The sequence below is a fragment of the Deinococcus misasensis DSM 22328 genome (genome assembly GCF_000745915.1).
GTDB classification, from domain to species: domain Bacteria; phylum Deinococcota; class Deinococci; order Deinococcales; family Deinococcaceae; genus Deinococcus_C; species Deinococcus_C misasensis.
Window position 1 is genome coordinate 1 of the sequence record NZ_JQKG01000004.1, and the last position, 57,671, is coordinate 57,671.

At 55.7% G+C, this 57,671-nt stretch carries 50 protein-coding genes and 1 pseudogene (1 of these 51 running past the window's edge); 27 read left to right on the top strand and 24 right to left on the bottom strand.

Annotation, left to right across the window (positions count from 1 at the left end; genetic code table 11):
- Positions 1-277 (bottom strand): annotated as a pseudogene (locus Q371_RS04215) (hypothetical protein); the annotation flags it as partial.
- Positions 278-748: 471 nt separating this feature from the next.
- Here Q371_RS04215 and Q371_RS04220 point away from each other — a divergent pair.
- From Q371_RS04220 to Q371_RS25300, 5 genes are all read left to right on the top strand, one after another.
- Complete coding sequence (locus Q371_RS04220) at positions 749-1,243, top strand: YciE/YciF ferroxidase family protein (RefSeq protein ID WP_034336619.1); 495 nt, start codon at positions 749-751, stop codon at positions 1,241-1,243.
- Positions 1,244-1,292: 49 nt separating this feature from the next.
- On the top strand, positions 1,293-1,502 hold the full coding sequence (locus tag Q371_RS04225) for a hypothetical protein (RefSeq protein WP_034336622.1): 210 nt from the start codon (positions 1,293-1,295) through the stop codon (positions 1,500-1,502).
- Between the two features lie 304 nt (positions 1,503-1,806).
- Positions 1,807-3,567 carry a maltodextrin glucosidase gene (gene malZ, locus Q371_RS04230; protein ID WP_051963219.1) on the top strand — a complete coding sequence of 587 codons (1,761 nt, stop codon included), beginning with the start codon at positions 1,807-1,809 and terminating at the stop codon, positions 3,565-3,567.
- Positions 3,568-3,633: 66 nt separating this feature from the next.
- On the top strand, positions 3,634-5,094 hold the full coding sequence (locus Q371_RS04235) for an FAD-dependent oxidoreductase (RefSeq protein ID WP_034336626.1): 1,461 nt from the start codon (positions 3,634-3,636) through the stop codon (positions 5,092-5,094).
- A gap of 171 nt (positions 5,095-5,265) precedes the next feature.
- Positions 5,266-5,886 carry a hypothetical protein gene (locus tag Q371_RS25300; RefSeq protein WP_051963222.1) on the top strand — a complete coding sequence of 207 codons (621 nt, stop codon included), beginning with the start codon at positions 5,266-5,268 and terminating at the stop codon, positions 5,884-5,886.
- A gap of 57 nt (positions 5,887-5,943) precedes the next feature.
- Here the strand turns inward: Q371_RS25300 and Q371_RS04245 are convergent, their stop codons facing one another.
- Both Q371_RS04245 and trhA read right to left on the bottom strand, forming a co-directional pair.
- The gene (locus Q371_RS04245; RefSeq protein ID WP_034336629.1) at positions 5,944-6,399 is read right to left on the bottom strand and encodes a hypothetical protein; all 456 of its coding nucleotides are present in this window, start codon (positions 6,397-6,399) and stop codon (positions 5,944-5,946) included.
- A 125-nt stretch (positions 6,400-6,524) separates the two neighbouring features.
- Positions 6,525-7,175, bottom strand: a complete 651-nt coding sequence (gene trhA / locus Q371_RS04250) for a PAQR family membrane homeostasis protein TrhA (protein ID WP_034336632.1) — start codon at positions 7,173-7,175, stop codon at positions 6,525-6,527.
- An 81-nt stretch (positions 7,176-7,256) separates the two neighbouring features.
- On the opposite strand from trhA, the gene Q371_RS04255 reads away from it, so the two are divergent.
- Positions 7,257-7,595 (top strand): hypothetical protein, encoded by a 339-nt coding sequence (locus Q371_RS04255; protein ID WP_034336635.1) that lies wholly within the window; start codon positions 7,257-7,259, stop codon positions 7,593-7,595.
- A 43-nt stretch (positions 7,596-7,638) separates the two neighbouring features.
- Here Q371_RS04255 and Q371_RS04260 read toward each other — a convergent pair whose 3' ends face one another.
- The 12 genes from Q371_RS04260 to Q371_RS25305 all read right to left on the bottom strand — a co-directional run bounded on the left by Q371_RS04260 (position 7,639) and on the right by Q371_RS25305 (position 22,746).
- Positions 7,639-9,144 carry a CoA-acylating methylmalonate-semialdehyde dehydrogenase gene (locus tag Q371_RS04260; RefSeq protein ID WP_034336638.1) on the bottom strand — a complete coding sequence of 502 codons (1,506 nt, stop codon included), beginning with the start codon at positions 9,142-9,144 and terminating at the stop codon, positions 7,639-7,641.
- 101 nt (positions 9,145-9,245) lie between these two features.
- Entirely contained in the window at positions 9,246-10,574 is a 1,329-nt protein-coding gene (locus Q371_RS04265) for an aminotransferase class III-fold pyridoxal phosphate-dependent enzyme (RefSeq protein WP_034336640.1), read from the bottom strand.
- A 257-nt stretch (positions 10,575-10,831) separates the two neighbouring features.
- Entirely contained in the window at positions 10,832-11,590 is a 759-nt protein-coding gene (locus Q371_RS04270) for a PucR family transcriptional regulator (RefSeq protein WP_211253798.1), read from the bottom strand.
- A 184-nt stretch (positions 11,591-11,774) separates the two neighbouring features.
- The gene (locus tag Q371_RS04275; protein ID WP_034336643.1) at positions 11,775-13,010 is read right to left on the bottom strand and encodes a hydantoinase/carbamoylase family amidase; all 1,236 of its coding nucleotides are present in this window, start codon (positions 13,008-13,010) and stop codon (positions 11,775-11,777) included.
- Positions 13,011-13,135: 125 nt separating this feature from the next.
- A complete protein-coding gene (locus tag Q371_RS04280) occupies positions 13,136-14,191 on the bottom strand; it encodes an ABC transporter substrate-binding protein (protein WP_034336646.1) in 1,056 nt (351 codons plus the stop codon).
- 49 nt (positions 14,192-14,240) lie between these two features.
- Positions 14,241-15,209, bottom strand: coding sequence for an ABC transporter permease (locus tag Q371_RS04285; RefSeq protein WP_034336649.1), 969 nt, complete (start codon positions 15,207-15,209; stop codon positions 14,241-14,243).
- Positions 15,191-16,054: an ABC transporter permease gene (locus tag Q371_RS04290; RefSeq protein WP_034336652.1), complete on the bottom strand. Its 864-nt coding sequence runs from the start codon at positions 16,052-16,054 to the stop codon at positions 15,191-15,193. The genes Q371_RS04285 and Q371_RS04290 overlap by 19 nt, the downstream gene beginning before the upstream one ends.
- Positions 16,051-16,842, bottom strand: coding sequence for an ABC transporter ATP-binding protein (locus Q371_RS04295; RefSeq protein WP_034336655.1), 792 nt, complete (start codon positions 16,840-16,842; stop codon positions 16,051-16,053). The genes Q371_RS04290 and Q371_RS04295 overlap by 4 nt, the downstream gene beginning before the upstream one ends.
- Positions 16,843-16,946: 104 nt before the next feature.
- On the bottom strand, positions 16,947-18,329 hold the full coding sequence (gene hydA / locus Q371_RS04300; RefSeq protein WP_034336659.1) for a dihydropyrimidinase: 1,383 nt from the start codon (positions 18,327-18,329) through the stop codon (positions 16,947-16,949).
- 211 nt (positions 18,330-18,540) lie between these two features.
- Positions 18,541-19,920: an NAD-dependent dihydropyrimidine dehydrogenase subunit PreA gene (preA, locus tag Q371_RS04305; protein WP_034336662.1), complete on the bottom strand. Its 1,380-nt coding sequence runs from the start codon at positions 19,918-19,920 to the stop codon at positions 18,541-18,543.
- Positions 19,913-21,235, bottom strand: coding sequence for an NAD(P)-dependent oxidoreductase (locus Q371_RS04310; protein ID WP_034336665.1), 1,323 nt, complete (start codon positions 21,233-21,235; stop codon positions 19,913-19,915). The genes preA and Q371_RS04310 overlap by 8 nt, the downstream gene beginning before the upstream one ends.
- A 392-nt stretch (positions 21,236-21,627) precedes the next feature.
- The gene (locus Q371_RS25305; RefSeq protein WP_051963224.1) at positions 21,628-22,746 is read right to left on the bottom strand and encodes a GGDEF domain-containing protein; all 1,119 of its coding nucleotides are present in this window, start codon (positions 22,744-22,746) and stop codon (positions 21,628-21,630) included.
- Between the two features lie 199 nt (positions 22,747-22,945).
- Here Q371_RS25305 and Q371_RS04320 point away from each other — a divergent pair, with 199 nt between their 5' ends.
- From Q371_RS04320 to Q371_RS04330, 3 genes are all read left to right on the top strand, one after another.
- On the top strand, positions 22,946-23,647 hold the full coding sequence (locus Q371_RS04320; protein ID WP_034336669.1) for an NHL repeat-containing protein: 702 nt from the start codon (positions 22,946-22,948) through the stop codon (positions 23,645-23,647).
- Between the two features lie 111 nt (positions 23,648-23,758).
- Complete coding sequence (locus Q371_RS04325; RefSeq protein WP_034336671.1) at positions 23,759-25,141, top strand: hypothetical protein; 1,383 nt, start codon at positions 23,759-23,761, stop codon at positions 25,139-25,141.
- A 114-nt stretch (positions 25,142-25,255) separates the two neighbouring features.
- The gene (locus Q371_RS04330) at positions 25,256-26,062 is read left to right on the top strand and encodes a hypothetical protein (RefSeq protein WP_034336673.1); all 807 of its coding nucleotides are present in this window, start codon (positions 25,256-25,258) and stop codon (positions 26,060-26,062) included.
- Between the two features lie 157 nt (positions 26,063-26,219).
- Here Q371_RS04330 and Q371_RS04335 read toward each other — a convergent pair whose 3' ends face one another.
- The 6 genes from Q371_RS04335 to Q371_RS04365 all read right to left on the bottom strand — a co-directional run bounded on the left by Q371_RS04335 (position 26,220) and on the right by Q371_RS04365 (position 31,743).
- Positions 26,220-28,310, bottom strand: a complete 2,091-nt coding sequence (locus tag Q371_RS04335; RefSeq protein ID WP_034337032.1) for an alpha-galactosidase — start codon at positions 28,308-28,310, stop codon at positions 26,220-26,222.
- Positions 28,311-28,846: 536 nt separating this feature from the next.
- Positions 28,847-29,389, bottom strand: a complete 543-nt coding sequence (locus Q371_RS26830; protein ID WP_157442510.1) for a hypothetical protein — start codon at positions 29,387-29,389, stop codon at positions 28,847-28,849.
- A gap of 596 nt (positions 29,390-29,985) precedes the next feature.
- Positions 29,986-30,426, bottom strand: a complete 441-nt coding sequence (locus Q371_RS04350; protein ID WP_034336679.1) for a type III secretion system chaperone family protein — start codon at positions 30,424-30,426, stop codon at positions 29,986-29,988.
- A gap of 90 nt (positions 30,427-30,516) precedes the next feature.
- On the bottom strand, positions 30,517-30,921 hold the full coding sequence (locus tag Q371_RS04355; protein WP_034336681.1) for a helix-turn-helix domain-containing protein: 405 nt from the start codon (positions 30,919-30,921) through the stop codon (positions 30,517-30,519).
- Positions 30,918-31,310 carry a hypothetical protein gene (locus Q371_RS04360; RefSeq protein ID WP_034336683.1) on the bottom strand — a complete coding sequence of 131 codons (393 nt, stop codon included), beginning with the start codon at positions 31,308-31,310 and terminating at the stop codon, positions 30,918-30,920. Before Q371_RS04360 ends, Q371_RS04355 begins: the two co-directional genes overlap by 4 nt.
- A 73-nt stretch (positions 31,311-31,383) precedes the next feature.
- On the bottom strand, positions 31,384-31,743 hold the full coding sequence (locus Q371_RS04365; RefSeq protein ID WP_034337035.1) for a DUF4180 domain-containing protein: 360 nt from the start codon (positions 31,741-31,743) through the stop codon (positions 31,384-31,386).
- 190 nt (positions 31,744-31,933) lie between these two features.
- On the opposite strand from Q371_RS04365, the gene Q371_RS04370 reads away from it, so the two are divergent.
- From Q371_RS04370 to Q371_RS25315, 18 genes are all read left to right on the top strand, one after another.
- Positions 31,934-33,250: a TolC family protein gene (locus Q371_RS04370; protein WP_169743787.1), complete on the top strand. Its 1,317-nt coding sequence runs from the start codon at positions 31,934-31,936 to the stop codon at positions 33,248-33,250.
- 4 nt (positions 33,251-33,254) lie between these two features.
- The gene (locus Q371_RS04375; RefSeq protein WP_034336688.1) at positions 33,255-34,298 is read left to right on the top strand and encodes a TolC family protein; all 1,044 of its coding nucleotides are present in this window, start codon (positions 33,255-33,257) and stop codon (positions 34,296-34,298) included.
- Positions 34,295-35,647, top strand: coding sequence for an efflux RND transporter periplasmic adaptor subunit (locus tag Q371_RS04380; RefSeq protein ID WP_034336691.1), 1,353 nt, complete (start codon positions 34,295-34,297; stop codon positions 35,645-35,647). Before Q371_RS04375 ends, Q371_RS04380 begins: the two co-directional genes overlap by 4 nt.
- Complete coding sequence (locus tag Q371_RS04385) at positions 35,644-36,324, top strand: ABC transporter ATP-binding protein (protein ID WP_034336694.1); 681 nt, start codon at positions 35,644-35,646, stop codon at positions 36,322-36,324. Before Q371_RS04380 ends, Q371_RS04385 begins: the two co-directional genes overlap by 4 nt.
- Positions 36,321-37,619: an ABC transporter permease gene (locus tag Q371_RS04390; RefSeq protein WP_084571230.1), complete on the top strand. Its 1,299-nt coding sequence runs from the start codon at positions 36,321-36,323 to the stop codon at positions 37,617-37,619. The genes Q371_RS04385 and Q371_RS04390 overlap by 4 nt, the downstream gene beginning before the upstream one ends.
- Positions 37,620-37,642: 23 nt before the next feature.
- Positions 37,643-38,230, top strand: coding sequence for a hypothetical protein (locus Q371_RS04395; RefSeq protein WP_051963230.1), 588 nt, complete (start codon positions 37,643-37,645; stop codon positions 38,228-38,230).
- Between the two features lie 84 nt (positions 38,231-38,314).
- Complete coding sequence (locus Q371_RS04400; protein WP_034336696.1) at positions 38,315-39,085, top strand: DUF6683 family protein; 771 nt, start codon at positions 38,315-38,317, stop codon at positions 39,083-39,085.
- Between the two features lie 36 nt (positions 39,086-39,121).
- On the top strand, positions 39,122-40,015 hold the full coding sequence (gene pdxY, locus Q371_RS04405) for a pyridoxal kinase PdxY (protein ID WP_034336697.1): 894 nt from the start codon (positions 39,122-39,124) through the stop codon (positions 40,013-40,015).
- Positions 40,016-40,212: 197 nt separating this feature from the next.
- Entirely contained in the window at positions 40,213-41,394 is a 1,182-nt protein-coding gene (locus Q371_RS04410; protein WP_034336699.1) for a hypothetical protein, read from the top strand.
- Positions 41,395-41,472: 78 nt separating this feature from the next.
- Positions 41,473-43,194 carry an HD domain-containing phosphohydrolase gene (locus Q371_RS25310; RefSeq protein ID WP_051963231.1) on the top strand — a complete coding sequence of 574 codons (1,722 nt, stop codon included), beginning with the start codon at positions 41,473-41,475 and terminating at the stop codon, positions 43,192-43,194.
- 163 nt (positions 43,195-43,357) lie between these two features.
- A complete protein-coding gene (locus tag Q371_RS04420) occupies positions 43,358-45,667 on the top strand; it encodes a glutamine--tRNA ligase/YqeY domain fusion protein (RefSeq protein ID WP_034336701.1) in 2,310 nt (769 codons plus the stop codon).
- Between the two features lie 295 nt (positions 45,668-45,962).
- Positions 45,963-47,453 (top strand): glycerol kinase GlpK, encoded by a 1,491-nt coding sequence (gene glpK, locus Q371_RS04425; RefSeq protein ID WP_034336705.1) that lies wholly within the window; start codon positions 45,963-45,965, stop codon positions 47,451-47,453.
- Positions 47,454-47,509: 56 nt separating this feature from the next.
- Positions 47,510-48,271, top strand: coding sequence for a hypothetical protein (locus Q371_RS04430; RefSeq protein ID WP_157442511.1), 762 nt, complete (start codon positions 47,510-47,512; stop codon positions 48,269-48,271).
- A gap of 150 nt (positions 48,272-48,421) precedes the next feature.
- Entirely contained in the window at positions 48,422-48,979 is a 558-nt protein-coding gene (locus Q371_RS04435; RefSeq protein WP_034336712.1) for a hypothetical protein, read from the top strand.
- A gap of 121 nt (positions 48,980-49,100) precedes the next feature.
- Entirely contained in the window at positions 49,101-49,802 is a 702-nt protein-coding gene (locus tag Q371_RS04440; RefSeq protein ID WP_034336715.1) for a hypothetical protein, read from the top strand.
- Positions 49,803-49,898: 96 nt separating this feature from the next.
- The gene (locus Q371_RS04445; protein WP_034336718.1) at positions 49,899-50,582 is read left to right on the top strand and encodes a response regulator transcription factor; all 684 of its coding nucleotides are present in this window, start codon (positions 49,899-49,901) and stop codon (positions 50,580-50,582) included.
- Positions 50,583-51,893, top strand: coding sequence for a sensor histidine kinase (locus Q371_RS04450; protein WP_034336722.1), 1,311 nt, complete (start codon positions 50,583-50,585; stop codon positions 51,891-51,893).
- Positions 51,894-52,035: 142 nt separating this feature from the next.
- The gene (locus Q371_RS25315; RefSeq protein ID WP_157442512.1) at positions 52,036-53,334 is read left to right on the top strand and encodes a GGDEF domain-containing protein; all 1,299 of its coding nucleotides are present in this window, start codon (positions 52,036-52,038) and stop codon (positions 53,332-53,334) included.
- Between the two features lies 1 nt (position 53,335).
- On the opposite strand, the gene Q371_RS25320 is transcribed toward Q371_RS25315, so the two are convergent.
- The 3 genes in view from Q371_RS25320 to Q371_RS04470 are tightly spaced (at most 9 nt apart) and all read right to left on the bottom strand, a layout consistent with a single transcriptional unit that may run on beyond the window.
- On the bottom strand, positions 53,336-55,171 hold the full coding sequence (locus Q371_RS25320; protein WP_051963234.1) for an ATP-binding response regulator: 1,836 nt from the start codon (positions 55,169-55,171) through the stop codon (positions 53,336-53,338).
- A complete protein-coding gene (locus Q371_RS04465; RefSeq protein WP_169743788.1) occupies positions 55,159-55,590 on the bottom strand; it encodes a response regulator in 432 nt (143 codons plus the stop codon). The genes Q371_RS25320 and Q371_RS04465 overlap by 13 nt, the downstream gene beginning before the upstream one ends.
- Positions 55,591-55,599: 9 nt before the next feature.
- Positions 55,600-57,671, bottom strand: partial view of an ATP-binding protein gene (locus tag Q371_RS04470; protein WP_051963238.1) — the 3' portion only. Its footprint extends 160 nt past the window's final position; the window shows 2,072 of its 2,232 coding nt (coding positions 161-2,232); its start codon lies off the right edge, out of view — the gene reads right to left on this strand; its stop codon occupies positions 55,600-55,602.

Genomic DNA, 57,671 nt, shown 5'->3' on the forward strand with positions numbered 1-57,671 from the left:
GTTCATCGTGTGGGAGGTTGTCGAGCAGGTAAGGTGCGGTGTGGTGCTGACTGAGGGGATGGGTGGAAAAGAAGCGTTCGACGCGTCTGAGCTTGGACGTGTTTTGAGCTTCTCCGGGGAGACGGTCAGCAATGCTCTGCTGGATGACATGTTTGCCCTCCAGGAGGGCTTGCAGAATGTGACTGAGGGTATCGAGGTGATTCTTGCGGTAGGGAAAGTGTTCCCTCAGCAAGTCAGTTAGGGTATGCTGGTTTTTGCCAGACAGGGCGTAACTCATAGCAGATTTACTGTACCAGTCTGGCTTTTTTACGCCTCAATCAAACTGTCGGGTACTGAGCTTTCATGGTTTGAACCTCCAATTGATGTTGAGGATGCCAGAAAAGGCATCAGAAAGATTGAAAACGACGGTGATCAATGAATGGATGTGAAGCATCCCATCTGAGTGTTGAGATGCGACTTCTTCAGGATAATCCCCATTTATGAAATCACATGAACTCAAAATACCAATAAATCCCACATTTGATTTCAGCTTGAATTCAGGAAATCACTCAGCTTCATTTAAGGAAAACCAAATTGCTCGAAAATCAAGAAAAATGAACAGCTTGTGAACAGCATCAACAGAGACTGAGGCAAATCTTTCACAGATCCATCACAGGTTTCGATTAGCATGGTCGTGTTGATCAAATCACTGGTCAAGTCCACAACCAAACATCAGACCGACATCCATCAGGTCTGAAGGAGGAACATCATGCACAATCTGGAACACCTTTTTGTTGAAGAATTGCAAGACATCTACGATGCCGAAAACCAGCTGCTTGAAGCCCTGCCCAAAATGGCAGAAGCTGCCAAATCAGCCAAACTGAAAACCCTGCTGGAAGACCACATCAAAAAAACCGAAAAACAAAAACAACGTTTGGAAGCCGTCTTTAAAGAACTGGACGAGAAACCCAAAACCAAAACCTGTCAGGCCATGAAAGGGCTGATCAAGGAAGCCGAAGAAATCCTCAAACAAAAAGACGATGCCGAAGCTTCCGTGCTGGACGCAGCTCTGATCGCTGCTGCCCAGAAAACCGAACACTATGAAATTGCCACCTACGGCACCCTGCGCACCTGGGCCCAGCAACTCGGGTACACCAACGCAGCCATCAAACTGGAAGACAACCTGAACGAAGAATACGAAGCCGACAAGGGCCTGACCCTGTGTGCTGAACGGGTCATCAATCCCAGAGCTGCAGAAGAGTAAGCTTTCCGTTTCAAGTTCAGTTTTTCAAGTTCAATAAGAAGGAGCATTCATGTCTGATTCCAAAAATCCCAACCCAAACGATAAATCCGAAGCCATGCAAAAACAGGAACAGGAACAGCAGGCCATCATTCGCACTTTTCATGAAGACGACAGCGGCAAGTCCGCCGAAGGGGACCGTGCAGGAGAGCAAGGTGCGCCCGGCAACAACCCCGGCGATGAAGGCGGCAACGGTCACACCAGCAATGTAACCCCTGATTAAACGCAGAAGGACAAAGGCAGAAAGCAGAAGGCGAAAAAGGCCAGAGCTTCTGCCTTTTTCGCTGTTTGGAAAAGGGTTTGCAGTGAACAGCTCAGAGTGGATGGCGAAAGTCCGACCACCTGATGCGAAAAACACCGAAGATTTTGCTGGACATCCGATTTTCTCGCTGTCTTGCCCTGAAAACGTGCTTGCGGGGCGGCCCGCGTCGCACTGGGCGCTGTGAACTGTAAACTGTGAACTGTCAAACCCTCTGGTTCAGCATCTTCCTGACCGTCTTTTCTGAAATGCACCCCAAGGAGAACACATGCAGCTTTACCACGATGGAACCCCTTTTTTTCTGCAACGTGAAGGCAACACCGCCAGAGTGATTCTGGAGTCCTCGATCCCTCTGGAACGTGGATGGGCCGTGGGGTATTTGCATGGTGCATCCCATCATGCGGAACTCAGGCCCCATGGGGAAGGTCTGTACATGGCAGAGTTGCCCTTCACACGGCACCAGAAGTTCCATTACCGCTTCAAGGTGATTGTGAAAGGACGGGTGTGGTGGCTGAATCAGGCTGGAGTCTCCCCTTCCGCCCCGAGCAGTTTGCAGGATTTTGCTTTCACGGATCAGGAACCCCCTGCATGGGTCAGAAGCCGGATCTTCTACCAGATTTTTCTGGACCGTTTCAAAATCGGGAATCCGGCCTTGAAAGTCAAAAAAGGCGAGTACCAGTACAATGGCCGGGATGTGGAAACCCGTGAATGGCACGAAAGTCCTGTCAAGGAAACGGGTTACATGGAGTTTTACGGCGGAGACCTGGAGGGGATTCGCCAGAGCATCCCGTACTTTCAGAAGCTCGGGGTGAATGCTTTGTACCTGAATCCCATTTTTGAGAGTCCCTCGGTACACAAGTACGACACGCAGGACTACTACAGGGTGGATCCGCACTTTGGAACAAATGAAGGGTTTGCCGCTCTGGTGAAGGAGCTTCATGGGCAGGACATCCGCATCATTCTGGATGGGGTGTTCAACCACACCGGAGACTGGCACCGCTGGATGAACAAAGCTGCCCGCTATCCCGAGCCCGGTGCTTACCAGAGCACAGATTTTCGCGGTTACTACAACTACTCTGGGGAAAATCCAGACGATTACATGTCATGGTTGGGGTACAACACCCTGCCCAAACTGAATTACGCCAGTCCAGAGGTGCGCGGGCACATCTACCAGAATCCCGACAGCGTGATCCGTTTCTGGCTGAAAGAACCCTTCCAGATCGATGGTTGGCGGCTGGATGTGGCCTCCATGATCGGCTCAGAAGGGTCAGACCGGGACAACCGCCAGATTCTGGGCGAACTGTGGCAGGCCGCCAGAGAAACCCGCCCGGATGCCTACATTCTGGGAGAGCACTTTGCAGATGCCACCCTCTGGTTGCAAGGAGGGGTGGAAGACGCCACCATGAACTACTACCACTTCATGATCCCCACGTGGTCTTTCCTGACCGGACAGGACCACAAAGGCCACCCAGCACAACTGGACGCCCGGGAATACGCAGATGCCCTGTTGAGGGGCCTCAGTTACCTGCCCTTCAGCCACCAGTTGGTGCAGTTCAATTTGCTGGATTCCCACGATGTGAAACGCTTTGCCACCGTGTGCCCTGATGAAGCCCTGCGAAAACTCGGGGTGGTGTTGCTCTTGACCTGCATGGGTGTGCCCTGCATCTACTACGGCGATGAAATCGGCATGGAAGGGGAGGACGACCCTGACAACCGCCGACCCATGCCGTGGGATGAAAAACACCTCTGGGAAAGCGACATCCACCAGTGGCACCAGCGTTTGATTGGGCTCAGGCATCAAGAAATGGCCCTGCGTGAAGGTGGTTTCCGTGTGGTTCATGCAGAAGACAACCACCTGATTTACGAGCGGAGGTACGGTCCAGAGCGCATCCATGTTCTGCTCACCAAGGCCGAACCCCTGACCCACACCCTTGAAGGCCAGTGGAAAGACCTGATCTCTGGCGAGATCTGCTCTGGGGGGGTGGAGGTGTCCGCCAAGGGTGCCCGGATTTTGAAGCACATGGGATGAGGGGTCGGGCGTGGGACTGTAAATCTTCTGACCGCATGACCTTGGCAAGCATGTCAGGGTAAACCCATGCCTACCTACTCACACTGGATGATGGATTTGCCCGAACACCCAGAGCTGACCCAGGACCTGATTGCAGACGCCGTGGTGGTTGGAGGAGGGATTGCTGGCCTCAGCACCGCTTACCAACTGGCCTCAAGCGGCCTGAAAGTGGTGGTGCTGGAACGGGACAAGATTGGCGCTGGAGAAACCACCCGCAGCAGTGCACAGGTGACCTCCTCTCTGGACTTTTTTTACAAGGAACTGGTGTCCATTCATGGCCGGGAAACCACCAAGTTGATTTACCAGAGCCATGAAGCCGCCATTGATGAAATCGAGCGGATTTGCAAAACCGAAAACCTCGATTGTGGCTTCATCCGACTGCCCGGTTATCTGGTGCCTGCTCCCGGCGATGAAGCAAACATTCAGGAGGAAGCCTCGGTGCATCGGGGCCTCGGGTTCAACACCGAACTGGCGGATCCTCCGGCGTATGCCAAAGGTTTTGGACAGAGCATCCGGTACAACCATCAGGGACAGATTCACCCCCTGAAGTACATCATCGGACTGACCAGAGCCATTGAGCAGCATGGTGGGGCCATTCATTGCAGCAGTCCGGTGATGTCTTACGCTGGAGACCATGTGGTGCTGGAAAACGGCAAGACCGTGCACGCCAAGCATGTGGTGATTGCCACCAACGCTGTGGTGTCTGAAAGGGGCAAATACTCCTTCAGGCTGGCCCCTTACCGGACCTACATCCTCACCCTGAAACTGACGGAACAGATAGAGCCTGCCCTGTTTTATGACACCTCCGATCCTTACTTTTATGTGCGCCCGGATGGGGATGTGCTGTTGGTCGGAGGAGCAGACCACCGCGTCGGTGAACCCGAGTACCCCGAGCAACGCTGGCAGGACATCGAAGACTGGACCAAAGCCCACTTCCCGGTTGCTGAACGCATTGACACGTGGTCCGGGCAGGTGTTCAATTCTGCCGATGGGATCGCCTTCCTCGGGAAAGCCGGAGAGGTGTACGTGATCACCGGAGACACCGGAAACGGACTCACCCACTCCACCATCGGCTCCATGATCATTCGGGACCAGATCCTCGGGAAAGAGAACCCATGGGTAGAGGTGTACGATCCCAACCGGATGCCCAGAGGCAACTACACCGAATGGGTCAGTGAAGCTGGACGCAGCATCATGCACCTGTTCGACTGGTTCAGAAGCGCCGAGATGGTGCAAAACATCCAGCCCGGACAGGGCAACATCGTGCGGAAGGGCATGAGCAAGTACGCCGTGTACCGCGATGAGCAGGGTGAACTGCACGCTTGCAGTGCCATGTGCACCCACATGGGCTGTGAAGTGGCATGGAACTCCGCCGAGCAAACCTGGGATTGCCCCTGCCACGGTTCCAGATTCTCCAAAGAAGGGACCGTGCTGACCGGACCTGCCAGAGCTCCTCTGGCCAAGATTGAAAACCCTGAGTTGGAGTGAATTTCAAAGGCTCAGCCCTGCATGCCCAATGGGGTGTGCAGGGTTTTGTCTATAAGGGGTCTTCCTGTTTGTGCACCCCGGACAACCTCTTAACATGAAGACACATTCCCATGTGTTTTCAAACCAGCCTCCAGACAGGAAGGCGGGTGAGGTTTTGCATCAGGAGGGGTCATGAATTGTCAACTGCAAGTCATCAACAACAGCAACGTGGCAGGAAGTTTTGTGATTTACCAGAGCAGCGACATTCCACAGTCCTACACTCTGGCCTGGATGTCCAAGTATGCTTACCCGAGCACCACCCTGACGTTCAACTGGAACACCACCAACGACTTCGTGTGGTCGGGCAACTCTCAGCCTGTGGCAGGCACGGTGATTCAGGCAGGTCAAGCCATGCCCATCACCCCTGAGGGAACCCAGATCACCTTCTCTTACGATGCACAGAACCATGCTTTTTTCTTCAGCAACCAGACCCAGTCCCCTCAAGGAGGAAAGTACGTCATTCTGATGGACAGCAGTGTGCCTCCCGGAGGAGCGCTGGTGGGGGTGGGGATGTCCGGTGCCCCCACCAACTTGATCAATGCCCTGCCCAACATGACCGCGGTGTTCACCCCTCAACCCAATTACTGGCTGGGATTCTCCTCGACGGTGCAGCAAGGAGAAGTGATCGTCACTGAGACCCTCAATCCTGTGCAGATCGTCTTTCCGCCCAATGTCACCTCCATGCGGGCCACCCTCAATCCCGACCTGACTTGGACGGTGGCACCCAATTACATGCTGAAAGAAGAAGCCTGATCCACATGCATCAAAGAGGCCCAGAGAAAGCACTCTGGGCCTTTTCCGCATTTGGTTTTATTCCACCTGATTTTCAGGGTCGGTGTCTGCCCGGTGCCGGTCATCGGTGAAGGTGTCCGGGGCCGTGTCATCGTTGCGGAAGTAAGGGCTCGGGCGGCGTTCGAATTCATCTCCGGCCAGAGCAGGATCATCCGACTTTTCCCAGTGGTAGTCGTCTTTTCCATCGTCCAGATCAAAAGGGGTGTCGATCTGGTCGCCGGGTTCAGACTGGCTGTTCACAATGGAAGCCACAGCATTTGCAGTGATGCTTTCTTCAGAATCGGTGATGTCTGAGATGTCGTTGGCTTCATCGTGTTTTTCCACACCTCCATGGTCAATGGAGTTGTCGTCGTGTTCACTGTCCGCGCTCAGGGTGGGGTCCACTTCGTCGCCAGAGATGGTGAAGTGTTCTGCCACTTTGGGATCAAGCTGGTTTTCCCAATTGGGGTCTGGATTTTTTGTGTCATCTGCCATGAAAACCTCCGTATTTGCACCATCGTGCTTGAAAAGAGCGGTCCATACCGCAAAAAAAGCTACAGTGGCCTGAAAAAAGCCACAAAAAAAGAGCGCCAGAGCGCCCTTCAGGATGCAAAAGGTTTTCAGACAGAGATGGATGGAATCAAGTAGAACATGGCAGTGGCATGACTGGCCGTTCCTGCCAGCACGAACAGGTGCCAGATTTCGTGGTAGCCAAACACACCGGGAATCGGGTTGAAGCGTTTGGTGCCATAAATCACTGCTCCAATCGAATAGAAAATCCCGCCGACCGCCACCCACACCACGGGACCCCATGAGTAGGTCTGGAACAGGTAAGGCACCAGAAGCACCGAACCCCATCCCATCAGGAGGTAAATCCCGGTGGACAGCCAGCGGTGCAGGTTCAGGGTGATCAGTTTCATGATGACCCCGGCCACCGCCACGCCCCACACAGCAATCAGGGTCCATTTGGCCCACTCGGGCGGCATGGCGAAGTAAGCGATGGGGGTGTAACTGCCCGCAATCAGCAAGAAAATGGCACTGTGGTCCAGCTTGGTCAGCCACTCCAGCACGGCTTCTCTGGCCCGCACGGAATGCAGGGTGGCACTGGCGAGGTAGAGCAGGATCATGCTGATGCCGTACACCAGAAAGGGCCACCAGTGAACCCCACCCCGAAAAGCGAACACGCACAGCAGCACAGTCAGAACCACTGCCATGAGGACCCCAAACCAGTGGGTCAGGGCGTTGATGGGTTCACGAAGCAATCGAATCATTCTTCATCTTAACCTTGAACCAAGTGTAAAAAGTGTGAGCTTTTTGACCAGAGGTTCCCAAGCCTCTGATATTTTCTAAACATGGTCAATGGCAATCACATCCAGAGCATCCAACTGGACAGGGACATGCTTCATCTGGTTTTGTCTGATCAAGAAATCTCCATTGACATCCCGTCTTGCCGATGGGGTTGGAAAACATACGTGGCAGAACACATGGGAAAAGAGGTTCCAGAGCTTTCAACTTGCATTGCCCTGACCCATGCCATCAAAGGTGTGCCCTGTTTGGAGTTCCTGAGTGCGCCAAGGACCACACTGCATTTTCCCAAAAGCCTCTGGCACAGAAACAAAAACTGGGCAAAGTGGATGTGGGTTCGGCAGGAATTGACCCGCTTGGGTTTCACCACTTTCAACAGTGATTGACAGGAAAAAGGAGCCTGACAACAGGCTCCTTTCAGTACAAATTTCAGCGGGTTTGCGGGAACCCAAGGTCCACTTTGGAGGTGCTCGGGTCGGGCCAACGGCTGGTCACCACTTTGGTGCGGGTGTAGAACTTGATGCCGTCCGGACCGTACATGTGGGTGTCTCCAAAGAGGCTGGCTTTCCAACCCCCGAAACTGTAGTAGGCCACGGGAACCGGAATCGGCACGTTGACCCCCACCATCCCGGCGTTGCACTCAAACTGGAACTTCCTTGCTGCCCCACCATCCCGAGTGAAAATGGCCGTACCGTTGCCATACGGGTTGTCGTTGATGAGGGCAAGACCTTCTTCGTAGGTGTTTGCACGGACGACACACAGTACTGGACCAAAGATTTCATCTTTGTAGCAGTCCATCTTTGGGGTGACGTGGTCTATCAGGCTCACCCCGAGGAAAAAGCCATTTCCGGGCACTTCGGTTTTGCGGCCATCCACCACCACTGTGGCCCCTTGTTGCTCTGCACCCTCGACATAAGAAGCCACCTTGTCGCGGTGTTCTCTGGTGATCAGGGGTCCCATTTCGTTCTGGGGATCGTTGCCCGGACCGACTTTGAGTTTGGGCAGCCTTTCCTGAATGGCTTCAATCAGTTGGTCCCCAATGCCTCCCACTGCAACCAGCACGGAAATGGCCATGCAGCGCTCTCCGGCAGAGCCGTAAGCCGCTGAGACAGCAGCATCTGCGGCCATGTTCACATCGGCATCAGGCAAGACCAGCATGTGGTTTTTGGCTCCGCCCAGAGCCTGCACCCGTTTGCCATGGCGGGTTCCAGTTTCGTACACGTACTTGGCAATCGGGGTGGACCCCACGAAACTGACCGCAGCAATGTCTGGATGGCTGAGCAGGTGGTCCACGGCAAGCTTGTCCCCATGCACCACATTGAACACCCCATCCGGCAAACCGGCCTGCTTGAGGAGGTCGGCCATGAACAGGCTGGCACTCGGGTCTTTCTCACTGGGTTTCAGGATGAAGGTGTTTCCGCAGCCGATGGCGTTGGCAAACATCCACATCGGCACCATCGCTGGAAAGTTGAATGGCGTGATCCCAGCCACCACCCCGAGCGGTTGGGGAATCGAGTACACATCCACCCCTGTGGACGCCTGCTCGCTGTAGTTGCCTTTCAGTAGGTTGGGAATCCCGCAGGCAAACTCCACATTTTCGAGACCTCTGGCAATCTCTCCAAGGGCGTCACTGGTGACTTTGCCATGCTCGGCAGTCAACAGTTTGGCCAGTTCCAGACGGTTGCGGTCCACCAGATCCCGGAATTTGAACAGGATGTCTGCCCGCTTGGACAGCGGGGTGTTTCTCCAGCTTTTGAAGGCGTTTTTTGCCACTTCAATGACCCTGTCCAGTTCTTCCAGACTGGCAAAATCCACGGTGGCCTGCACATCTCCGGTGGCCGGGTTGTACACCTTGCCGGAGCGTCCCGAGGTTCCGGGGGTCACGGCTCCATTCACAAAATGGCTGATGCGTTTGAGTTCCTGACTGGTGGTCATTGTGGGCACCTCGTTTACGGTCCCCCCTAACAAGGGGGAATGTTGGGAGTTGGGTGTCCTCCCCATGTGGGGAGGAGCGCGGCGTCAGCAAGCGGGTGGGGTCAATCCGCGGCGGGAGCGGCCATCATCTCATCGACAAGGGCAAGGGCTTCTTCGTAGATGTCCAGACCCCGGTCCAGATCCTCCTGGTTGATCACCAGAGGGGGGCACACCCACACCATGTTGAAACGCACAAAGGCGTAAATGTATTTGCTCTTCAGGTAAGCAGCCAGTCTTTGCATCTCTGGCGAGGTGCCATTGAAGGGGGCCAGAGGCTCTCGGGTGTCCTTGTTTTTGACCAGTTCAATCACGCTGAAAAGGCCAATGTACCGCACGTCTCCGACACAGTTGAACTTGGCTTTCATGGCTTCCAGACGCTGGCCCAGATGTTGCCCCAGAACGTTCACGTTCTCGAAAATCTGCTCTTCCTCGTACACCTCAAGGTTGGCGATGGCAGCAGCGCAACTGACCGGATGGCTGGAGTAGGTCAGGCCTCCCCAGAGCATGGTGTTTTCAAAGTGCTGGGCGATTTTCTCGCTGACGATCACGGCCCCCAGTGGCATGTATCCAGAGGTCAAACCTTTGGCGCAGGTCACGATGTCCGGTTTGATGCCGTAATGCTGGGTGGCAAGGTAGGTTCCGGTGCGGCCAAATCCGCTCATCACCTCATCGTCAATCAGGAGGATGCCGTACTTGTCGCACAGGGCACGCAGTTTGGGATAGTAGTCATCGGGAGGCACAATCAGGCCGTTGGATCCGGTGATGCCTTCCACCAGAATGGCAGCGATGGTGTGTGGCCCCTCCATCTGGATGACCTCCTCGATGTGGCTCACACACTCCCGACGGCACGAATCCGGCTGTTTTCCAAACGGGCAGCGGTAACAATACGGGTCAAACACCCGCACCACCCCGGGAATGCCTGGCTCGACAGGCCAGCGTCTCGGGTCGCCCGAGGCGGTCATGGAGCCCATGGTGGCCCCGTGGTAACTGCGGTAACGGGTGATGATCTTGTCCCGTCCCGTCACCAGTCGGGCAATCTTGATGGCGTTCTCGTTGGCCTCACTGCCCCCCAGAGTGAAAAAACTCTTGGAAAGGCCGGTCACTTCTGCAAGGCGTTTGCCCAGTTCACCTCTGGGTTTGCTGGCAAAGGCCGGGGCAGCGAAGCACAGTTCATCCACCTGCTTTTTGATGGCTTCCAGCACTTTGGGATGCTGGTGTCCCACATTGATGTTGATCAGTTGCGAACTGAAATCGAGCCAGTGGTTGCCGTCTCCATCGAAGAAGTACGCCCCTTTGCCTCCGGCGATGTGGATGGGATTGGCCGTGCTCTGCACCGACCACGAAAAAAGGGTGTAGTCGCGGTTTTGCTGGATGACGTCTTTGCTGTCCATGGTTTCCTCCGGAGATGCCAAGGGTGAAAGCCGAGGGCCGAGAGCTAGGAAGCCGAGAGCCAAGGGCCGAGAGCCGAGGGCTGTATTGAAAACGGGTTGCCCGATACAGCTTTTCTGTGCTTGCTGTGAACTGTCAACTGTTCACTTTCTACTTGCCTGAGCGACAAGAGCAATTCAAAACCCTGAATCAAGCAAGCAGTGATCCAGAGCATCAAGCATGGATCTGGAAGGATGGCGTGAAGGAATTTCCTTGCTCCCTATGGTATTTTTTTGGGCTCTGTCCTCACAAGAGACAGAGTGTCAAAATCGGTGGGTTCCAGCACCAAGAGTTCCAGAGCCACCTGCAAATACAGTTGCCTTTTTGGGCTGTCCAGATCGCCCAGCATGCCCCTGAGTTGCTCCAGCCGGTAGTAAATGGTTTGCCTGCGCACACCCAGAACCCTTGCAGCTTCTGCAATGTTGAACTGGTGGCCCAGCAAGGTTTGCAGGGTGCTTAAAAGTGAGCTTCTGGGACGGCTGGGCAGGCTGAGGATCGGACCCAGTTGGTCTGCCAGAAACTGCGTGTGTCTGCCGGTTTCCACCAGTGCTTCAATGATCGGGTTTCCGCCCAGCACCGATTCGCTGTGGGGTTGCAGGATCCTCTGGTGGGCTGCGCGCGTGAGGTCGGCGTACCGGACCTCCTCACGGAACACCATCAGGGGAAAGTCGTAAAGCCGTGCAGCAGCAAGGATCTCTGGGGAAACCTCCTGCATCCACTGCACCAGTTCAATGATCAGACCATGCGCTCCACCCTGCGCCAGAGAGGTGATGAAATGGGCCTGCTCAGCGGGTCTGGCCCGCGCAAGTTCCACGCCTGTGGTGAGCAGCACCTCGCCGCCAGACAGGAAACGGTGGGCATCCATCACTTCGGAAACGTGCACCCACGTCACCACCTGCGACAACTGGCTGAACCCACAAAGCACTTCCGCTTTGCGGAATGCAGGCAGGTTGAGGATTTCTTGCAGGGTGGGGAGCATCAGATCCCCCCTGTTCCTCGCGTTGCTCGGAACGGTCCCCCCTTAACGAAGGGCAAGATCCCCCCACACCTCGCTGCGCTTGGTGGTCCCCCCTTAACAAAGGGGGGTAAGATCTCACAGCGGGGATTCAAGTCCCCCTTCCTTAATGGGGAAAGTGCAAAGCGAAGCGATGCACAGGGGGATCTCATCCCTCTCTCCCCTGCACCCACTCCATCGCCTTATCGGTCAGTTTGCCCAGAGCCGTCACACTCATTTCGAGGTGTTCTTCCAAGGTGTCTTCAATTTTGTTGTGCGAGATGCCCCTCAGGCTCTGCACGAACATCATCACGGTGGGGATGCCTGCCCTTGCCACCTCTGCTGCGTCATGCAAGGGTCCAGAGGGCAAACGGTGCACCACCCCTGCGGTTTCTTCGATGGACTGGGCGCAGAAATCAATCAGGTCCGGGTGAAAGAGAATCGGCTCGATGTTCCAGAGGTACCCGAACTCCACCTCAACATGGCCTTCTTCGGCAAATTTGCGGGCTGCGTCCTGTGCTTCCTGCCACATGGCGGCAAGGTGATCTGCATCGAGGTGCCTCTGGTCGAGGGTGATGGTGCACTCCTCCACCACCGAGGTCACGATGCCGGGTTTGGTGGTGCAACTGCCAATGGTGCACACCCCGTTGTGACGGGCAGCAATCTGGTAAATCTCCTGAGACATCTTTCCAGCCGCCAGAAAAGCGTCTTTGCGCACGTTCATGGGCGTGGACCCCGAGTGCGCTGCCTGCCCTCTAAACGTGATGGTGTGACGTTCTACCCCCACCGTTCCCAGCACGGCACCCAGAGGAAGCTGCATGCCTTCCAGCACCGGTCCCTGCTCAATGTGCAGTTCAAGGTAAGCCGCAATGTTTTGCTGGCCTTCTCTGGCTTTCGGTGCATCGTTCAGTTGAATGCCCACATTGCTTAAAGCCTCTTCCAGAGGGACTCCATCCCGGTCCTTGAGCTTGCGCATGGTTTCCACATCAAAGAAACCAGAAAAAGCACTCGAACCGTACAGGCTCCGGCCAAACCGTGCTCCTTCTTCATCTGCCCAGTCCACCAGTTTGAGGGTGATGTCTGGGATTCCACGGCTCTGGATGTCTCTTAAAACCTCCAGTCCGGCCAGCACGTTCAGACACCCATCCAGCCAACCCCCATTGGGAACGGAGTCCAGATGTCCGCCAATGACCAGCGTGGTGTCAGAGTGGCCTTTCAGGGTCGCCCAGAGGTTTCCTGCACTGTCCATCTCATAAGGGATGCCGAGGACATCCAGCTTCTCTTTCAAAAAGGCCCGTGCTGCCAGCCATTTTTCGGTGAACGCCACCCGCTGGGCACCGTTTTCATCCCCAGTCAGGGCTTTCAGGGCTTTCAGTTCTTCGACGGTCCGACTCGGGCTGAGCATGGCCCCTCCTCGCTTCGCTTTCCTCCCCTACAAGGGGAGGGAGGCATGATCGATCTCTTCACACTTTTCCTTCCTCCCCTCTAGAGGGGAGGAGCGCAGGGGGAGCCAAGCTCCCCCAAGCGGGCTTACTTCGCTTTCTTCCCGGTGGCCATTTCCCAGACGCTGTAATCCACGGTGGCAGCGGGTGGATCGGACTTCAGGATCCCGAGGTCTTTCAGCAGTTTCACGTTGTTGGCGTAGGTTTTGGGATCCAGCAGGCCAGCGTTGCCTTTCAGGGTGGGGCCAGCATTGTACAGTTTGGCCACTTCGGACATCTGCCAGGTCTGGTGTCCTTTGGCATCCGCACGGGTTCCCGAGCCTTTGCAGGTGTTGCCGCAGTTGGGCAGCACGATGCTGACGGCTTCTTTCTGGTTTTTGACGGCGTAATCCCAGCCTTTGAGGGAAGCCTTGACCAGTTTGGCGGCCACTTCTTTGCCGGACATCCCACTGTTCTTGAAGTTCTTGTCGTTCAGGACGCGTTCACTGGTGAACATCAGGTCTTCCAGCAGGTTGATGCCGTAATCGCTGGCTTTGAAGATGCGCAGTTTGTCCATGCTGTACCCGAGGCCCACAATCTGGTTGACTTCGTTGTAGGTCATCGCAGACACCAGATCCACCTTGTCGGGGAACACAATGCTGGGGTCAAAGGGGTAGGTGACGGCCTGCACGTCTGGACGGGCTGCGCTGGAATCGAGGCTGCTGGTCATCTTGTATTTTTTCAGGAGGGCGACGGCTGGATATTCGTTGCCAGAGGGCCACACACCGATGCGTTTGCCTTTGAAATCCTGCGGTTTGGTGATGTTGCTGCTTTTCAGGGAAACCAGCGTGAAACCGCTCTTCTGGAAGATCTGGGCAATGTGCACCACAGGCAGGCCGTTTTGCCTTGCGGTGAGCAGGTCGGTGATCCAGGTGGTTCCGAAGTCTGAGGTGCCGGTCACCACCGTCTGAATCGGGCTCTGGTCGCCAATCGGCAGGAACTGCACGTCCAGCCCTTCTGCTTCAAAGTAGCCTTTTTCTTTGGCCACAAAGAACCCGGCAAATTGCGCCTGGGGGAACCACTTGAGTTGCAGTTTCACCTGCACGAGGTCTTTGGCGCTGGCTGCGCCCGAGAGCAGAAGTCCGATCAATGCGAGTTTCTTCATACCTTCCTCCTAGTTGGGAACGTGCATCAGGGGGTCCTGCTTCAGAAGCTCAACTGCGGAAACTGGCGTGCCAACCGGTCACTTTGCGTTCCAGGGCACCGATGAGGGAGAAAAAAGCAATGCCGATGACCGAGGCCACCACGATGGCAGCCCACACGATGTCGAAATTGAAGCGTCCGGCTTCAATCTGAATTCTAAACCCCAGACCGTTGCCTGTGGTGCCGAAGAATTCGGCCACAATGGCGCTGATCAGGCTCAGGGTGGTGGAGATCTTCAGGGCGTTGAAAAAGTACGGCAGGGCCGTGGGCACCCGCACGTCAAAGAAAATGCGCATGGGGCTGGCCGCGTAAGAATGCATCAGGTCGAGGTGCAACGGACTGGCGCTCTGGAGGCCACGCACCACGTTCACAATGATCGGGAAAATCACCGTGACGGCCACCACAGCAGCTTTTGAAGGCCACTCCAGACCGATGGCTTTCACCATCACGGGCGCAAGGGCCACAATCGGAATGCTGGAGAAAATGCTGGCGTAAGGCAACACCCCGAGTTCCAGAAACTTGAAGCGGGCCACCAGCATGGAAGCCAGCACCCCGATCACGATGCCTGCCACAAAGCCCACCAGAGCTTCCAGCACAAAAGTGTAGAACACGTCCATCAGCAGCACTTCGCGGGCGGTGTACAGGGCCTGCACCACCCGACTCGGGGTGGGAATGAGGCCCGCAGGAACCTGATTGACCCGCAGGAGGGCCTCCACAAAGAACACCGACACCGTGAACAACAAGGCTGCAGGAATGAAGTCTTTTCTGGAGCGGGCCACCTGTGCCACGCCCACCAGTCCGACCACCAGAGACACCACCGACACGATTTGAAGCAGCAGTTTCTGGGGCACCTCAGATTGCTGATTGAGGGTGTAGGAGATGTAAAAGAGCACCGCATGGGCCAGCAGAATCAACACGCCAGAGATCCAAGAGGCTGAACCTCTGGTCTGGTTTTCTTTGATCATCGCGTGGCTCGCCATGGGGCCACCATCCTTTCCAGCAGGTTGATGATGCCGACCAGCACAATGCCCAGCAGGGCACCGTAAATCATGATCACCCACAGGGCGATGGTGTCGCTGGCCCGTGAGTTCTCGGCCAGCATTTTGCCAATCCCCGAGAAACTGATGGTGGAAATCTCTGCAACGATGCTGCCCACCATGGCAGCGGTGGAGGCCACTTTCAGGGCGGTGAACAAAAAGGGCACCGAGGCTGGAAACCGCAGCAACGTGAAAACCTGCACGCTGGACGCGTTGTAGGTTTTCATCAGGTCGATTTGCAGGGGGTCCGGGCTTTTCAGACCTTTGCTGACCCCCACCACAATCGGGAAAAAGGCGATGTAGGCAGCAATCAGGGCTTTGGGGAACCACCCCTGCACCCCATACTGCCCGAGAATCACGGCCAGCATAGGAGCAATCGCAATGATCGGCACCGTCTGGGAAGCCACCAACCACGGCAACACCGCACGTTCAAAGCTGCCACTCAGAACCAGCAAGATGGCCAGCAGCAAACCCACCACCGAAGCGAGGGCCAGACCCACAATGGCCTCTCCCAGCGTGACCAGCGCATTGTACGGGGCGGAAGTGGGGGCCAGAGGGGGAAAGGTCAGGCTTTTGATCCCTTCAGCCAGTTGGGTCGGGGCAGGAATCACCGGATTTCTCAGCACGTAAACGCACTCGGAGACGGTTTTGCAGCCGATGTCTGCACCTGTTTCCAGAGACCTCTGGGCCACTGGAGAATTCGCCCAGATCATCAGTGGGTAATACAAGAGGACGGCAATCACCGCTACCAGCAGCAGAGGGGCAAATCTCTGCAAAGCGGTGTTCATGCGTGTCCCTTTCTGAGGAGTTCACGGATTTCGGTGGCGATCTCGAAAAACCGGGGGTGTTCGCGGGTGTCCACCCCTCTGGGCTGGGGCAAATCCACATCCACAATGCCCTCAATTTTGCCGGGACGGGCGGTCATCACCACCACGCGGGTGGACAAAAACACCGCCTCGCTGATCGAGTGGGTCACGAAAATCACGGTTTTTTTGGTTTCGCGCCAGAGCCTTAAAAGTTCCATGTTGAGGTTCTCTCTGGTGATCTCGTCCAAGGCACCGAAAGGCTCATCCATGAACAGCAAAGGGGGATCGAAGGCCAGCGCACGTGCAATGCTCACCCGTTGCTGCATCCCACCAGAGAGCTGAAACGGATAGTTCTTCTCGAATTTTTCGAGGCCCACCAACCGTAGCATCTCACGGGCTTTTTCCAGACGGTTCTGCTGGGGAAAACCCATCACCTCAAGAGGCAACATCACGTTTTTCAGAACGCTGCGCCAGTCCATCAGGGCCGGAGCCTGAAACACGTAACCATAGGCCCGTGCCTCTCTGGCCTTGGTGGGTGTCAGTCCTTTGATGGTGATGTCACCAGAGGTCGGGGCCTGCAGGTCTGCCAGAATGCGCAGCAAAGTGGTTTTTCCACAACCGGAAGGCCCAATCAGGCTGATGAACTCCCCTTCTTTGATGTCGAGGTTGGCCCCTTGCAGGGCGATGGTTTCGGTGTCTCTGGTGCGAAAAATCATGCTGACATCCCGCACACTGACCAGCGGGGGGGATTTGTTCTCGGGCAAAGTCATTCTCACCTGCTTTCAGACCGTGCTTCTGGTCTGGAGAAAATAGAGCCTTGTACTCTGGATTTGATCCGCTCACCACAAACTTTCCTGCTGTTGACTGTTGACTTCTAAAAATACTGAGGTTTGCGCCTCAGGAGTTGCCCTCTTGAGGGATCTCCAACAAATTCACCGTCTTTGACCTGCACCTGACCGCGCACGGTCACGATCCACGGTTTGCCGTCGATTTCCCAGCCTTCAAAGCCGTTGTAATCGTTGTTGACCTTCTGGGTTTTTGCGCTGATGGTGCCGCGGTACTGGGGATCGTAAATCACCAGATCGGCGTCACTGCCCACCGCAATGGTGCCTTTTTTGGGAAACAGCCCAAAAAGTTTGGCAGATTTGGTGCTGGCTGCGTCCACAAAACGGTGGATGTCGAGGTGTCCCCTGCTCACCCCATAGGTATAAAGCAGGTTCACACGGTCTTCTATTGCCGGAATCCCGTTGGGAATTTTGGTGAAATCCCCCTTGCCCATGGCCTTCTGATCAATGTCAAAGGGGCAGTGGTCGGTGCCCACCGTGTCAATGAACCCCTGCTCCAGAGCGGCCCACAGGGCTTTTTGGTTGCCTTTTTCACGCAAGGGAGGAGACATCACATACTTGGCCCCCTCGTGGTCGGGTTTCTCTGCAAAGGTTTTGTCCAGCAGGAAGTGGGGAATCACCGACTCGATGTACAGGGGAACCCCTTTGGATTTGGCTTTCATGGCCTCTTTCAGGGCCGCTTCACAGGAGAGGTGGACCACATAACCCGTGGCTCCGGTCATCTCCACAAAAGTCGCAAAACGGTTGGTGCCCTCGGCCTCGACTTCTACAGGGCGGCTTTTCTCGTGGTACTCGGGGCCGGTTTTGCCTTCTGCCAGCAGGGATTTCTGCAACTGGGCCACCAGTTCTGCGTTCTCACAGTGGGCGGTGACGATCACCCCGAGTTTCTTGGCGAGGGTGAGGACCTGAAAGAGTTCTCCATCCTCCACACCAAAAAAGTTCTTGTAAGACAGGAACACCTTGAAGGAACTGATGCCGTCCTCGACGATTTGTTGAAGTTGACTTTCCACCGTCTCATCGAACTTGGAGATGCCCATGTGGAAGGTGTAATCGCAGGCACTGTTCCCCTCGGCCTTGGATTTCCAGAGGTTGTAGGCCTCCAGATGGTCATCGTTGCGGCTCGGGCAGCACATCTCGATGAAAGTGGTGGTTCCGCCCACCAGAGCGGCCTGACTGCCCGTGGTGTGGTTGTCCTTGGCGAAGGTCGCCATGAACGGCAGGTAGATGTGCACGTGCGGATCAATGAAGCCCGGAAAAATGTATTTCCCGGTGGCATCAATGACTTCCAGATCCTCATCGTCCATTTCCAGATCCAGCCCGATCTGGGTGATGGTCTCATCCTGAATCAGGATGTCGGCGTGGTAACGGGTGTCTGCAGTGATGATTTCGCCATTTTTGATCAGCAGTGGCATTGAAACATCCTTTCTGGTTTTCCTGCCATTGAATGAGATTTGGCCTTACATTCCACATCAAGATTTCTGGCTCTGGGCGAGGCACGCCTCGCCCCTACAATCGTTGTTTAAGGTTTCTGCCATTGGGCGCAGCACGCTGCGCCCCTACATCTGCCTTCTGCTTTTCGCCCTCGGCTCTCAGCCCTCGGCGCGCGCAGCGCTAACAACAGCGCTAATGAATATCTATCCCCACATCCTTACGATACGCCTCCATCGCCGCCCAGTCGGTGCCGACCTCGGGTTTGGCCGCCGTGAGGGCACCCCAGGTCACGGACTCCCGACCCGAGGGTACGCTGACCATGTCGATGCAGCCTTCCACAGGGCAGACGTTGTAGCACAGGGCGCATCCCACGCAGTCTTCTTCGCGGACTTTGGGGGTGGGGCGGGTGGCAGCCACCTGTTTGCCGTTCACTCTGGGGTCGTAGCCGGGGGCGACCACTGCACCATCCGGGGCGATCAGGTCGATGCACTGGTGGGCGGTGTCGTTGCAGGCCACATAGCAGAGGTTGCACTGGATGCATTTCTCGGGGTCGATGCGGGCCACAGCCTGATAGGAGAGGTCCAGATCGTTGAAGGTGGAAACTTGCGGCAGGCTCTTTCCGGCCACGTCGTAGATGGTGGCAAAGCCTTTTTCGTCCATCCAGTTGGAGAGGCCGTCGATCATGTCTTCCACGATGCGGAAACCGTAGTGCATGACGGCGGTGCACACCTGCAAACTGGTGGCCCCGAGCAGCAGGAATTCTGCAGCGTCCCGCCAGTTGCTGATCCCTCCGATGCCCGAGATCGGCACCCCGGAGCGCAGCACGGTGGGATCGGTCATCAATTCCGTGAGGAGGTTTAAGGCAATGGGTTTCACGGCTGGTCCGGCGTATCCGCCGTGGGTACCCCGTCCGCCGATGTTGGGGGTGATCTGCAAAGAATCCAGATCCACCCGCATGATGCTGTTGATGGTGTTGATCAGGCTGAGCGCGTGTGCCCCTCCGGCCAGAGCAGCATGTGCGGGTTCCACAATGTGGGTGATGTTGGGGGTCAGTTTCACGATGACCGGCAGGCGGGTCATGCTGGTGACCCATGCGGTGTTCATCTTGCACATCTCGGGGACCTGTCCGACCGCTGCGCCCATGCCGCGTTCACTCATGCCCTGCGGACAGCCGTAATTCAGTTCGATGCCGTCTGCTCCGGTGTCCTCGATTTTCATGATGATGTCTTGCCACGCTTTGGGATCGGCTTCCACCATCGCGGAAACGATCACAGCGCGGTCCGGCCAGAGCCGTTTCACTTCAGCAATTTCCCGCAGGTTGACTTCCAGAGGTCGGTCGGAGATCAATTCGACGTTGTTGATGGCCATGAGCCTCTGGCCACCGATGGTCAGGCCCCCGTAGCGGTTGCTGATGTTCAAGACTGGAGCCCCGATGGTTTTCCAGACGGCCCCTCCCCATCCGGCTTCAAAGGCTTTGTTCACCTGATAACCAGAGTTGCTGGGGGGAGCGGAGGCCAGCCAGAAGGGGTTGGGGGAGCGGATTCCTGCAAAATTGATGCTCAGGTCAGCCATGGGCGACTTCCTTTCTGACACTCAGGGCTTCGTGGATGGAAGCAGCAGCGATTTTTCCGTCTTGCACAGCCATCACCGTGGAGGCGGTGCCTTTTGCACGGATGCAATCTCCTCCGGCGTACACCTTGGGGATGCTGGTTTGCAGGCTGTCGTCGGTTTTGATGTAGCCTTTGTCCAGTTCCAGCCCGAGGGTCACAGCCAACGCGGGTTTTTCCTGTCCGATGGCCTTGATCACCTGATCGCAGGGGAGCACAAACTCAGAGCCGGGCACAGGTTTGGGGGCAGCGCGACCAGAGGCGTCGGGTTCGCCCAGAGCCATCTTCACGCATTCGAGGCCCAGCACCCTCCCCTCTTCGGTGAGGACTTTCACAGGCTGGGTCAGGAAGCTGTACTGGATGCCTTCTTTCAGGGCAAAGTGGTATTCGTGCTCGTAGGCGGTCATTTCGCTTTCGGTGCGGCGGTAAACCATGTTCACGTCTGCTCCAGCACGTCTGGCAATGGTGGCGGCGTCAATGGCGGTGTTTCCTGCACCGATCACCACCACGTTGTCTCCCACGCGCAGGTCTTCAAAGTGAATTTTGCTGTCCTCAATGAACTTCAGGCCGTCTTGCAGGTATTCTTCGCCGGGAATGCCCATGGCTGGCACCGCCCCGAGGCCCACCGCCAGAAACACCGCATCATGCTCTGACAGCAGAGCGTCAAAGGCTTCTCTGGTGTCGATGCTGTGCCCGGTTTTCACCTCCACGCCAAGCTTCTGCACCGATTCGACTTCCCTTAAAGAAACTTCGACGGGTTCACGCAGCACGATGATGCCGTAGGTGGAGAGCCCGCCAGCCAGTTCACGTTTTTCATACAGTGTGACGGCATACCCCAGTTTGGCAAGTTCAGCGCTGCAGGAGATCCCGGCCGGGCCAGAGCCCACCACGGCCACTTTCAGACCGTTGCTTTCTCCGGGCTGGAACACCTCAATGCCCCGTTCCTGCACGTGGTCCACGGCATACCTCTGGAGGCGTCCGATCTGGATGGGTTTGTGGTCTTTGCCCAGCACGCAGGCCCCTTCGCAGAGTTCTTGCACCGGGCACACGCGCCCACAGGTTCCTCCCAGAAAGTTGGATTCCAGAATGGTTTTTGCACTTCCCCGCACGTTGCCAGAGGCAATCTTTTTGATGAAGGTGGGAATGTCGATGTGGGTCGGGCAGGCCTGGATGCAGGGGGCATCGTAACAGTACAGGCAGCGGTTGGCTTCGGTGAGCGCTTCATGCTGCGTGAGGGGAGGGAAGGATTCCTGAAAACCGGAGGATGGATCTTTATGCATCAAACACAACCTCTCTGACCTGTTCCGAAAGTTGCCCTGAACTTGCGGCAAACAGGTCTGTTCTTGGATCTGGTTTTTTCGGGAATGGTTCGCGCCCTCACTGGAGCCGACTTAACCTCTGGGGCATATTATAAGTTTGTGATTTAAACACTGTCAAGCAAAATTCAAAATCTGTAATCCAGATTTTTCCGTTCAAAATATGGTCTTTCGTGTTTTTCAAAAACTTTTTGACAGAGTGTCCAAAAAATTCAGAAGCTTTTGCAATGCATAATTATAGAAAGCCTTGTGGACTTTCTCATTCAAAAACACATGACCTGCTTCACCCGAGGGAACAGCCGGAGCAACACGAAAACAATAGGGTGACTCCAGCTTATTCGATTGGCAAAGCAGGATCAATTGGTCGGCAGATCGGCGGGTTCTGTCTCAGGCAAATCTGCCTTCAGAATCAGGTTCTGGGACAGGTCGCTCTGGATCTGGTTGCGTCCCTGACGTTTGGCCTGATACAGCAACTGGTCGGCCCGTTCGAGGGTTTCTTGCAACAGTTGACAGGCAGGCAAGATGGTCAGGCCTCCGCTGGTGGTGACTTTTCTTGAAATGGGAAAAATGTGCTCTTCGATGGTCTGGCGGATGCGCTCGGCAATGGTGGAAGACTTCTGGGTCTCAATGCGCCGCAAAACCACCAGAAATTCTTCCCCGCCCAGACGGTACACCCGGTCGTAACCCCGAGTGGAGCTTTTCAAAAGGGCTGCCGTTTGCTTCAAGACCTCATCGCCCATGGCATGCCCGAAGGTGTCGTTGACGCTTTTGAATTGGTCGAGGTCCAGCACCAGAAAGGCATCCCCCGGTGCGAACAGCAAACGGTCTGCCTCGAATTGACGCCGATTCAGCAGACCTGTCAGGGGGTCCAGAGCAGATTCGGCCTTCAGGTGCTCGGTGGCTTTCAGGTACCTTAGGCGGGAATGCACAATGCTGGCCGCCCCCCAGAAGCCCAGCAGGTTGGCTGCGTAATACCACGGAAACACACTCCAGAAGAGGTTCCCCTCGTCTAGAGTGGCAACGGCCAGTCCGACCCCTCCGACCAGAAACACCAGCAAAGGGGCACGCATGTAGATGCGGGTGGGCACCACACGGTTCTGGTAAGGCAAACGCAGCAAGGCCATGGTCATCAGGCACAACCCTGCACCCGTAACGGAGGGCAGCAAGGGCAACTCTGGCATGAACATCCACTGAAACAGAATGAACGGGGCCGTGGAAAGCAAACCATATCCAACGCCGTACCGCAGGGTGATCAGGAGCAAAGGCACCATCCGCAAATCGATCAGGTGTTCCTGCTGGGTTTCGATGCCGTGGTACAGCAACACAATCGAGCCCACCGAAGCAAAAAAAGACCGGAGCAAGAGCACGCTGGGACGTTTTTCCAGACGCCAGTCCTGGTAGGTCAGGCTGAGGAGGTAGCCCAGAGCCACCACCATGCACACGTTGATGAAAAGAGAGTCCAGAATGGCCAGCATGTTCTCCTCCTTCCACCCAGTACAGCCTTGTTGTGTAGAAGTGGCTCAATTGTAGAAAAAGCACTCCAACAGGAATCTGAATTCAGTCCAACACAAAAGTAAGCCCAATGGCAGATGCCCATCCGCCATGATGCAGTGACACCTCAACTGTTTTTCTTTCATGATGAAACCAGAGATTTGTCCTGTGAGGTCCTCCTGTATGCGTCCATCTTTTCTGAAAAACACATTCCTGCTTGTCCTGTCCCTGACCCTGATGGCTTGCAGCCAATCCCCCACCCCTCAACCCTCTGGAAAAAAGGTTTACGCGTCCAGCGGGGAATTCCTCTACCACCTGGATGTGGGAGACGGATCTGCAAAGCAGGTGGGGGCTTTTGAAAACGCCGGGTACCTGCTGGACCTTGCCCGCAGTCCTGTGGACCAGAAACTGTACGGGGTCACCAGCAACGGCTTGTACGGCATCGATCCCAACACTGGAAAAGCCACCCTGCTGTCCATCAAAGGTTTTCAGTCCATCAACAGTCTGGCCGTGAATCTGGATGGTCGCCTCTGGGGGGTGGGAGGCAAAGACCTGTACCGCATTGATCTGGAAAAAGGCCTGATGGAAAAAATCCTGACCCTGCAAACCAGCAAACCGGTCAGTGGGGATCTGGTGTTCTACAAATCCAAAACCTATGTTTCCTTGCTGAATGGCAGTGGCAAAGATGTGCTTGCGCAAGTCAACGTCACTGGAGAAGTCACCGAACTGGGAGACATCGGTTTCCGTGAGGTGTACGGCCTGACCATGCACGAAGACCAGATGTACGGGGTCACCTCCAACCGTGATTTCCTGAAAATTGACCTGAGCACCGGTAAAGGCACACGGATCGGGCCAACCGCATTCAGTGGCACAGGGCTGGAATGAACCCCCTGTAAATCCTCCAAAACACAACCATCTTGCAATCATGCAGGGCCGTTTAAGGTGAAGGCATCAAAGAGAAGTTCTCTTCTCGATTTCCATCCAAGGAGCATTGCCATGCATCACCTGAAACGCACCCTGCCTTTTTTGCTGCTCGGACAACTTGCCAGTTGTTCTCTGGCAGCCCCCGCCCTGCCCGAGGCCCTCGTGGCCGAATGGATCTCTGGAGCCACTTACCCTGCCGACCACTACACCCTGGAGGGTTTTCGCAGTGCCAGTGGCAGCAGTGAACGCCTGCTGATCCGCAAAGATGGCAGCTACGAACTGGTCCGCCTGACCTCTGGAGCCATTCCCGGTTATTTTGGAAGCCGCATGATCGCCTGCGAAACCATGGATTTCATGTGGGAGAAAGGCACGGTCAGCGTCAAGGGAAACCAACTGATCCTGACCCCCAGCACTGGCAAAAAGCGCAATGGAGCCACCCCCCACAACCACAACAACGGATGCACGGTCTTTGCAGGAACAGAAGGGACCTTTCAGCCCACCCCCAAAACCCTGAATTACAGCATCAAAAACGGCACCTTGCAACTCGCCTCCAGAGAGGCCACCTCCACCTACCAGAGCCGCAAAGCCGAAGCAAAAACGGCCAGCAGCACTGCCAAAATCGAAACCAGCATTCTGGGCGAGTGGACCTCTGGTTCGGTCTCGATGCTGGAATACCAGAACCTTGCCACCGGCCAGTGGACCAGCGGTGGAGGCACCAGCACCCTCTTGAAACTGAACGCCAATGGCACCTATGCCAAAACGGGCCTCTTGGTGATCACCACCTATTCCTGCACCTCGAAAGTGTTCGTGCAGGAAGAAGGCACTGTGGTTCAAAAAGGCAACCAACTGAACTTCACACCCAGCAAGAGCAAGTCGATGGGGTACACCTGCAGCCCTTCCAACAGCTTTGAGGAAAACGGCAAGGTGAAGCCCAGCAGTGCAACGTTCTCGCTGGACAACTCGGGGGTGCTCAGCCTGACCTCTGGAGATGGAACCACCCGTTACAACCGGGCTCCGGGCACTTCAGGGAGCACATCCACATCCCCTTCAAACACTGCAAACTCTGGCACAAGTCCATCAACAGGGTCCTCCAGTGCGCCTGCTGTGGTCCGTGCGATCCGTACCGATGGCAGTGGAAACTGGAATGGCATCCTGCGGGCCGATGGTGAAACCTTGAAGATCAGCATCACCCTGGATGAAGACCACCGTGGACTTTACGGCACCATCTTCATGGGAGAGGATTACGTGGGTTATGTGCAGGGCAACCGTGCAGAAGGCACCCTGAAACTGGTCCTCAACGACGACAACGAAACCACTTTTCTGGTGACCGGAACCTTTGAAGAGAACCCCGAGAACCCCAGATACCCCATCGACCACTACATGGGAGGGTTTCAGGCCACCAACCTGCAAGAGGAGAATCTGGGCTCTGGCACGCTGGAACTCACCCGTCCCTGAACTTTCTCCACACCTGAATTTTCCCTTTCCAGAATCTCTACGCTCCGTGTAGAGATTTTGTAGATGTGCACCTGCGAATCTGGGTACAGTCGCACCAAGACACCGGAGGAACCCATGAACCGCACTTACATGCAAAACCACATTCGCCCCAAAATGACTGCCCTGACCCTGCTGGCTCTGGTGGCCCTGACCGCCTGCGGAACCCAAGTGCCCCAGAGCCATCCTGAATTGGAAAAACAGGCCACTGCACAGACCGCCCACCTGACCTGGGCCAACAGCCTGCTGTCCAAAACCACTTCCAGCAACACCAGTTATGTGGGAGGCACCCCCAACGTGACCTGGGAAGACCCCAATGTGGCAGACAGCATCACCCAGAGCCACACCGATTGCAGCGGTCTGTTCGGAGAGCTCCTCAAGAAGGCGTACAACATTTCCGATTTGAAAAGCTGGTTTGGCAAAAGCCGTCCTTCTGCCGCCGAGGTGTTCAACACCATCGATGCAGAAACCAACTTTGACAAGATTGACACCGTGACCAGCATTCAGGCTGGAGATGTCATCGCCATGAAGTATCTGGACCCCAACCCCCCAGCCACCGGACACGTGATGGTGGTGGCCAGTGCTCCCACCCTGTTCCAGAATGCCGATGGCTCACAACCTGAACCCCAACCCTCTGGGCTGAACAACTATGAGCAGTACCTGGTGAAAGTGATCGACTCTTCCAGCAATTTCCACGGCACCGACGACACCCGCTACAGTGCCACCACCAAAACCGCCTACAAAGGCACCGGAAGTGGTTTCTTCCGCCTGTACGTGGACAAAACCAAGAAAACCATCCTTGGTTACACTTGGAGCAACTCCAAATACTCTGACTTTTACGGTCCAGATGTGCGCCCTCTGTTGGTGGGTCGGGTGATGCTTTAAGGTTTTGCTGCGCCGGCGCAGCAGAGTGCAGTTGCAAGAAAATTCAGAGTCCAGCAAAGTTTTTTTCAGAAGCACACAGCAAAGTACATATCAAGCAAAAAGTGGAGGGTTTCCCCTCCACTTTCCGGTTTTGAAATCCTTCAAATCTGGAAATCGTTCAAATCTGGGTGACTTTCAAGACCTTGCTCTGGAATTCGGCAAGCTCCAGAGGAAACCCGTCTTCCATCCACGCCTGACCGGACCTTGCTCCTTCAAAGCCTTCAACGGTGTAGCGGGCGTTGGGGTTCAAGCCTTTCAGCCTGAAACGCCAGGTTTTCTGGCTGTACCTCGGGTGGTGGGTGCGGAAGGCAAAAACCACCGCTTCCTGCTGGTCTCTGGACACGTACTGCACTCCCGAGATCACATCCTGCGAAGGGGAACGCAGGCGGAACAGGTCGCCCTCATGCACCAGATGGCGGATGTCTTTGTACAGGGCAATCAGGCGGGCGGCCTCCTCGCGGTCCTCTTCAGGCCAGTGCAGGATGTGCCCCCCAATCCCGAGCACCCCACACATCGCCACATGGAAACGGAATTCCAGAGAGAAGCGGTCTTTGCCCCAGTCGGTGGCCCACGCTTCCATGGTAGAAGCCGGATAGGCCAGACTGTACCCCTCTTGAATCTGCAAGCGGGCAGAGGGATCGGTGCAGTCGGAGATCCACGCCTGATCGGCCAGATGGAACATGCCTGCATCTGCACGGCCCCCACCTCCTGAGCAGGTCTGCCAGACCACCGCAGGATGACGTTCACGCAGGGTGCCCCACACCCGGTACAGACCCTGCACATGACGCACCCAGAGTTCTTTTGCGTTTCCTGCAAAAGCAGGCCAGCCCGGCTCGGACACGTAACGGTTGAAATCCCATTTGATGAACGAGATGTCGTGCTCTGAAAGCAACTGGTCCAGCAGGTCAATCAGGTAATCCTGCACGTCTTCCCTGCCCAGATTGAGGATCAACTGGTTGCGGGCTTCGTTGCGGTGCCTGCCTTCAAAGTGGTACACCCACTCGGGATGGGCACGGTACAGGTCGCTGTCGGGGTTGACCATCTCGGGCTCGACCCACAGGCCAAAATCCATGCCCAGAGATTTCACTTTATTCACCAGAGGGGTAAGACCATCGGGGAACTTCTCTGCGTCTGGCCACCAGTCGCCCAGTCCAGCGGTGTCCCATTTGCGGCCATGGAACCAGCCATCGTCCATCACGAACAGTTCGATGCCCATTCTGGCGGCCACTTCGGCAAGTTGGCTCTGGCCTTCAAGGTTCACATCAAACAGGGTGGCTTCCCACGAGTTGTACAGCACTCGGCGCTTGAGGTTCTTGTGGGGCACCACTTCGGCGCGGATGTGCTGGTGCAGCCTCCGGCTTGCCCCTCCAAAACCTTCTCGGGTGTATCCCGCAAGGGCCACCGGGGTTTCAAAAGAAGCACCCGGCTCAAGGGTCCATGCAAAGTCCCAGTCGTTCAGGCCAATCCCGAGGCGGGTGGACTGGGCGTGGGTGACCTCTGCGGTGATTTTCCAGTTTCCACTCCATGCCAGCAGGCCAAACCACACATCCCCGTGGTCTTCAAAAGCCTGTCCCTCTCCTGCACGGTCCAGCATGAAAAACGGGTTGTGGTGGTGGCTGGTGGTGAGGGTCCGGCTCTCGATGGTCTTGGTGCCTTCAGACAAAACATCCTTGTGGATTCTGAACTCATCGAGCCACTGTCCAGTCAGGTGGGTCAGGCGGTAAGTTTGCTCCTCTGGAAGGTGCCAGAGGGCAGAGAAAACACGCTCCAGTTCGAAGGTGTGGCTGCCCGCGTTCTTGACGGTCACCCAGCGTTCAATCAGGTCGGTGTCTGCATGCACCCGGTAATGCAAGCGCACCTGAAGTCCGATCAGCTCGTCTTGCAGATCAAGGGTCAACAGGTTTTCTGCCACTTCGCTTCTGACAAACTGCAGCACCGTGTCCCGCACCCCAGAGCTGGAGGTGACTTTCAGGGAAGGTTCGCTGTAACGCAAGCCTCCATAAGCTTGAAATTCCTCTCTGGACAGGTGGGGCGGGTTGATGAAAGAGATTTCAGAATCCGAGAGGAAAGGGGCCGGATAATCCTGCAAGTCGGGCAGTTTGAGGCCCCAGTAACGGTGCACCAGATGTCCGGCAGCGTTGATGCCAAAGGCGTAGGCGGTGTGGGCGGTTTCCAGAATCCAGCCCTGAGGGGTGGTGTGAACAGGCATGTTGGGGTCCTCCTGAAAGTCTCGGTGCCAGATGAGCAGGCTTTTCCAGAGCCTAGCAAAACGGACAGGCAAACTCGAATGTGGATGCACGTTTGTCAAATGCTTGTCAAAAAAAATGGACAGGTTTGCAGGGAGAAGGCTGAGGACCAAAGGCATGGACGTGGATTTTCCATTTGTTGGTTCTGACAAAAGTAGATCGTTTCTTGACATGATCCCTCAGAGAGCACCCCAAAAAACAGGAGCAGTCAAATTCGCTTGTGACGCTCGAAAAAAACAGCTATACCTCAGCAGTCCATCCTGCCTATCCCTTCAAGACCATCTCAGAACCGAGGCAAACAACCTGATTGTCTACAAGACCTACGGAAAGCACCCAGTGCGCTGCTTTCTTGGTCAGAAAAGCACCCAGAAAAGAAACGATCCTGTGGTCTGATCTCTTTTGCTTTCTTTGTGGCCCATGATGATCAAAGAGCAGGATGTCGGAGGAATAAAACGGGTGTACACAGGTCTGATCAGTCAATCACCAACGCCGAAAAATACTAATGAGCCCAAAAAGAAGTCCATTTATATACACCAGTGGTGAAATTATAACTCACAGTCCCCTCTCCAGGAAAGACAATGACCAGAAAGTATTGGCTATCTCTTTTAACTGTAATCGATGGTACCAGTCTTTGCCCAACCCCACAGCCTCCTTCAGGTAATCTTCCATCTTCCTTTAGCATTCGATTTAAACGATTAACACAAATACTTGCAATAGACATCGCCTCCTTTTCATAGCTTCTTGGCCTGAAAAACAAGTCATAAAAACCATGGCCTAGAATTCCAAAAATCAATATGAAAGCACCGAATACGACCATCAAAGTCTTTTTATTCATATCTATTCCCCACTTATTAGCACCTTTCTCCGTTTTCGCCCTCACCACTATAACATAACTCAGAGGGTCGCTCAGCAATGAGAGCAGCAAATGAAAACTCTTGCTTATTCCACATACAGAGAATACAACAGATTTTTTGGCTTCGCGAGATTTATCCCATATGCTTCCATCTATTTTATCCACTTTAATACAAACCACTCCGGGCACCCGAGCTTCCAATCGAGGATTCTTTATTGGAGCGGAAAATGGTAAAACATGTTGTTCTTTATGTGCTCCAAAGTTATTTCAATCAAATCTCCAAGCATCAAATCCAATTGTGTGTTTTTCAAATATACCAAATAACCTCCAGCAAGCTCTTTTGCCAATTTGTCATCAATTTTAGGATTTTTATACCCAAGATGAATCAAGTGAACTGCTACTCCAAATCTTTTTAACATTTTGGCCAAATATAAAGCCTCAACAAGCTAAAGATCAACCTCCAAGAAATCTGGACTTTGTTCGGAAACTTCTGTTGTAAGTTGACTGAAATAGTGATCTGCGCCCACTCTTTTAAATCACTCGTCTTTGGGGGAAAATTGATTGAAGCACAGGAGATCGTACCGTTCACGCATTTGAATCAAGCATAACGCCTCTTTACAATATGGTCACAGCAGCATATCTGTAATGACAAAACCCATCAGTTCATGCCGCCTTGCCTTCTGCCAACCAGAGAAGCTACAGCCATGGTCTTCAAATAAAAATGCCATTTGATCCAACAAAAAAGCCAGAGGTTTTTCCTCTGGCTTTCTGAGTGAAATCTGGAATCAGGCTTGTGCAGCGGGGACGTAGCCTTCGAGGCTGGCGTAGTCGTCCTGGAAGTGCATCAGCACACCACTGAACAGGGTGTCGAAGGTGCTCTGGGGGAACTCGGAGAGGGTGGGGTAAAAGCCCACGTACTCCAGCCACACGTTGCCGTCGCTGTCCATGCTGCGGGAGAAGGCGCGTTCGCGGTTGCGCTGGTTCAGCATGGGCAGGATTTCGGCGGTGCGCTCGGTGTAGGTTTTCTGGGTGACGCAGGTGATTTCCAGACGGCTGGTGTCGTTGGGACCGTCGTTCAGGCTGACCAGCACGGCAGCGTCGCCCATTTCGAATTTCCAGCCCATGCGGATGAAACGCTGGCCTTCGTTGTCTTGAACGTCGAGGTGCACTTCTTTTTCTTTGAGGTACTTGACAATGGTGTCGAGGGTCAAAAGGGCAGTGGTCATGGTGGTTCCTCCTGTGAATGTGCCTGTTGCACGCGAGAATTCCTGTCCGGGCAAGCCCGGAAATCAAGGCGGATGGGGTCAAATCGGGTTTCAGCTGGCCCGGATCGGTTCTCCTCCCTCTTCAGGGACAAGTTCGATCACCACGCGAAAACCCAGAGCTGTGGCAAATTTGACGAGGGTCTGGATGCCGAGGGTTTCTCCAGAGGACTGGATTTGCACCACGCGCGGCTGGGAAACGCCCACCTTTCCGGCCAGTTCGCGGGTGGACATGCCACGCAGTTCTCTGGCTTTGACGATGAGTTTTCCGGCTTCACGCAGGGTGATTTCGGTTTGCACCGTTTCTTTGAGCTCCGATGGGGTCCAGGAACGCACCTGAGACATCTTGGGGAAGTCTGAGGGTTGTGGCTGGGCGAACAGGGTGAGCAGTTCGTCGGAAGGGTTTTCGTCCAGGTCTGCGATGTGCTTGAGGCGCTTGAGGATGTCTTCGGTGCTCATGGTTGTTCACCGTCCAGCACTTTCTGACCTTCAAGGTCTGCGGAGAGAACCGCTGCACAGCCGTTCAGGAGGCGCACGCTGGCCCGTCCTTGATCGCTGCTTTCGGCGTGGATCAGGACCACTTCTTCGGGGTTGCGCCAGTAGAAGTACACCCTGGCACTGGCTTTCTGTTCTTCTGCATCGGTGCGGAGTTCAAAGAGTGGAGACCCTTGAATGGCGTGGATGTACCGGCTTTTTGAGCCGTTGCGGTACAGGTCCTCGCACATTTCCAGACACCGGTTGACCGCTTCGTGCTTGCTTGCCTCTGCCATTTTCAGCAGGTCTTCAATGAGCAGGGGTTGGGATTTCCGGTTTTTCGGATCCCTCGCAAGGTAGTGGCGAATGGTCATGCGATAAGCTTACCCTTATCACTCCGATAAGTCAACCCTTATCAAGGGCTCAGGGTTCTCACCTGTTTCTTGATCAAGACAGCAACCACGCCAGAGCCAGATCCCGGTCCTCTAAAAAACGGAAATCCTTGCCTTTTCGGGCTTCCAGAGCCATTTCCCTGAAACGTTCAGAGAGGCCTGCTTGCTCTAGCAAAACCACAGCCAGTTTCAGGTGGTAATTGCTGCACTTCTGGAGCACCATTCCGGCCAGTCCGGTTTTCAAATCAAAAAACCGTTCAGACAGGCTTTCAGCAGACATCAGCACCAGAGCACTCTGGTGTTCGTAACTTGCAGAAATCAGGTCCAGCATGTCCTGCTCGGATTCCAGTTTTGTTCCGGAAGGCAAGACTTCCAGAACGGTCTGATCCTTCATTTCCAGTGCGACAATGTGCATTTTCAAAACCTCCCTTTGCATGATGGTCCTCTGGTGCAAGGCTGAAATCCGCCAATTGCCTCAGGGCAGCATGCATGGCCTCTGTCAAGTGACCTACCTGCTCCCTGCTGAACACCCTCCATCAAATCTCCACAAACGGTCCACTGGACCTTCATTGCCCCGGCGCAGACTGGGCTCTGGAGGTAAGAATGTGCGTGTTACACGTTCCCTGACCCTGCTGCTGGCTCTGGGGTCTTCTGGACTGGCGACCAGCATCCCACCCGAGAAGGTGCTGGACCTGCTGCCTGCATCTCCTGCAGCACAGGGCATTTTGTGGCAAGAACAACAGGCACAGGCCAACTGGAATGCCGCTCAGGCCGCGCTGGGCTTGAAGGTTTCTGGAGGAGGCAGTGCATCTTTCAGCACCACCGATTTTTCCAGCACCCAGCAGACGGGCAGCCTGAACCTGAGTGCTTCTTTGCCGGTTTTGCCGTGGGGTTCTGCCTTTGATGCCCTCAAAACTGCCCAGAGGAACCTCAAATCCGCCTTGCTGGACATTCGGGATGCCCAGAACACCCTGAAAAGCAAAGTGCTCTCGGGGTATTACAGCATCCAACTGGCCGAAATGGACTTGCAGTTGGCCCAGCAAAACCAGACCCTCGCAGAAGACCAATTGAATGTGGTGGTTCAGCAACGCAATCAGGGCACAGCCAATCAGGAGGCCCTGCTTCAGGCGCAGCAAAAGGCCGCCAATGCCCAACTGACCACCCTGAAAGCCCAGAACAGTCTGGAGGTGGCCCGGATTTCGCTGTCCAACACCCTCGGGATGCCCATTCCTGAAGGCGAGTACACCGCAGATGTGCCACTGAAACCCTCAGATCAGGTGCTGGACCTCTGGCAGACACAGGGCATGGCCACCCGCAGTGATGTGCAAAAAGCCATGCTGAAAGTGGAAGCGGCGCAAGAAGCCCTCGATCAGGCCAGAGAGGACCGCTGGAAAATCAACGCCTCGGTGTCCCTCGGGGTGAGCAGTGGCGGGTTTGGGGCCGATGTGGGTCTGAACCTGCAAACCGGGGTGCTGAGCACCTCTGGGAGCTACAACCTGCAAAGCTCGGGAAATGCAGCCACCAATTACAAGGTCAGCCTTTCTGCCAACCTTCCGATTGTGGACGGCAGTCTGGATGCCAGCATCCAGAGTCAGGAACTGGCCCTGAAAAGTGCCCAGCAGGCACTGGACACCACCCGCAAAACCGCCAAGCTGGACATCCAGCAGAAATACACCGCCCAGAAAGTGGCCCAGAGGCAACTGGAGAACACCGCTCTGGCCCTGCAAACCGCCCAAACCCACCTGACGGTGGTGGAAGCGCGGGCCAAAAATGGCCTTGCGGCTCCTCTGGATGTGCAATCTGCCCGGATTGCAGTGCAACAAGCCCAAAAAGACCAGCGTGCCGCAGAAGTGGCATGGCTGAACGCCCTGCTCGATTTGCAGGCTGCTGCCCCCTCCACAGGGCTGGAAGGAACACGGTGAACCCATGAAAAACCACATCCTCGTTCTGGCGGTCCTGGCCTCGGGGTCCACGTTGGCCCAGTCCACAGGTGCCCTTTCCTTCCAGAGTGTGCTGCAACTGGCTCTGGAAAAAGGCAGCGACGTGGCCAACCAGCAAACCACCCTGAACACCGCACGCACCGACCTGCAGGCCAAAACCGAAGACCCCAGCACCCTGATTGTGCCGCTCACGCAGGCCCAGCAGAGCGTGCAACTGGAAAGCCTGAAGCTGGATTTCGTGAAGCTGCAACTGGCCCAGAATGTGCTGTCCAGTTACCTGAGCGTGCTGGAAGCGCAAGAGAACCTGAACGTCTTGAAAGCACAAGTGGAACTGGACCAGATGAATCTGGACATCAACAAAGCCAAACTGTCCAGCAAAAACGCAACCCAGCTGGACGTGAGCAAAGCCCAGAACACCCTGAATTCCAGCCAGCAGGACCTGAAAAACGCCCAGAGCAACTTTCCAGTGCTCAAAGAAAAACTGAATGCGTTCACAGGAGGGGCATTGCCCGCCAACTTCACGGTCAGCCAACCCAACCTGAAGTTGGTTTCACACAAGCTGGAAGACCTGCTGGACCAGAGCGAAAGCAACCTGCCCACCCTGCTGCAAAGCGCCCAGAGTGTGGCCCTTGCCCAGATGAACGTGCAATTTGCTGACAACGACTACACCCCCAAAAGCACCCTTGACAGTGCAAGAGCCAGCCTGCAAACCGCGCAGCGCAACCAACAGGGCCAGCGAAATTCGGCCCAGAGCAGCATCAAAGATGCTTACCAGAGCGTACAGAACACCCTTGAACGCAGCAAGTTCAGCGAAGAGGACCTGAAAAACGCCCGTCAGACCCTCTCGCAGGACCAGACCCGTTTCAAGAACGGCCTGATTTCCAAATACCAGCTCAAGCAATCCGAAGTGTCGGTCCTCAAATCCGAGCAAAGTTTGCTGCAAGCCCGTGACAGTTATCTCAAAGCGGTGGCAGGTCTGGCGGTGGCCAGCGGAATGGACACCCTGAATGCACTGGGAGGCATCGAATGACACCCCGTGCCAGAGGGTTCCTGATCACAGGGGCCATGCTGCTGGCTCTGGGCGCGGGAGGAGGGTGGTACTGGTACCAGCAGAAAAACACCACCTCCCAGACCCCTGCTGTGACCGTGCAAACCTCACAGGTGATGAGTCAGGATTTCCGCATCACCGTGGAAGGACCGGGTTCTCTGGCGGCCAACAACACCTATGCCGTGAAATCAAATGTGTCTGGGACCCTCCAGCAACTGAAGAAAGTGGGCGACCGGGTGAAAAAAGGCGACCTGATCGCCACCATCGATCCCACCGATCACCAGCAGGCCCTGCAAGACGCCCAGATTTCCCTGCAAAAAGCCCAGCTTGCTCTGGATTCCCTGAAAGCCAACCAGAGCAGCACTTTGCTGGCCCAGCAACAGGCCATTCAGAATGCCCAGATTGGTTACAACAATGCACAGGCAGACCTCCAGAGTGCCCAGAAGGCTTTCGAAGCCAACCAGAAGCTTTTTGATGCGGGTGGCATCAGTGCCCAGACCCTGCAAGATTCCAGAAACAATCTGGAAAAGGCCAGAAACAGCCTGAACACTGCCAAGATGAATCTGGACAGTTCCAGAGAGAACCTGTCCACCAAAAGCACCACGGGAAGTCAGGACCTCCGGTCTGCACAGTTGCAGGTCCAGCAGGCCGAGCTCGGCCTCAAAACCGCACAGAAAAACCTGAGCCAGACCCGCATTGCAGCGCCCATCTCAGGGATTGTCAGCAGTCTGGACAGTGCAGACGGCACCATGGTCTCTGGAAACAGCACGGTCTTGACGGTTCAGGACGATGCTCAGGTCAAAGTCCCCGTGCAGGTGGATGAAACCGAAATCAGCAAAGTCAAAGTCGGACAGCAGGTGGAGGTGACCCTCGATGCCCTGCCCGATCAGACGTTTGAAGGGACGGTCACGCAGGTGGACCCCTCTGCAACCATCTCACAGAACATTGCGGTGTTCAATGCCACCGTCACATTGAACAACCCAGACCGTGTGCTGAGGCCCGGCATGAGTGCCGAATCCACCATCATCGTTCAGGAGGTCAAAGACGCCCTGACGGTCCCGGTGAGCGCCATTGATACGGTGCGCAGACGCTCTTATGTGAACGTCCAGAAAGAAGACGGCACCACCGAAGCGGTGCGGATCACCACCGGACCCAGCGACGGGACCAGCATTGTGGTCACCAGCGGTCTGGAACCCGGTCAGAACGTGGTTTTGCCCACCACAACCACAGCCTCTTCCAATTCTGCCAGTTCTTCCAGCACCCAGAGCAACCGCTCTGGAGCAGGGGGCTTCGGGATCCCTCTGGGCGGCGGATTTGGAGGCCCCAGATGACTGCCGTGGTGGACATCCAGCAGGTCAAAAAACACTACAAGATGGGTGAGGAGACCTTCGAAGCCCTGCGGGGGGTGGATGTCACCATTGAACGGGGAGAGATGGTGGCCCTGATGGGCCCCTCTGGGAGCGGAAAAACCACCCTGATGCAAATCATCGGTTTGCTGGACCGCCCGAGCACCGGTCGGTACCTGCTGAACGGCGAGGATGTCACCCGACTGACCGAAAACCAGCGCAGTGCATTTCGAAACCAGCACATTGGCTTTGTGTTTCAGGCCTTTTACCTGCTCTCCAGAATGAACGTGCTGGAGAACGTGGAGGTGCCCCTCACCTATGCCGGGGTGGGCACCCGTGAACGGCGTGAGGTGGCCATGTCCCTGCTGGAAAAAGTGGGACTGGCCGACAAGTGGCGGAACCTCCCCTCACAGCTTTCCGGAGGGCAAAAACAGCGGGTGGCGATTGCCCGTGCCCTCACCACCCGACCGAGTTTGCTGCTGGCCGATGAACCCACCGGGGCTCTGGACACCCGCACCGGAGAGGAAGTCATGAACCTGTTTGAAGCCCTGAATCAGGAAGGGGTGACGGTGGTGGTGGTGACCCACGAGGCCGAAGTGGCTGCCCGGACCCGGCGCATCATCCGCATTCGGGACGGCAACATCGAACGGAGCAACCCATGAGCAGCACCCGTGCCAGAAGCCAACCCACCCGGCCCACCCGAGGACAGGGAGGCATCGGACCGTGGGTGATTTTTCGCATCGCATGGAAAGCCATCATTGGAAATCCCTTGCGCTCTGCCCTGACCGTGCTCGGGGTGGTGATCGGGGTGGCCGCAGTGGTGGCCCTCGTGATGATCGGACAGGGCTCCACCAGCAACATCACCAAGTCGCTGGAAAGCCTCGGGACCAACCTCTTGACTGTGGGACCCAACTTCGGGGGGCGCAATCAAGGTGGAGGGGGCGGCATCGTGCGCTCGGGGGACCGCCAGAGCATCACCCTCAAAGACGTGACTGCCTTGCAAACCCGCCTGAACGGGCAGATCGTGGGCATGGCCCCGGTCAGTCAGGGGCGCTACCAGATCAAATCGGGCAAAAACAACCTGAACGTGTCTGTCACAGGCACATGGCCGGATTACGCCACCGTGCGCAACTCCAGCACCGAACAGGGGGCTTTTTTCAGCAAAAGCGATCTGGAAGGCCGAAAACGTGTTGCTGTGATCGGTTACGGCATCGCACAGGACCTGTTCTCTGGAGCAATCCCCCTGAACCAGAAAATCAAACTGGGAGGCATCACCTTCACGGTGGTGGGCGTGCTGCCAGACAAAGGGGACGCTGGTTTCAACAACCCCAATTACAGCGTGTTGATTCCCCTCTCGACGTACATGCAGCGCCTGAGCCGTTCCAGCACCTCCAACCCCACCGTGTCCAACATCTACATTCAAGGGCCAGACCAGAAAACCCTGTCTGACCTGCAAACCACCGTCACAGGCATCATGGCCGAACTGCACGAGCAAACCGACCCGAGCAGCTACGATTTCTCGGTGCAAAACCAAGCCGACGCTCTGGCCAGCATCAATCAGGTGTCCCAGACCCTCACGCTCTTTCTGGGAGGGGTGGCCGGGATCAGCTTGCTGGTGGGCGGCATCGGCATCATGAACATCATGCTGGTGAGTGTCACCGAACGCACCCGCGAGATCGGCATCCGCAAAGCCCTCGGGGCCAAACCCAGAGACATCCTCACCCAGTTCCTCACCGAATCGGTGGTGCTCTCGGTGGGCGGAGGTTTGCTCGGGATTGGCATCGGTCTGGTGTTGGCCAGTGTGGTGGGCAAAGCCCTGAGCATCACTCCGGTGATGTCCCCGTCCAGCATGCTGCTGGCCTTCACCTTCTCGGTGGTGGTGGGGGTGTTCTTTGGATACTACCCGGCAAGCCGTGCAGCACGCCTCGATCCTGTGGATTCCCTGCGCTACGAGTAAGCCCTTTCAGAAAGGAATCGAACATGAACCGAAAAACCCTTGTCACTGGCCTCCTGCTCTTGAGCCTCTCCCCTGCTCTGGCCCAGCAAAACCAGAGCCAGACCGGACAAAACCAGCAACGGCAACTGGACCCGGCCATGCAGGCCAAATTCGAGCAATACCGTCCCCTGATGGACCTTTCCAGAACCCTGCGCATGCTGGGCGAAATGCACAAACAAAAAGGTACCGAAATCAGCAAAACGCAGGCCAGCAAACTGATCCCCATCGTGAAAGACCTGCAAAGCCGCAAAGAGGTCAAATCCAAAGACGCCGACGCCATCCTGATCAAAGTCGAAGACCTGCTCACAGACAAACAGATCACCTGGCTGGACAAGCAGCAGATGCGACCACCGGGGCAGGGACAAAACGGTCAAAATGGGCAGAACCGTCAAAATGGACAACAGGGACAGCAAGGGCAGCAAGGCCAAGGGCAAAATGGACAGGGACAGAATCGGCAAAACCGTGGCCCCGGAGGGATGATGGCCATGATGACTGCTGCAAACCCCTTCAAAGTGGACCCCCTCAAAACCCAGATGGCGGATCTTTTGACCACCCTGCAAAAAATCAAATAGATCGCCCAGAGGGTGGCGTCTCCATGATGTCTTGCCTGCTGCACCGTCACACCGCCAGAGCAGCAAAAAGCCTACCCTGAAAGCATGAGACCCACCTTCCCTTTCAAACGCCTGCTGATGACCACCCTGCTGGTGCTGGGACTGGCCTCTGGGGCACAGGCACAGCGCACCGGAGACCTCAGCACCGAAATTGGCAACCCGATTGGGGCCACACAGGGGCAAGCCGTCCTGAACACCCTGAACCGGGACGTGCTGTTTGACCGTCAGGGAGACAACGCGCTGGACCGTCCTTCAGCCCCCAAAACCGAAACCCCGGACCCCACCCAGAGCGGAGACCTCGGGGCGGGGTTCATTCCCGGTCCCTCGGTGTTTCCACAGAAACTCGCCTCGACTTTGACCGGAACCACCGTGCAACAAAAACAGCAGGCCAAAACCCTGTTTGACCAGATGCTGCAACTTTACGACGAGCAGGTGGCCTCTCAGGATGCCCGCCTGAAAAACAACGTGGCCGGAGCGATGGTCTATTCCACCTATGTCAGTTACTACATCCTGACTGGCATCGAATTGACCGAACCCCAGCAAGAAGGGCTTTTCAATTCGCTGACCCGCACCTTGCTGTCTGCACCAGAGTTCACCCTGATGGACGACGCCACCCGTCAGGAGATGTACGAAGCTCTGGTCATCACTGCGTCTTTCGCTCTGGGGGCCTACAGCAACGGAGCCGAAGACTTTTCACAAGCCTACCTCGCCGAAACCATGGCGGATGGCCTCATGCAAACCATCTACCAGCACAGCGCAGACGCTCTGGAATTCACCGATCAGGGGGTGCAAGTTCGGTCCGGGTCGTTCATGTGATTGTGTGGCCTCCCATCTGTGATTATGCTGTTACCCATGAGCGACCCTGCTTCTTTCACCTCCCAAAACATCCTGTCGATTCAGTCCTGGGTTTCTTACGGACATGTGGGCAATGCCGCGGCTGCATTTCCCCTGCAACGCATGGGCTTCAACGTGTGGACCGTCAACACCGTGCAGTTCTCCAACCACACCGGGTACGGCAAGTGGAGGGGGATGGTTTTCCCTCCAGAGCATGTCCGTGAAATCATTGAGGGCATTTCAGAGCGCACCTCTCTGGCAGAGTGCAACGCAGTGCTCTCTGGATACATGGGAGATGCCAACACCGTGGCAGCCATTCTGGAGGCCGTGCGCAAAGTACGTGAAGCCAACCCTCAGGCCCTTTACTGCTGTGACCCCGTGATGGGCGATGTGGGCCGTGGGGTTTTCGTGCGCCCCGAGATCCCGGAGGTCATGAAAGCATTGGCCGTCAAAGCTGCCGACATCGTGACCCCCAACCAGTTTGAGCTGGAGTTGCTCACCGGGCACAGCGTGGGCACCTTGAAAGAAGTGCTGGAAGCCGTGGCAGCCCTGCGCAGCCAGATCCATCAGGACGGCCCGAGAATTGTGGTGGTGACCAGCCTGATCCGTGAAGATGCCTCATCGGAACACATCGAAACCCTTGCTGTGTCAGACGAAGGGGCATGGGTGGTGCAAACCCCCCTGATTCCTCTGGATCCACCCCGCAACGGCACTGGAGACGCCATTGCCGCCCTGTTTCTCGGGAATTACCTGAAGACCGGCAGCGTGAAAAAGAGCCTTGAGAATGCGGTGTCCGCCCTGTACGCCTTGCTGGAACTCACCCACCAGAGGGGCACCCGTGAGATTCAACTGGTGGCCGCTCAGGAAGAGTATGTGAACCCCAGCCGCACCTTTGAAGCCACTCGGGTTTGATTTCAAAACCGACTTCAGGGAAAAGGACTCTGGTCATTTGACCGGGGTCTTTTTCTTTGTCCGGTCTTTTTGAAAATCTCTCTTGACTTGTTGATCCAGGTGCAAACTTGCAGAAATTCCCGCAGGCCTTCCACAACCATCACCGTCAAATTTGTAAAATTCCCGATAATAAATGGGTGCACCACAGGAGGAATCGCATGAAACATCCCTTTTTGCTTGCTCTGGGCCTGCTCACCCTGATCGCTTGCGGGTCGCCCAACCCACCCGCCTCCAAAGGAACCAAAATCAAGGCCAGTGACGGTGGCGTTGTGGGATCCCAGCAACCCGGAGATGGACAGCTGGAAATTGATCCGGGTGGCCTGCTCGCCGATCTGGAAGTGACTCTGGACCGTCCAGAAACCAACCCGGAGCCCCCTGCAGGCATCGAAGGTGGGTTCACACCCTTGCGGGTTCAAATCGGCAACATCAGCACCCGTCCATTGCCCATGGAATTGCCGAATTGTAAAATTCGCCTGCGCATCAATCTGCCCGCCAATGTCTCCAATTCCAGTGAACTGATGCTCTTCAAGGTTCTGGATGCTGGACAGCGCAACTGGAGAAAGCTGCAAAGCTTCGAAACCATTGAAAATGACACGGGAAGTTATTTGCGTGGATGTCTGGATGGCCTGAAAGACGGAGACCTTTACACCATCGGGCGCTTCAAATCCACGTTCGGGTTCTCTGCTGGCACCGCTGAAATTGTGGAAGCCCCTTCCTCTCCCACCAATGGGCAACTCGCTCCTGTCTCCAACACCCTGTTCCGGGTCCAGTACACCGCACCTCAGGTTCAGGGGCTTCCCACCCCCAACCCAGTCATCACCATTGATGGTCCAAGCAACTGGCACGATGGGGTGCCTTACCAACTCGAGTACACACCTTCCAGCAAGGTTTCCCTGCTGACCGTTCCTCTGGCCCCGGTCTCTGGCACCTACAAGTATGAATTTGATGATGGAATCCTTGTCCACAAAGGCGAATTTACGCTGGACGCCAATGCCCTGCTGTCCCGACCCGCACGAATCAGTGCAACCCCAAGCGATCTGGCAAATGCCTTCAACATCAGCTGGCTTGCACCCAAACTTGCAGATCCCAATGGACAACAAGCCGAAGTCTTCCTTTTCGATCAGAATTGGAATCCGCAAACCAGCATCCCCATTGACCAAAAAACGGGTTTGTCTCCGCTCACACTGTCCATCACCGATTACAATCCTCAGGCCTCTTATGTTTTCTGCGTGAACGCCTGGGACAAAGCACCTTTGACCACCCCTTTGGACCAACAAGTGAACATTTCACAAGCTTGCACGGTCCTGTCTGGTCAAATCGCAGGCCGTTTGTTGCCCTGATCCCCGCTTGAGTTTGTCCTGTCTGGCCCTCTGTGATCACAGAGGGCTTTTTTTCGTTTCAACTGTCACAATGGAAGCATGCAGGGGGATCAACACACCGCTTCGTTTGTCAGCACACATGGCCAGAGCCCAGAAGACTGGTTCCATCAAACTTTACAAGAGGCCAAACAAGCCCTGTCCGGTGGTGTCAGTGGCAACATGCTGGAGCAAGCCAAAACTCTGGTGGCTTTTTCAGAGCAGCTGAACACCCAGCAACAGGTGATGGCCTTGAACCATCATGGACATTTGCTGTTTCTGACCGGACAGACCTTTGATGCCTTGCATGTCTTGCTGCAAGCAAACGCCTTGCTGGAAGACATTGACCTGATTGATGAAGCCACACGAAATCACAATTTGCTGGGTGCTTCTTATCAAATTCTGGGAGACTTGCAAGCAGCTTTTCCCCATTACCAGTCGTCCTTGAGCCTTTCACGCCAGTCAGGCAACGGTTTGATGCAAGCCAGAACCCTCAGCAACATTGCTTTGCTGTTGCAACAACAAGGCAAGTACAGTGATGCACTGAATGTGCTCACTGAAGCAGAAAACCTGGCCCGACAACTGGATGTCCCTGTGGACCTTTGCAGGTTCTTGTTGAACAAAATCTCGGTCTATCTGGATGAAGCCAAGCATGGCATCGACTCGCATGCCACCCAGATGCCCGACTGGGTGTACGAGGCACGCCAACTTCTTGAACACCTCCAGATCCGACACATGCAACTGATTCTGGAGCAGTACCGCATTGAAATCCACCTGCTTTATGGTCAATTGAAGGCTGCCCGACAGGTGCTTGAAGCCGCCGAACCTTTGCTGGATGCTGAAGAATTTCCAGAGCCCATGGCCCATTTTTTGATGTTCAAGGGCAAGTTGTTGCAAGAAGAAGGGCACCTTGAACAAGCACATGCCCTTTACATGCAAGCCCTTCACATGTTTGAAACCCTTCACCATCAAGACAACATTTTGCTGGTGCTGAAACATCTCGTGGAATTGCACAAACTGCGCGGTGAATACCATCTGGCCTTGCAGCATCACGAACGCCTGCACCAGTTGGACCGTGAGGTGCGCACCGAAGCCAACACCCGTCAGCTGGAAATGATGTCCTTCCAGAGGAAACTGGAGCAAAGCCAGCACGAGGCGGAACTGGAACGCATCCGCAGTGAAGAACTGGAGCAACTGGTGCAGGAACGCACTGCAGAACTGGAGTCTGCTTACCTCGAAATGCTCGAACGCCTCGCTGTTGCCGCTGAATTCCGCGACACCGACACCGGAGAACACACCGTCCGTGTCGGTGAACGTGCTGCCGAAGTGGCCCGCATCCTGAACATGCCCGAAGACCAAATCCGGGTGCTCAGATTGGCTGCAAGGCTGCACGATGTGGGCAAAATCGCCATCTCGGACACCATTTTGCACAAGCCCGGCAAACTCACCGATGAAGAATACCTGACCATGAAGGCGCACACTCTGGCAGGAGCAAAAATGCTTTCCGATGCCCGCTCTGACCTGATCCGCATGGCTGAAGTGATTGCCCTGACCCACCATGAACGCTGGGATGGAGGAGGGTATCCGCAGGGATTGAAAGGCGAAGAGATCCCGATTGAAGGACGCATTGTGGCAGTGGTGGACGTGCTGGACGCTTTGACCAGCCAGAGGCCCTACAAGAAAGCCTGGAGCATGGAAGAAGCCTTGCAGGAAATCCAGAGGCTCTCTGGCAGCCATTTTGACCCTCAGGTGGTGCAGGCTTTGCTGGGTCTGCACAAGGAATAAACAGAATGCTGCACCGCCAGCACAGCATCCAGAGATGACCTGCGAAACAAATGGGTTGCAGTCGTGGAGTGTTCCAGAGCGGATTGCCAACAGCAACCTCACCCACCAGTAGCACATTTGGCTTTTTGTTCTCTGGTCCGACAATGCTATGCTGTAACGCACAATGAGCACCTCAGACGCCAGACACGTCAGTCCCAATTTCATCACCGAAATCATTGACAGCGACCTCGAAAAAGGACGTTACAACAAGGTGGTGACCCGCTTTCCCCCCGAGCCCAACGGCTACCTGCACATCGGGCACGCCAAGGCCATCTGCCTGAACTTCGGGATTGCTCTGGATTACCAGGGCGAGTGCAACTTGCGTTTCGACGACACCAACCCCGAGAAGGAAAACTACGAGTACGTGAATTCCATCCGCAAGGATGTGGAATGGCTCGGGTTCAAGCCTGCTCAGGTGCTGTTTGCCTCCGATTACTTCGAGAAGTACTACGAATGTGCAGTGCAACTCATCAAAGACGGCAATGCGTATGTGGACTCCGTTTCGGATGAAGAAATGCGCGTGCTGCGTGGAACCTTGGAGCAACCCGGAACCCCGAGCCCTTACCGGGACCGCAGTGTGGAAGAGAACCTCGATTTGCTGGCCCGCATGCGCGCCGGTGAATTCCCAGAAGGTGCCCACGTTTTGCGCGGCAAAATCGATCTGTCGCATCCCAACATGAAGTTGCGCGACCCGGTGCTGTACCGCATTCTGCACTCCTCGCACTACCATGTGGGGGAAGGGTGGCACATTTACCCCCTCTACGACTTTGCGCACCCTCTGGAAGACTTCATCGAGGGGATCAGCCACTCGATTTGCACCCTCGAATTTGAAAACAACCGGGCCATTTACGACTGGTTGCTGGAAAGCCTGAAAGGCAAGTGTGGCTTCCCAGAGAACCCCCGTCCCCACCAGTACGAGAATGCCCGTCTGGTGCTGGACAACACCGTGCTGTCCAAGCGCAAACTGATCATCATGGCCGAAAGGCGTTATCTGGACGGCTGGAACAAGCCTTTCGAGGCCCCCGTGATCAGCGGTTGGAACGACCCCCGCATGCCCACCATCTCGGGCATTCGTCGCAGAGGGGTGCGCCCAGAGGCCATCCGAGAATTCATCAAACGGGTGGGGGTGTCCAAAACCAACTCCCGCGTGGACCTGAGCACCCTGGACGCTGCCATCCGCGATGACCTGAACTTCATTTCTCCAAGGGTGATGGCGGTCCTGAAACCCCTGAAGGTGGTCATCGACAACCTGCCAGAGGGCCATCTGGAAGAACTGGACGCCCCTTACTGGCCACACGACGTGCCCAACGAAGGCAGCCGCAAATTGCCCTTCACCCGTGAAATTTACATTGATCAAGACGATTTCATGGAAGAGGCCACCCCCGGCTTCCAACGCCTGACTCTGGGCGGCAAAGCCCGTCTGCGCTACGCCTACAACATCACCTGTGAGGCGATCATCAAAGACGATGACGGCAACATCATCGAACTGTTGTGCAGTTACGATTCAGAAAGCCACGCTGGCCCCAAAGGGGTCAAAGGTGTGATCCACTGGGTCAGTGCAGAAAAAGCCCTGCCTGCCGAATTCCGTGCCTATGACCGCCTGTTCACGGTGGCCAACCCGGATGCCGAGGAGGGTGACTTCACCGATTACCTGAACCCCGATTCCCTGAAGGTCTTTCAAGGCTTTGTGGAACCCAGTGTGCTTGGCGACAGCACCGACACCCGTTACCAGTTCGAGCGGGTGGGTTACTACTGGCAGGACCCCGAGGAGAGCAAACCGGATGGACTGGTGTTCAACCGCATTGTGACCCTGAAGGATTCCTTTGCTGAGAAGAAAGCAGAGGGCAAAGGGCAGAAGGCAGAAGGCAGAAAGCCCAAAGCCGAAAGCAAGCCTCAGGTGAAAAATGAAGTGGTGCTCTCTGCCGATGAGCAAGAGAAAGTCGCCTCTTACAAAGCCAGAGGCCTGAATGATTCTGAGGCCCTGACCCTGACCCGCGACGAGAAACTGGCTGCTTACCTCGAAGGGTCCGATCAACTGGCCGCTCTGGCAAGCTGGGTGATCACCGACCTCTCTGGCCCAATCCGTGAAGGCAAAAACACCGTTACTGTGGCACAGCTCTCTGCTTTGATCGAGAAAATCAAAGCGGGGGAAATCTCCAACCGCATCGCCAAAGACGTGCTTGCAGAAGCCCTTGAGACGGGCAAAGACCCCAACAGCATCGTTGAGGAAAAAGGCCTCAAGCAGGTCAGCGACACCGGCGCTCTGGAAACCGTGATCCGTCAGGTGATGGACCAGAACCCGGACAAAGTCGAGGCTTACCGCTCGGGCAAGAAAGGCCTGATGGGTTTCTTTGTGGGTCAGGTCATGCGTGAAACCAGAGGGCAGGGCAACCCGCAACTGGTCAATGCACTGGTGGCGAAACTGCTGGGGTGATCCCCCTGCACCCCCCTGCTTCTCGCAGGCTCGAAGCGGTCCCCCTTTGTGAAGGGGGACTTTTTGCTTTGGCGTGAGCTTTGATCCCTTCCTTACGGGGTCGCTTGCAAACGACGTGCGCAACGGGGGGATCTATACCCCTTCCTGAATGGGTCGTTTGCAAGCAACGCGAGGAACGGGGGATCCTGAACACATGTTCACCCGGATTGACGAACGGTTCAGAAACGCAGTACCTTCAGGATGAAGCAACGTCAGAACCACCCATCCCGCATCCCTGAGAGGGGAAGGAGCCCACATGAAATACATTCTTGCTCTGGATCAGGGCACCACTTCCTGCCGTGCCATCCTGTTTGACCACGAAGGCACCGTGCGCGGAACCGCCCAGAAAGAATTTCAACAGATTTTTCCCCGTCCTGGACTGGTGGAACACGACGCTCTGGACATCTACAGCACCCAGGTGGGGGTGACCAGTGAGGTGCTCGCCCACGCTGGAATCTCGGGGCAGGACATTGCAGCCATCGGGATCACCAACCAGAGGGAAACCACGGTGGTCTGGGACCGCAAGACCGGGCAACCCATCATGCATGCCATCGTGTGGCAGGACCGCAGAACCGCATCCCGTTGTGATGAGTTGCGCCAGCAAGGCAAAACCGAGATTTTCCAGCAAAAAACCGGACTGGTGCTCGATGCGTACTTCTCTGGGACCAAACTGGAATGGATGCTGGACCACGTGGAAGGGGCCAGAGAGAAAGCCGAACAGGGTGAACTGGCTTTCGGCACCATCGACACATGGTTGGTCTGGAAACTGACCGGAGGGAAAGTGCATGTCACCGATCCGAGCAACGCCTCCAGAACCCTGCTGTACAACATCCACACCAGAGACTGGGACGATGAACTGCTGGCCATTTTGAACATCCCCCGTTCTTTGCTGCCAGAGGTGAAATCCAGCAGTGAAGTGTATGGTCACACCCTGCCCCATTTGTTTGGCGGCGAAATTGCCATTGCAGGGATGGCAGGAGACCAGCAGGCCGCCACCTTCGGACAGGCTTGCCATGAAGTTGGGATGGCCAAAAACACTTACGGCACAGGCTGTTTCATGCTGCTGAACACCGGAGAAACCGCCATTCCCAGCAAAAACAACCTGCTGACCACCGTCGGCTGGGAGCGCAACGGCACCCTCACTTACGCTCTGGAGGGCAGTGTGTTCATGGCTGGGGCAATCGTGCAGTGGTTGCGCGATGGTCTGGGGATCATCCGTGAAAGCAGTGAGGTGGAGAGCCTCGCTGGAGCGGTGGACAGCACCGATGGGGTGTATCTGGTGCCTGCATTTGTGGGTCTGGGTGCCCCCTACTGGGACCCTTACGCCAGAGGCAGCCTGTTTGGCATGACCCGTGGCACCACCCGTGCCCACATCGCCAGAGCTGCTCTGGAAAGCATCTGTTTCCAGACCGCCGATGTGCTGCACGCCATGCAGGAAGACTCAGGCATCGAACTGAAAGAACTCAGGGTGGATGGTGGAGCATCCCGCAACAACCTGATGATGCAGTTTCAGGCCGACATTCTGGGTGTTCCTGTGGTGCGCCCAAAAGTCACCGAAACCACCGCTCTGGGAGCCGCTTATCTGGCGGGTCTGGCAGTCGGTTACTGGCCAGACCTGAAAGACATCTCCAAACAGTGGCAGGTGGATGAGCGCTTCGAGCCCCAGATGGACCCAGAGACCCGCAACAGGTTGCTCTCTGGCTGGAAGAAAGCCGTGGACCGGGCCAGAAACTGGGAAGACAACTGAGGAAACCAGAGCAGAAATTGATTTTTTGAAGCAAAACCAGTCTGTTATGAAAGCATTTGACGGAAGAACAAGAGGTTGTCTCTCTGGAGGGGTTTTTGAAAAGAGAGGATTCAAAGGAATCTTCTCTTTTCATTGATCAACGCAGCAGGCTGGTTTTTGGCTTTGTTGGGCTGATATATTGTTTGACATGCCATGAATGGGCTGTCTCTGGAGGACTCATGAAAAGAATTGCGTTTTTATCCGTTTTGGTTGTGGCTGGAATGGTGGGCTGTGCACCCACGGAAACCCAAAATGCAGCGAAGGAAGCCAAAGAAACCTGGCCTCTGCAACTTCGATCTGAAGTTCCCGTGGTCCATCAGGTCAACAGTTTGACCTACTTGTCTGTGCCCATTGATCCTCTGGTTCTTGATGCTGGTCTGGCCATGACGATCAAAAAAGATTTGGATGCCATTGCAGAAGAAAAATGCAAATCCAAACCAGACCAAAGAAGGGTGGATTATTTTCTTTGCGTTCAGGACATGAACTTCAGTTCAGAGAAATTTGGTGAATATCAACACCTCTTCCAGATTGAAAACCGTGGTGGCAAAGAAACCCAGATCAGAATTTTAAGCGTACAAGCAGCAAAAGGTCGAAAGCTCTATCCTGTTGAAGGAAAACCCACTGTGTTTGAATCCACATCCTTTGACAAACCTCAGCTCTATTTCCTCGTTGGGGTTCAGCAAAACAACACCCAACCCGAGCAAACCTACGATTACCGCCTGAAATACCAGAAGAATTTCTTTGATTTCAAGCTGAAAATCACCAAGCCCAGCAGCTGAAAACCTCCACCTTTGAACAGCACTGCAAAGTGCTGTTTTTTGTTGCACCCTTCCCAGCTCCGAAATTCGTTTACACAAGTCCAGCAAGGAAAAATCACAAACTCCTTAAACTGAGATTACATTTTCGTGACAAAGGTGGCAGGCAACGACATGAAACACATTTTCCTGTGGACGGTTCTCACACTGGGCCTTTTGGGTTGCAACCCTCAAGAAGCCCAAGATGCATCCAGAGAGGCCCCTGCCATCTCGGGTTTTCAGCAGACCGCCACCATCCCCATCCGTTACAAACCGGGAAGCCTCCAATATTTTTACCTGCCCATCGAGCCCGAGGTGTTCGATGACAATCTGGCCCGCAAAGTGCAACTGGACTTCGAGAACGCCACCATCGGCACCTGCGATTCCAGAGCGGCATGGCTGAAGTATCTGGAATGCACCCAGCAGGCCAAGAGCAGCACCGCTCGGGTGGGCGAGTACATGCTGTTGTTTCAACTGGAACGCAAAGGTGGGACGCAAACCGACATGCGTCTTCTCAGTGTCAAAGCTGGACGTGCACCAAATTCCAGAAACACCGCCAATTTCAATGATGTGAAGTTGTATTTTCTGGTGGGGATTCAGCAAAACACCGCAGAGCCGTGGCAAAGCTTTGCTTATCGCCTGAATCATCAGGGCAAGGCTTTCGAGTTCAAAGTGCAGATTGATCCTGCCTGACCTGAAACCTTGCAAAAGCGCATTCACAACTTCTTAACAACCTCAACAAATCCGCTTAAAACCTCTGGTTCATACTCCTGATCAAGGTGATCGACAGACACCAAAGAAAGGAAAACGAACCATGAAAATCAACGCCAAAAACATCCTGACCGCTTCCCTGCTCCTCCTCGCCACCTCCACCTCGGTTTCTCTGGCTGCCACCAACGGCAACAAAACCGCCCAGAGCCAGACCCAACAACAAAAACAAACCCAGAAGCCTGACCAGCAAGCCACACGCACCGCAGAAGTCACCTACTACGATGCCGATCCCCTGAAGGGCGGCAAAGCCATCAAAACCGAAACCGTGCAGTTTGAGCGGGGCAGTGCCACCAACCCTTTTGCGAAAGCCCCCAGCAACGCCAAATTCGTGGTGGTCAAGGACGATCGGGGTGCTCGGGTGCTGGACCTCAGCAACCTGCCTGATCCTGCCAAAGCCCCTCAGGACGGTCAAGGGCCCAGAGAAGGACGTGGAATGGGTGGTCCTCAGGGTGGCATGGGTGGCATGCAGCAAGGCGCCGGCAAAGGTGGCATGAAAGGCCCTCAGGGGGATGGTCCTCGGGGTGGAATGATGGGTGGTCCCAGAGGCTTCCAGAATGCCGATCAGGTGACGTTCTATGATGCCGATCCCCTGCAGGGTGGCAAAGTCACCGCCACTTTTGACAGCACCGGACTGAAAGACCAGACCAAGGTGGACGCTGCCGCCAAAACCGCCAAGTTCGTGGTGGTGGATCACGATGGGCACAAGAACATCATCGACCTGAGCAAAGTGCCTGCCAACAGATAAAACCTCGCTTCATCTTCTTCCTCTCCGTTGTCCCCCTGCCCCAAACAGGGGGACAACACAGGTCAACAGGAAACACAAAGGGATAACATAATCAAAATGAAAACCATTCTGGTGGTCGAAGACAATGCAGGCGTGCGGGACTTGCTGAGGGAATACCTCACCGAGCAGGGGTACCGGGTGATGTGCGCCAACAACGGAAAAGAAGGGCTGTTCACTGCCCGTCACCATCCACCAGACCTGATTTTGCTGGACATCATGATGCCAGAGATGGACGGTCTGGAGTTTCTGAAAAGCTTCCGCAAAACCTCCAACGTCCCGATCATTTTTCTGACCGCCAAAGTGATGGAAATCGACAAGGTGCTGGGTCTGGAACTCGGTGCAGACGATTATGTGACCAAGCCCTTCTCAATGGCCGAGGTGCTGGCCCGCATCCGTGCCGTGCTGCGCCGGGGTGAACCTGTCCAGAGCAAGCAGGTGTTCCAGACCGGACGCCTCTGGCTGGACCGTGAAGCCCGTGTGGTGCGCGCAGACGGCAAACCTGTGGATTTGACCCGCTCGGAGTTTGATTTGCTGGCGGTGTTCATGGAGTCCCCTTCTCGGGTGTTCAAACGTTCGGAGTTGCTGGAACGCTTGCAGGACGAGGAGGGCTTTGCTTCGGAACGCACCATTGATGTGCATGTGCGCAACCTGCGCAGCAAAATCGAGCAGGACCCCAGTCAACCCCGTCATGTGGTGACGGTGTTCGGGGTGGGTTACCGCTTCAATCCAGAGGAGGGCTGAGTGCGCGTTTCTCTGGTCTGGAAGGTGATGGGGGCTTTCGTGCTGGTGAGCGTGCTGAGTGTCCTGAGCGTGGGGGTGTTTGCCCGTTACGTGACCGGGCAGCAGTTCGACAAAATTCAGGACCAGCAGGCCGTCCGCATCTACACCAGTCTGGCAGAAGATTATTACAAAGAGTATGGCACCTTCTCGGGTTTGCGGGTGCCCCGTGGCGGTCCCGGTCAGGGACCGGGATTGATCCTGACCAGTCCCTCTGGAACGGTGCTTTCTGGGAACGGTCCCTTCAGAACCGGAGACCAGATCCCAGAGGGGATGCTGAACAAAGGAACCGATGTGAAGGTGAATGGGGTGGTGGTCGGAAAACTGGTCGCCAACCAGCGTCTGGACGGCTTCAATCCCAGAGACCGCGAAATGCTGGAGCAGGTGTTCACCGCCATCCTGTACGCCATGCTGGCCACGGTGGTGGGATCGGTTTTGCTTGGAGGCTTGCTTTCACGGTTGCTGCTGAAACCCTTGCAGCAACTGTCGGTGGCCATTCAACAGATGCGCTCTGGAGAGGCCCCCACCCTGAATTTGCAAAACCCCAAAGATGAATTGGGGGATGTGTTGGTGGCCTTTTCCGAAATGGGTCAGGCGGTCAGCCGTTCACAGCAACTTCGCAAACAGATGACTGCAGACATCGCACATGACCTGCAAACCCCACTGACCGTCCTGAGGGGATATCTGGAAGCCATGCAAGAAGGCACCCTCAAACCCACCCCAGAGCGCATGAAAACCCTCCATCAGGAGGCTGTTCACCTGTCTGAATTGGTGGCGGATTTGCGCACCCTCTCTCTGGCCGATGCTGGGGAATTGCAACTGCAGAAAATTCCGCTCTCCCCTCTGGAGTTGCTGGAGGAGGCCCGCAATTCTTTTCTGCACCTTTCTGAGGGTGCCGGGGTCAACATCCAGATCCAGAGCACCGAGGACCTTCCAGATGTTCCCATGGACCCCACACGCATGTTGCAGGTGCTGAAAAACCTGATTGGAAATGCCCTGAAGTACACCCCAGAGGGAGGCAGGATTGTGCTTTCTGCCAAAACCCTGCCCAATGCGGTGCTGCTGGAGGTGCAAGACACAGGATCCGGGATTGCCCCAGAGAAACTGCCCATGGTTTTTGAACGCTTCTACCGGGCCGATGAATCCAGAAGCGGTCACAACAGCGGTCTGGGTCTGGCGATTTGCAAGTCCATCGTGCAAGCCCATGGAGGCACCATTCAGGTGGAGAGCACACCTGCTCAGGGCACATGTTTCAGACTGACTTTGCCTTTGTAAAGCCCATCAATGAAGCGCTTTCACACATCAGGGCCTGACTTTGCAAGAAAGCAGGCCTTTTGCGCTGATTTCTGAAGAACAGTCACAAAACAAACGTTTAGAATAAAATCAGCACAAAAGCCATGTGGGTTGGGGGAAAGGCATGTCAATGGATGGTATTTTCAATGCACAACACCAATTGATCTGGAGAAGCGAGCGCCTCAAACAGCAACTGGGCGACGTTGAACCTGTCAATGTGCATTGGGATGAACAGACCCACCCCTCTGTGGTGCATTTTGAACATGCAGAAAAAAGGCTGCTTTCTCTGGAAGCCAGTGTTTCGGCCATCCCACAAACGGAACTGTTTGGACTGTGCATGGACCAGAGAAGCACCCTTCAGGACCTGCATCGGGCAGCCTACACCGACGCCCTGACCGGACTGGAAAACCGCAGGGCCTTTGAGGAAACCCTCAAGAACTGCACCCAGAGCCCTGAACCTCTGGCCCTGGTGATTCTGGATCTGGACGGCCTGAAGCGCATCAACGACCAGCATGGTCACGTGCAGGGAGATGCTTTTCTGAATTTTGTGGCCCGTCAACTGCAAGGCCAGTTGCGCCCACTCGACCGGGCTTTTCGGATTGGTGGGGATGAATTTGCCGTGATCCTGCAGGGTCTGGTGGCAGCACAGGTGCATGTGGTGTACCAGCAGATGAAAAACATCCGCGATCAGTTGCAGCAAGGGCCTTTTGCAACAGGAGACATCAGTGCTGGGGTGGCCTTTCATCCGCAGGAATCTTCAGGGGATGCCCGCACGCTCATGCGCTTGGCCGATGAACGCATGTACGAGCACAAACGCTCCAAAACCCAGCAGGATGTCCAGAATCTGGTCGGTTCCATCAACCGTCAGGCCGTGATCCGGGGCATGGGGGCCACGCTGGACGTGCTGCTGTCCAGAGAAGCCCCCACGGTGGACTACTGGAAACTGATGCTCAACTTTGCCGTGCAAATGGTCCCGAGTGCTCAGGCAGGGAGCCTTGACCTCTGGGATGGCACCGCATTCGTCAAAATTGCCCAACAGGGCTTCGGAGATGAACTTCTGGGCCTCAGGCAATCCCCGCAGGCCCAACTGCGGTGGTATGGCAGCACCGAAAGCCACTGGATCAACGGGATTCCCAGGATCTTGCGGGAAATGTCCACCATTCGCACCACCTCGGTTTTCACAGCAGCGCATTCTACACCCGATCATGTGGAGGTGTACCACCAGTCCGGGAGGCTCGGGGAAATCCAGTGCACCCTCAATGCCCCGATCACCCATCAAGGTCGGGTGTACGGGCACCTCAATCTGGACAATTTCATCAGCAACATGGCCTTCAACACCGACAGCCTGATGGTGGCACGTGAACTGGTCCGGCAGTGTGCAACCGTGTGCCACAACCTCGATTTGCCCTGCTGCCTTCCCTGAATCATTCCCCATTCAAAGCAGGCAGATGGACCACCACACAGGTTCCCTGCCCGAGTTGGCTTTGCAGTTGGATGCTTCCCTGATGGGCTTCCACGATCCATTTGGCGATGGGAAGTCCCAATCCGGTTCCCCCCGGGTCGGCCTCTCTGGACAGTTGGCCCCGGTAAAAGCGCTCAAAGACCCTGGGCTGGTCTGCTTCTGCAATCCCCATGCCCGAGTCCTTGACCCAGAAGCACACCTCCTGCCCTTTTTGCAGCATGCCCACCTGCAAATGGCCTCCATCGGGGGTGTATTTGGCGGCGTTCTCCAGCAGAATCACCATCACCTGTTTGAGGCGGTCCGGGTCCCCCATCACCCGAGCGTCACAGGTTTTCACCGACACCTGATGGGGCCTGAGCTGGAAAGACACTGCACTGAGTGCATCCTCCAGCACCTCTGCCAGAGCAGTGGGCTCCATCCGCAGTTGGGTTCCAGCATCCCCTTTGGCCAGAGCCAGCATGTCCTGCACCAGACGGCTTAAACGGGTGGCTTCTTTGGCGACATCGGCAAGGGCTTCCTGACGGTCCTCCTCGGGCATGTTGGAGTAGCGGTGGATGAGGTCCAGATTGCCCTGAATGGCGGTCAGTGGGGCACGCAGTTCATGGGCAGCGTCGTTCACAAAGCGCTGCTGGGTCTGGGAGATTTCCCGCAGGGCCAACTCGGCCTCTTTCAGGTCGGTGATGTCGATGAGGGTTCCAGAGATCCGGGTGCGGTCTTCGGTGTGGTCCACCCGACCGCGGCTCATGACCCACCGGATGGTTTCATCTCCATGCTGCAAACGCATCTCCAACCCGAAATTGCTGCCTGTGCGAACGGCTTCTTTGAGGGTGGTGCGGGCATGTTCCAGATCCTGTGCATAAATTTGCCTGAGCACCTCTTCCACGTTGGGCGCTTCCGCAGTGCCAGAGAGCCCGAGGATGCTGCGGGTCTGCCCCAGCGTGGAAAGCCGCCGGGTCTGGCTGTCCCATTGCCATGTGCCAACCTGCGTGGCTTCCAGGGTGAGGTCCAGACGGTCCTGATTTTGCTGCAACAGCAAAGCGGTTTGCTTGCTGCGGGTGATGTCGGTTGCGGTGATGCCCACCCACTGCACTTTCCCGGCACGGCCCAGCACAGGATAAACGCTGCACTGCCAGTAACGTACTTCCTGCTGGCTGTCGGTGGAAACCTCCTGATCCCGAAAGGTTTTTCCAGAGTAAAGCACCCTCTGGCACATCCACTCCAGCTGACCCAGCAGTGGGCTGTCCAGTTCAGAAAGGGCTTTTCCCTGCACCTCCTGACCTTCCAGACCCGCAAAACCCAGCAAAGCCGAATTGGCATGCAAGAGGTTCAAATGGAGGTCAAGGAGGGCCATGCCCACCCCCGCCTCCTGAATCATGGTGGTGAGTTGCACACGGGTTTTGACCAGTTCAAGTTCCAACTGGTAACGCTCCCACACGTTTTTGAGGGTCCGTTCCAGCAGAGGGGTGCTCAGGGCGTTTTTGCTGAGGTAATCCAGAGCCCCGGTTTTCATGGCTTGCACGGCAGTGTGCTCGTCTGAACTGCCCGTCAAGACCACCACTGCTGGAGGGTGGGTCTCTTGCCTGAGCAGTTCCAGAAACTCAATTCCAGTCATGTCAGGCAGGTGCATGTCCAGCAACACCAGATCGGGTCGGGTGACGCGCACACTGCGCAAACCGTCTGCACCTCTGGTCGCCTGCACCACACTGGAGGTCAGGTCTGGCAGTTTTTTCAGGTGGCTGAGCAGGATTTCGGTGTCTGTGGGACTGTCGTCTACAACCAGCAGTTTCAGTCCTGCCATGGCTGCACCTGCTCTGGAAGCACCACCGTGTTGAGCCAGTACGCCATGGTCACCTGCAAATCCTGCACGAACCTGTGGGTGTCCAGCGTCTTTTTGAGGAAGCTGTTGGCACCCAGCGCATAACATGCTTTGACTTCCGAAGGCCGGTCCGAGGTGGACAGCACAATCACCGGAATGCTGCGCCACTCGGGCTGGCCCTTGAGGGTTCTGAGCAATTCCAGACCTCCCATGCCCGGCAAATTGAGGTCCAGCACCATCACAAAAGGCCAGCGTTCAGAGAGGTTTTGCTGCAAGTACGGCAACACCGCATCCCCCGTGCTGATCCGGGACACCGGATTGGTCCAACCCGAGCGTTTTAAGGCCCAGCAAAACACTTCGAAGTCCTGATCGCTGTCTTCCACTGCCAAAATTTGACGCACCTGCACACTTCACCCCTGTGGGGCGAGGGTGAAAAAGAACGTGCTGCCCTGCCCTTCTCTGGATTCCAGCCAGAGTTTTCCTCCGTGCCGCTCGATGATCTTCTGGGCAATGCTGAGCCCTGCCCCACTGCCTCCGCCGTATTCCTGCTGGGTGTGCAGCCGCTTGAAGAACCGGAAAATGGTCTCCTGATGCTGCTCGGGAATGCCGATGCCGTTGTCTTTCACATAAAAGGTGATGGGACTGGTGTTCAGAACGCCAATTTCGATGGTGGGCTCAGGGCTCTGGTTGTACTTGACCCCGTTGGTGATCAGGTTGTTGAACACCTCGCCCAGACGGATGGCATCGGCAGAAAGGGTGGGCAACGGGCCATGCACTTTCACTTTGGCATTGCGCTGTTCCAGAGCCGGATGCAACAGATCCAAAGTGTCCATCACCACATCCTGCACATCCACATCCCTGACGGCATATTCCACACGTCCCACACGTGAATAACTCAAGAGCGAATCGATCAGGCTTTCCAGACGGCGGGTGAGGCGCACCATGGTGTTCAGTTTCTGCTTCGCCTCGTCCTGCAGGTGCTCCATGTGGTCTTCAGAAAGCATGATAGCGTAATGGTGCAGGCCACGCAGGGGCTCTTTGAGGTCATGGGAAGCCACGTAAGCAAAAGCGTCCAGTTCGGAGTTGGATTTTTCCAGACGGCGGTTCATCTGCTCCAGTTCCTCGGTGCGGCGCAAAACCACATCCAGAGAGGACCTGAGGAGGTCTTTCACAGCGGTGACTTCGTTTTCCATCCACGGTTCGCTCTGGCCCTGCACCGTCTGACGCCACGCCTGAAAGGATTTGCGGGGTCCGATGCGATCACCGTCCTGTGAAATGAGCTTTTCGGGGTTGCCTCCCCAGGTGACCTGACGGACCACCTCTGGACGGAACCAGAGGATCGCTTCCGGTTCGGTGCGGGAAAGCACCAGAGACATCACGCCAGCACAGCCGTTCAAATCCAGATCGGGCAGATCGCGGGTCAGGTGGTCGGTGGCATGCACCCTGCCCTGCTCCACAATCCACGGCACAAGTTTTTCCATGGCCTCTGGAGCAGGCACCTGCCCGAGGGTGGTGGTTTTCTCTTTGGAGACCACCACCAGACCGCCACAATCCAGCAGGGCATACAGCTCCTGCGAGAGGTCATGAAAGGCGTTTTCCACCTGTTTGGTGCTGCCCAGATGCTCCAGAATCCGGTTGACGCTGGCCTGAATGTGGCTCTGGTACTGGCTGTCTTCCCGGTCGGCTTTGCTGGAAAGCTGCAAACTGAGCATCTGTCCCAGAAATTCACACATCGCCCGCAGGCTGTAACTGAGGATTTTGGGGGTGTTGTGGTGGCAGGCAATCAAACCCCAGAGTTCTCCATCCTTGAGGATCGACACCGACATGGACGCCCCCACGCCCATGTTGCGCAGGTACTCCAGGTGGATCGGGGACACACTGCGCAAAAAGCAGTAACTCATGTCCAGAGGGTCCGGTCCCTGACCCTGATAAGACACCATTGGAACCGGGGTGTAATCTGCACTGCCAATCACCCGGATGTGGTTCAGCACGTACAAGGCTCTGGCCTGCTTCGGGATGTCAGAAGCGGGGTAACGCAAACCAAGAAAAGGCTCCATCCCTTCGGTGAATTCTTCGGCGATCACCTGTCCGGTGCCGTCCTGTGCAAACTGGTAAACCATCACCCGGTCGTAATCGGTGAGTTTGCGCACCTCGAAAGCCAGACGTTCACAGGCTTGCTGCAGGGTGGGGGCACTGTTCACCCGGTTCATGATGCTGCTCATCTGGCGGTAGCGGTCTGACCATTCCAGCATCGGAGGGGCAGGTTCAAGTTCCAGAATCACCCAGCCAGACATCCGGTGGGCCACGGCATCAAACAGTTTCCCGTGGTTGAAGCGCAGCGGAAACACAAACAGGGGGTTGGTGTCCAGATCGTCCCTCAAAAGGGCCTCCTGAAACACCTGCACCTGATCTGCAGACAGCAAATCCGCAATGCAGCGGTCCAGCAGTTGCTCTGGAGGCAACCCGAGCACCGTTTCCACAT

What these genes read in the sequence shown, in the direction of transcription:
- Q371_RS04255 (WP_034336635.1), top strand. Translation starts at nt 7,257, where the DNA reads ATGGTCAATGGCAATCACATCCAGAGCATCCAACTGGACAGGGACATG.
- Q371_RS04270 (WP_211253798.1), bottom strand. Translation starts at nt 11,590, where the DNA reads ATGCTCCCCACCCTGCAAGAAATCCTCAACCTGCCTGCATTCCGCAAA.
- glpK (WP_034336705.1), top strand. Translation starts at nt 45,963, where the DNA reads ATGAAATACATTCTTGCTCTGGATCAGGGCACCACTTCCTGCCGTGCC.
- Q371_RS04420 (WP_034336701.1), top strand. Translation starts at nt 43,358, where the DNA reads ATGAGCACCTCAGACGCCAGACACGTCAGTCCCAATTTCATCACCGAA.
- Q371_RS04380 (WP_034336691.1), top strand. Translation starts at nt 34,295, where the DNA reads ATGACACCCCGTGCCAGAGGGTTCCTGATCACAGGGGCCATGCTGCTG.
- Q371_RS04360 (WP_034336683.1), bottom strand. Translation starts at nt 31,310, where the DNA reads ATGACCATTCGCCACTACCTTGCGAGGGATCCGAAAAACCGGAAATCC.
- Q371_RS04440 (WP_034336715.1), top strand. Translation starts at nt 49,101, where the DNA reads ATGAAAATCAACGCCAAAAACATCCTGACCGCTTCCCTGCTCCTCCTC.
- Q371_RS04390 (WP_084571230.1), top strand. Translation starts at nt 36,321, where the DNA reads ATGAGCAGCACCCGTGCCAGAAGCCAACCCACCCGGCCCACCCGAGGA.
- pdxY (WP_034336697.1), top strand. Translation starts at nt 39,122, where the DNA reads ATGAGCGACCCTGCTTCTTTCACCTCCCAAAACATCCTGTCGATTCAG.
- Q371_RS04235 (WP_034336626.1), top strand. Translation starts at nt 3,634, where the DNA reads ATGCCTACCTACTCACACTGGATGATGGATTTGCCCGAACACCCAGAG.
- Q371_RS04260 (WP_034336638.1), bottom strand. Translation starts at nt 9,144, where the DNA reads ATGACCACCAGTCAGGAACTCAAACGCATCAGCCATTTTGTGAATGGA.
- preA (WP_034336662.1), bottom strand. Translation starts at nt 19,920, where the DNA reads ATGGCTGACCTGAGCATCAATTTTGCAGGAATCCGCTCCCCCAACCCC.
- Q371_RS04330 (WP_034336673.1), top strand. Translation starts at nt 25,256, where the DNA reads ATGAACCGCACTTACATGCAAAACCACATTCGCCCCAAAATGACTGCC.
- Q371_RS25320 (WP_051963234.1), bottom strand. Translation starts at nt 55,171, where the DNA reads ATGGCAGGACTGAAACTGCTGGTTGTAGACGACAGTCCCACAGACACC.
- Q371_RS04325 (WP_034336671.1), top strand. Translation starts at nt 23,759, where the DNA reads ATGCATCACCTGAAACGCACCCTGCCTTTTTTGCTGCTCGGACAACTT.
- Q371_RS04400 (WP_034336696.1), top strand. Translation starts at nt 38,315, where the DNA reads ATGAGACCCACCTTCCCTTTCAAACGCCTGCTGATGACCACCCTGCTG.
- Q371_RS04285 (WP_034336649.1), bottom strand. Translation starts at nt 15,209, where the DNA reads ATGGCGAGCCACGCGATGATCAAAGAAAACCAGACCAGAGGTTCAGCC.
- Q371_RS04280 (WP_034336646.1), bottom strand. Translation starts at nt 14,191, where the DNA reads ATGAAGAAACTCGCATTGATCGGACTTCTGCTCTCGGGCGCAGCCAGC.
- Q371_RS25315 (WP_157442512.1), top strand. Translation starts at nt 52,036, where the DNA reads ATGTCAATGGATGGTATTTTCAATGCACAACACCAATTGATCTGGAGA.
- Q371_RS04355 (WP_034336681.1), bottom strand. Translation starts at nt 30,921, where the DNA reads ATGAGCACCGAAGACATCCTCAAGCGCCTCAAGCACATCGCAGACCTG.
- Q371_RS04295 (WP_034336655.1), bottom strand. Translation starts at nt 16,842, where the DNA reads ATGACTTTGCCCGAGAACAAATCCCCCCCGCTGGTCAGTGTGCGGGAT.
- Q371_RS04220 (WP_034336619.1), top strand. Translation starts at nt 749, where the DNA reads ATGCACAATCTGGAACACCTTTTTGTTGAAGAATTGCAAGACATCTAC.
- Q371_RS04275 (WP_034336643.1), bottom strand. Translation starts at nt 13,010, where the DNA reads ATGCTCAGCCCGAGTCGGACCGTCGAAGAACTGAAAGCCCTGAAAGCC.
- Q371_RS25300 (WP_051963222.1), top strand. Translation starts at nt 5,266, where the DNA reads ATGAATTGTCAACTGCAAGTCATCAACAACAGCAACGTGGCAGGAAGT.
- Q371_RS04365 (WP_034337035.1), bottom strand. Translation starts at nt 31,743, where the DNA reads ATGCACATTGTCGCACTGGAAATGAAGGATCAGACCGTTCTGGAAGTC.
- Q371_RS04385 (WP_034336694.1), top strand. Translation starts at nt 35,644, where the DNA reads ATGACTGCCGTGGTGGACATCCAGCAGGTCAAAAAACACTACAAGATG.
- Q371_RS04290 (WP_034336652.1), bottom strand. Translation starts at nt 16,054, where the DNA reads ATGAACACCGCTTTGCAGAGATTTGCCCCTCTGCTGCTGGTAGCGGTG.
- Q371_RS04310 (WP_034336665.1), bottom strand. Translation starts at nt 21,235, where the DNA reads ATGCATAAAGATCCATCCTCCGGTTTTCAGGAATCCTTCCCTCCCCTC.
- Q371_RS04445 (WP_034336718.1), top strand. Translation starts at nt 49,899, where the DNA reads ATGAAAACCATTCTGGTGGTCGAAGACAATGCAGGCGTGCGGGACTTG.
- Q371_RS04350 (WP_034336679.1), bottom strand. Translation starts at nt 30,426, where the DNA reads ATGACCACTGCCCTTTTGACCCTCGACACCATTGTCAAGTACCTCAAA.
- Q371_RS04245 (WP_034336629.1), bottom strand. Translation starts at nt 6,399, where the DNA reads ATGGCAGATGACACAAAAAATCCAGACCCCAATTGGGAAAACCAGCTT.
- Q371_RS04375 (WP_034336688.1), top strand. Translation starts at nt 33,255, where the DNA reads ATGAAAAACCACATCCTCGTTCTGGCGGTCCTGGCCTCGGGGTCCACG.
- Q371_RS25305 (WP_051963224.1), bottom strand. Translation starts at nt 22,746, where the DNA reads ATGCTGGCCATTCTGGACTCTCTTTTCATCAACGTGTGCATGGTGGTG.
- Q371_RS04225 (WP_034336622.1), top strand. Translation starts at nt 1,293, where the DNA reads ATGTCTGATTCCAAAAATCCCAACCCAAACGATAAATCCGAAGCCATG.
- hydA (WP_034336659.1), bottom strand. Translation starts at nt 18,329, where the DNA reads ATGCCACTGCTGATCAAAAATGGCGAAATCATCACTGCAGACACCCGT.
- Q371_RS04410 (WP_034336699.1), top strand. Translation starts at nt 40,213, where the DNA reads ATGAAACATCCCTTTTTGCTTGCTCTGGGCCTGCTCACCCTGATCGCT.
- Q371_RS04265 (WP_034336640.1), bottom strand. Translation starts at nt 10,574, where the DNA reads ATGGACAGCAAAGACGTCATCCAGCAAAACCGCGACTACACCCTTTTT.
- Q371_RS04395 (WP_051963230.1), top strand. Translation starts at nt 37,643, where the DNA reads ATGAACCGAAAAACCCTTGTCACTGGCCTCCTGCTCTTGAGCCTCTCC.
- malZ (WP_051963219.1), top strand. Translation starts at nt 1,807, where the DNA reads ATGCAGCTTTACCACGATGGAACCCCTTTTTTTCTGCAACGTGAAGGC.
- trhA (WP_034336632.1), bottom strand. Translation starts at nt 7,175, where the DNA reads ATGATTCGATTGCTTCGTGAACCCATCAACGCCCTGACCCACTGGTTT.
- Q371_RS04335 (WP_034337032.1), bottom strand. Translation starts at nt 28,310, where the DNA reads ATGCCTGTTCACACCACCCCTCAGGGCTGGATTCTGGAAACCGCCCAC.
- Q371_RS04320 (WP_034336669.1), top strand. Translation starts at nt 22,946, where the DNA reads ATGCGTCCATCTTTTCTGAAAAACACATTCCTGCTTGTCCTGTCCCTG.
- Q371_RS25310 (WP_051963231.1), top strand. Translation starts at nt 41,473, where the DNA reads ATGCAGGGGGATCAACACACCGCTTCGTTTGTCAGCACACATGGCCAG.
- Q371_RS04435 (WP_034336712.1), top strand. Translation starts at nt 48,422, where the DNA reads ATGAAACACATTTTCCTGTGGACGGTTCTCACACTGGGCCTTTTGGGT.